Genomic DNA, 55,451 nt, shown 5'->3' with positions numbered 1-55,451 from the left:
GCGATCGGCATCCTGCTGACGGGCACGGTGGTCGACAATTGGTACCTGTGGGGCGTCAAATGGGGCCTCGCCCCCGAATACCCCGCGACCTACCCCGACATGACGCTGCCACCGGACATTGCCGAGCAGGTTCGTGCGATCACCGAGGCTCCCGGCCAGTCGACCGCCATGGTTCCTCCAGCGCCGGAGGCGTCACGATGAAGCCGATATCGCAAAGGCCACGTTCCAGCCTGGTGGGCATTTTCCTGCTGGCGGCGGCTGCCGGGACCCTGCTGTTCTTCCTTCTCGTCCCCACCTGGGACCACCCGTGGGACCCGATCGAGTCGCGCGACTGGGGCTGGCGCGGGATCGCGATGAACACCTTCACTTCCGCACGCACGCGCAACGATCCGATCAACATCGTGCCCGCCGCGACGACGCCGTTTCCCGACACCGGCATGTCGGCAAGCGAGGTGTACGAAAACGTGAAGGTTCTGGGCGATCTCGACTCGGGGCAGTTCGACTACCTGATGCAATCGATCACCGAATGGGTCGCGCCCGATCAGGGGTGCAGCTATTGCCACGGCGATGGCGGCAACTTCGCCTCCGACGATCTGTATACTAAGAAAGTCGCCCGGCGAATGCTGGAAATGGTGCGCGACATCAACGAAAATGCGCGCCATGTCGGCCAGACCGGCGTCACCTGCTACACCTGCCACCGCGGGAACAACGTGCCGCAGAAAACCTGGTACGAAGGGGCCGAGCCCAAGCCGCCCATGGGTGGGATCGTCGGCAAACCGCCGCCGTGGAACCGGACCGCGAAAAACATGCGCGATTTCTTCCCGCGTGCCCCTTTCGAAAACTACCTGCTCGACGACAAGCCGATTTCCGGGGCGCAGGCACGCTCGGTTTCGGGTGAGACCACCGACCTCGCCGATCTGGAGAACATCTACATCCTGATGATGCAAATGTCGGAGGGCATGGGGGTAAACTGCAACTTCTGCCACAACACCCGTGCCTTTGCCGACTGGTCGCAGAGCACGCCGAAGCGGATCAATGCCTGGTACGGCATCCGCATGGTTCGCGGGATCAACAATGATTATCTGACCGGGCTGCAAGGTGTCTTTCCGCCGCATCGTCTGAGCCCTCTGGGCGATGTCGCGAAGGTCGACTGCGCCACCTGCCACAACGGCATGTCCCGCCCGCTGGGCGGCGCGCCGATGGCAGCGGGGTACGAGGGATTGCTCGGTCCCAGGGGCGACCGCCCAATCCGGCGCGCCACCGCGTTCGAAACGCGCAAGGCGCATCAGGCGGTCATTACCGAACCGGGTGTCGACGAAAAAGACGTGGTTCAGGCAGGCGAATAGCGGAGGGTCTGCGGATCGCCTCGCCACGGCGGATCGATTGCCGGGCAGCGACTACGCTTAGTGATGAAGCGGCGGTACGGCCTGCGGGTAGCCGAAGGCCTGACCCTGAAGAAGGATTAGCCGGCGGTTTTCTGCGGGTCGGCAGAATCGAGATAGCGGGCGAAGGCCCTCGCGCTCGCCTGCCCGAACCCTTCCAGCTTCACCGTGCGGCCCGTGGCCTGATCGGCAAGCTCCAGATGGCCTTCGCCGTCGCGCTGGAGCAGCAAGCGGAATTCGCCCGCCTCGTCGCGATCGTCCCGCTGCATCGCGAGCGCGCGCACCGCCGTCATCATGAACGTATCGCCTTCGATGACGAGATGACCGAGCGGCTCGCGTTTTTCGTTGAGCACCATCATCTCTCCACCGGGGAGCGGCTTGAAGACGAGCAGCTTGCGGTCCTGCGATTGCGCCGTCTGCACGGTCAGGCGACCGACGTCGTAATGGCGGGCGGTCGTGATCGCGGTCATCGTGAAGCCGATCATGATCGCTGCGCCGATCAGCGCGCCCTTGGGCACTCTGATCTCAGACATGCTGAGGTGCCCGGTCGGGTGTCAGATCGATCGCAGCCGGAGCCTTCTCGACGCGCGCAGGGGCATGCCGCACGCCGGGCGCAGCACGCATGATGGCGTCGACCAGGATCGATCCCGCCGGGCTGTCGACCGGCAGGCCGCGCAACATCGGAACCGGATGAGAGAACTGAAATCCACGCACGTGCGGCCACAGGGCCAGCCAGGCGATCTTGTCCGCAGAGCGTAGCGTCAGCGCGATATCCATGCCATGCGGGCGCTCGCGGGCGGAGACCTCGGCGATCAGTTCGAGAGGGATGTTGACCGTGCGTGTGAAGGCCACGCCGACCTGCAGGATCACACGGCGATCGGTGACCACATAGATCGATGTGCGCGCGAGAGCCCACGCGCTCGCCATCACCAGACCGGCAACCGGCAGCGCAAAGGGCAGCAGCAGAACGGGACTGAACAGCACTTGCGCCCAGCTCGCCCCGGACTGCGCCGTCGCAAGGATCGGCAGCAGCGCGAACAACGCGAAATAAGCCACCAGCAGCGGCCAGCGGAACAGATACCGCAGCAGCGCGGCGCGTTCAGGCTTGCCATGCCACACCACGCGCTCCCCGGCGGGCAGCGGGCCCGGCAGGCCGAGTGCGATATCGATCGGTTCGTCGTTCATCATGCCGGATCGTGGATCTGGCCGGCGCGGCCCGAAAAGCGCAGGCCACCGGCATAGAAGCCGTTGAGGCGATCCTCTTCGCGCATGGTGATGCAGCTATCGTCGGCGCGGATCGGGCTGCGCCGCAGATCATCGGCGATCAGCGTCGTCGCCCGCACCGCGCGGTCGCGCGTCAGCGCCTCGGCGAAGAAGGCGGGCACCAGACGGCGCCCCTCCGCCCCGTCGATCTTGACTTCGTAATAGCGCAGGAAGAACTCGGCGCGGTTGAACCAGAGATCGTGGACGATCCCCACACGCTTCTCGTCCGCTGAGACGAGCACCCATCCGCGCGGATCGGGATCGCCGTCGGGAATGTAATATTCGGAATGATCGTTGAGCGAGATCAGCTTGGGCTGGCCCTCCACATCCAGATCGGGCGCCTCCTCCCGGTTGCGGGTATAGGCGGCGGCCCCGATCGCCTCTTCGAGAGGGTCGGGTCCCGGGTCGAGCGGCAATGCCATCGGTGGCAGGCGCTGGCCCGAGCGCACCTGTTCGGGCGCTTCGGCCCGCGGCGCCTGCGCCACTCCGCGATCGTGGGGGCGATAGAACAGCTTGGGCCGGGGCATGGCGGGGAAGCCTTGCGCGCTCTGCGTTCTGCCGAACATTCCGGAGACCTCGACCGGATAACCCTCTCGCTTGTCCTCTCGTCGGAGACACACGATCAGCCCGAGAAAGAAGGAGACGAAGACGATCACGCAGAGGATCGCCACATCGAGGTTTCCGACGACGGTATTGCTCATGCGCTCAGGGTAAACCTAAGTGCACAGTCTGTCCAATCTATTTGACAGATTAAATGACCAACAAGGCTAACGCCTGTGCGCTCCGGAGCGGCGCTCCCGCACTTGGGAACAGCTATTCGGCCCCGTCTCCTCCATCTGGGACCACAGCCTGTTCATAGCCAACCAGCGCCCGGTGTCGCGTGCCCGGCGTGGTTTCCTGGAATTCCAGCGAAGAGACGTTCATCGAATGCGGCTGCGACATCTCGAAATCGATATATGCCACCCCGCCCGTTGCACAGCAGCCCGCGTCGCTATCGCGGCGGACCAGCGCGTAGGCAGAGCCTTCCCGCAGGTTGAATTCGAGTGGGCTGGCGATGGTGAACCCTGCGGGCAGCAGCCGGTCCATATCGCCGATCAGCTGGTCTGCAGTGACCCAGTTCCACCCCTCCCCACTGTTCATCAGAATGATGTCCGCATTGCCCAGCCCCCGATTGCGCGCGGGCGCCTGGAGCAGGAATTTGCCGTCGCCATCGCGCACCGCGACGGGCGGGTCGAAATATCCTTCGGTCTGGTGCGAAAGCAGCAGTACCGGCACCGCGCCATCCTGCTCGAACAGGACCATCATCTCGGTCTCCGGTCCATCCTTCGGCTGCAGCGCAAGAAGCTGCCAGTAGAGGGTCGTGCCGAGCGTGAAAGCAGCCATCTGCCCGCTGGCAATGACGGTGCAATCCGCCTGCGTCCGGTAAAGGCAGTCCGTGGACAGCACGTCCTGCGGTGCGTCGTCGAGCATCACGGCACGCTCCACATCATCGCGTTCGCAGCCGCTCTCATAGCCGCCGTCGGGACAGACGAAGGTATAGCTATCCTCGAACATCTCCGGCTCTTCGCCGTCGATCGAGCCGGGATTGGCCAGAGCAGGCGCAGTACCGGTCGCGCACGCCAAAAGGCTCGCGGCAATCATCATCCGAAACATCATGGTTTTTCCCCCACCCGATCGCACGCCGGCCTGTAACGCATGTCGCAGGCGCTGCGATATCCCTCCCGCGCCTTGGCCGCATCGGGGTGCGTCACACCGCGCCCCTGCTCGATCATCATCGCGGCGCGGTAGCAATTGCGCCCGCCGTAACGCCGCTCACACAGCTGGAGATAGAGCGACAGCGCGCGCACATCCTCGACCGGTCCACCATCGCCGCTCACCAGCGCATCGGCGAGGTTCTGGCACGCTTCGAGCAGCTGGAGATCGCATCCGCGAGCAAACGCCGCGCGCCCCGCTGCCATGTCGATCTCGCCGCCCTCGCCGGTCATCGCCATGACGCCCAGGTTCTGGCAGGCAACGTCGTCGCCATCATCGTGGCACAGCGCCTGCAGAATCTCCCTGGCCGTGGCGGACTGACCGAAGCGGATCAGGCGGTCTGCCTCGTCACGATCCTTGCGGACTTCCTGCGCGGTTCGCGGGGTCTTGTCCGCATTGGCAGTCTGGCCCCCGGCACTCGCGGCGACTGGCGTGGACAGCGCGATTGCCAGCGCCGGCAGAAAACAGCGCCCCATCAACACAGCGCGAGCCATTCCATCATCCTCTGAAGGCCCTTCTCTGCCCCGTTGGCATAATCGGCGTATATCTCGTCTGCGCTTTCTTCGGCGTCTGCGCGCCTTCTTTCGAAATAACTCGCATCGTCGTCTTCCTGCATCTCCCGACGGGCCATGCGCCGCCAGTAGGCTTTGCGGCTTGCCGCATTCTCTGCCGACAGTTCCCCGCGCAACCCGGCCGCGAACGCCGGGTCCGCCGCACTGGCAAGGACATAGGACCAGCGATCCCACACCGCCGAACATTGCAGCATTTCGCCCACGGTCTGCGCCGATGTGCCGAACGCCAGCCCTCTTTCATAGCCAGCGTTGTGCGCCGCGACGTCTGACGCTGTGTTCGAGCCTCCGCCGGCTTGGCCGCTCGTCTCGGCCCGAGCGAACCCGGGAATGGCAAGGGCCATGCCCGCCGCAAGCGCAGCGTATGCAAGCGACAGGATGATGGTACGCGCCTTCATTGCAATCTCTCCGCTTCAATGAGGCTCGGGCTTCGATGCAGGAGCCGGAACCCCCGAGCCGAGAAGACCGGGCCCATCGCTATTCTTCCTTGCATACGGTCCCACCGGCGTAGCCCGTGTAGGTCGTACATACGACCACGCCGCTGCCCTGCTTGGGCCTGTATGGCTTTCCGTTGCCGAGCGAGCCGACATAGGGCGCGTTGGCCTGCCGCGCTTTCTGCGCGCGATCATCGGCCGCGCGCTGCGCCCACCGCTGCGCTTCGGCTTCGGACTGGCGCTTCACCCGCATGCGGCGTTGATATTCGGCGAACACCAGTCGCGTCGCAGGCGGATTGTACTGCCAGTAATGCTTTGTAGCGATCGCGTAGATTGCCTCGTCGCTCCACCGGCGCAGGCCTGCCGCGCCGACCTCGACGATCAGTTGGCCCAGCAGGTCGCCATCCTCGTTCGGCTGGAAGAGATCCTTGCCGTAAGGGTAGTAGTAGACGAGGTAGTTTGCGACTTCGCCGTAATCGCCGGTACGCGTCGCGAAGGATCGCAATGCAGCAGCGGACAGGGTGCCCTGGGAATTGAGCTGCCCCTCGGCGTCGGCTGAATCGCGCTCCGCCAGTTCGACGTAGAGGTCGGAACAGTCTTGCGCGACCGAGCGAACGTACCTGTCGAGCGCGTCGCGCCCGTTCTCCTTGCGGTAGTCGTTCCAGGTCGCGTCGATCGTCTGTTGCGCCCGCTTGCGCAGCGCGGGATCGTTGCCGGTTACCTCGCCGAAATGCGCCATCGCCCGCCCTGAGGTAACGGGAAGCCCGGTCCCTTTGTCCGCAGCATATTCGAGTGCCACCGCGCATTCGTAGATCAGGTCCGCATCCTCGGTAGAGGCGTTGGCGGGAGGTGCCGATAGCACCACCGCCAGCGATGCGCCCAGCACGACGGCCCCCGCCGTACCCGTCCGCGAAAAGTGCCGCATGGTGAGCCGCCCGGCCATCAGGACTGGATCACCGCCATTTCGCGGTCGCATTCCTTCGCGCGATCCAGCATGTACCGGTAGGCTTCGTCCGCGCCCATTACGCGCGCGCGCTTGTTATACTTCGCCTTGGCGGTCTGGATCGCCTTCTCACCATCGATGCCGGTCCGCTGTTCGAGGATACCGACGATGTTGAGCCATGCGGCGGAGCCATAGTTCAGCTGCACGTTGCTGCCTTCGGCCACTCCGACCACGTAGGCGCAGCCCGCGCTCATCTCCATGAGCTTTTTCGGGCTCGGGTCCTTGGCACTCACGGGGCCTGCACCGATCAGCAGGGCGGTTGCACACAGCAGCGACGTCGACGACTTCAGTAGCATGGGATTCCTCTCGATTTTCCGCAGCGACGGTATCGGGAGAGGCCGGGTAACGGCACGTACGAATGCCGATACAGAAATGACGAAGGCTGTCATTCGGCAGGGTTCATCGGGCTTGCGGCATCGCCCCCGCCATCCGGTCCCTATTACAAAGCAAAACGGCCGCCCTTTCGGGCGACCGTCTGGCTGGACCGCATCGGGATCGCGCCCGAGTGCAGCGTCCGTCTGAGGGATCAGATCTTGGCCGACAGCGACAGAGCGAAACTCTGACCCAGATCGTAAGTGTTGATGTCGATCCGGTTGTCGCCCGATCGCTGGAATTCCTCGTGGCCGCGACCGAAGATGTTGCGCGCCTCGAACTTGGCTTCCATTTCGGCACCGAACAGGTCGAAGCCTTCACGCCACACGAAATCGAGCCGGAAACCGGGCGATTCGATCACGTCGGGCTGCGGCGGCGTACCGTTGAGGCCGCGGCTGACGACGCGGTCGCTCGCGTAGGACAGCAGGATCGTCTGCTGCGACAGACGGTCCTCGTCCTCCAGCCCCAGCTGCAGGTTGACGATATGATCGGACTGGCCGGTCAGCGGCGCGCCATCCTGGAAATAGTCGCTGGCGATGTTCGACGCCGCGCCGAACACCTGCACCGTGTCGCCCGCTTCGACCTTCAGCTTCGACTGCGTGAAGGTGTAGTTGCCGATCGCGACGAGACGGCGCGCGTCCCAGAAGTTGCCCTCGCCGACGCCCGACAGGTCGAAGTACTTCTGCACGTCGAATTCCGCGCCATACAGCTGCGCCTCGGGTGCGTTGGCGTAGGACGTCAGCAGGTCGATCCCGGCGACGAAAGCTTCGATCGGGTTGTCGATCTTCTTGAAAAACCCGGCGAGCGAGATGCGCTGGTCGCGGTCGAAATACCATTCGAAGCGCGCCTCGGCATTGTAAAGCTGGCTGTCCTGCAGCAGCGGGTTGCCGCGATAGGGACGGTTGTTGTCCGGATCGTAGTACGGCTGGTTGATCAGCTCGCGGAACTGCGGGCGGGCGATGGTCTTCGACCCGTTCACGCGCAGCTGCATCGAATTGCCGAGATCGACGGTGATCGTCGCCGCGGGCAGCCAGTAATCGTTGCTGAGCTGGGTCGGCGGGGTCGCCGACGAGAACGAGGTGAACACCTGAACCGGCGTGGTCGTCTCGGTCGCATCCTCGTACCGCACGCCCGCGTCGATCTGCACGAAATCGCCGATCGCGAAGTTGGTCTTGAGGTAACCCGCCTTGATCTCAAGCTCGGCGTCGAACGCGGGCGAGCCCGGATCGTTTTCGACGAGCTGGATGCCCAGCGCGTTGACCACACCCGGCGACAGCAGGGCATCGGGACGCAGCGTGCCGATCCCGCTCAGATAGACCGGATCGGAAACGCAGGTGGTCCCGTCGCACAGCGTGCTGCCGTTCGACCGGAAGAGGAAATCGCGCCGCGAATTGTAGCGTTGCGTATCCGAATAGGCACCGCCCGCCGTGAACGCGAGGCTGGGCGACACGCGGTACGTGAGGTCTGCCCCGCCCGCCCACAGGTTCTCGTCGAGGTCGGAATAGGTCGTGCTTGCCGAGCCGCTGTTACCGGTCAGCCGGTTGACGAACACCTCGCCGAACGGATCGGCCGCCGAGTTGGTGCGGACATATTCGAAATACAGCTCGCCCGGCGCCTTGCGCTTGGTGTTGGCGTAGCTGCCGCGCAGATCGAGGCTGAGCGCGTCGGTGAGGTTGAACTCGCCGGTCAGCTGCGTGTCGATCAGCTGACGCTCGTAGAACCCGGTGCGCTGCTGGAGGAAGTCGGTCGAACCGTTCTGCGCGGGCCGCTGGCCGAGCGCGAGCGCGGCTTTCTTGACCGTGTCGTGGATATACACGTTGGTCCAGCGCACCTTGTTGGTGCCGAATTCGAGGCCGAGGCCGAACAGGCCGTTCACCAGAATCCGCTCGTCGGTGCTGACCTGGCGGAAATCGGATTCGATCGAGGTGAGATCCGCGCTGGAGGAGCTTTGCTGCGTAATGTCGCGGGTCAGCCACTTGTTCGAATAGCCGCCGCCGAAGATGACGCCGAGCTGGGTATCGCCACCCATCTCGAAGGTCTTGCCACCGGAGAACGAGCCGGAGAAGTTCGGCCAGGTCTTGCTCGCCTTCTGGACAACCGCCTGACGCGAGGTCACCAGCTGCGCGGCGATCGCGGTCGAATCGACCGGGTCGGTGCCGATCAGCAGGCCGCTATCGAGGTAGGACTGCAGCGCCGGCGGCGCATCGCGGTTGCCGTTGTCGTAGCCCAGCCAGTCGGTCTTCGAACCATAGTAGGTGTAGCCCAGCTGTCCGGTCGTCTCGGTGTCGCCCGAAATGCCGAAGCCGATCTTGAAGAACGGGTCGTTCGGCGTGGCGGTGGTGGTCAGGTTGATCACGCCGCCGCCGAATTCGCCGGGATAGTTCGCCGAATAGCTTTTCTGCACCAGCGAGGATGCAACCACGCCGGTGGGGAAGAGGTCGAGCGGGACGACGCGCTTGAGCGGCTCGGGGCTCGGCAGGGGCGAACCGTTGAGCAGTGCGAGCGAGTAGCGATCGCCAAGACCGCGCACGTAGACGAAACCGTTGCCGACCACGCTGAGGCCGGTCACGCGGCTGAGCGCGCCCGCAATATTGCCTTCACCCGTACGAGCGATTTCCTCTGTCGAGAGAACCGTGACCACCTGGTCGGAGCGCCGGGTGATGTTGAGATCCCGGCGACCGGTGACGATGATCACGCTGCCGGGCACAGAGACGTCGATGTCTTCTTCCTGCGACTGCGTGTCCTCGACCGGGTCTGCACCGGGGACCGTCGGGTCCTCGGCCTGTTCCGGGCTGGTGGGTGTCTCGGGCGTCAATTGGGGCGCGCCCTCGGCATGGGCGAGCGACGGAACGGTCAGGGCCGTGGTCAGGAACAGCGCGCCTGCCAGCCGCGAAAAGGTGGACATCGAATGTCTCCTGCGAATCAAAAACGCTTTGTCACAATCGTGGATGCGAACACGGGGGCAGCCGTCGAACGACCGCCCCCGCGCACATCAGGGCAGCCGCGATCAGTAGACGGGCAGCGTGGTGCAGTCGGTGAGGCCGCCGAGCGGCGCGTACGAGCTGTTGCAGGTCCAGCCCGCGGCCCAGCTGGTGTTGCCGGACCATGCCGCACCCACGTGGTACGGGGTCGGCGTTGCCGAGAAGAAGCTCGACGCCAGCGTGGTCGGGTCGGTGGTTGCAAACGCATCGGCGGTGGCCGAGTTGACGAACACGTTCATCAGCGCACCGGTCAGGTCGATGTCGTTCGAAGCGCTACCGGTGAAGAACCCGGCAACGTCGGCCGCGCTGAACGCCGTGCCCGAACCGTCGCCGATGAACTTGGCGCTACCCGAGCCCGAGCATTCCAGGCCGACCGAACGCGCGGTCAGCGTGGCGCGGTTGGCGGCGCTGGTGTTCGACGTCATGCGAACGCACTCGTTGTTCGGCGTCACGATCAGGCCGTTGTACAGCGTGACGTCGGCATTGCCGCGGAACAGTGCCGAAGCCTTGTCGTTGCCTTCGTTGTTCGAGCTGACATCCGGCTGATAGGCGGTGAAGTTTACCACCTTCAGGTTGGTGCGCGGCGTGTCGCCTTCGTTACCGTTCGAGTCGATTTCGAACAGCGCATCGCCCTCGCCCGGCTTCTGCAGCAGCAGAGCGTACTGGATGTTGACGCGCGCGCCGGTGTCGACGTCGAGGCTGTCGTCGTCCGCTGCGGTGGCGATGTAGTACTTCAGGTTGAAGTTACCGCCGAAGAATTCCGCGCCATCGTCAGAGCTGCGGTGCGACTGGATGTGGTCGAGCGTGGTGCCCGAACCGATAGCCTCTGCGGTCAGCGCCTGCAGTTCCTTGTTGTTCGACAGGACGAAGCCCGAATAACGGATCTGGACGTAGCTCATCCGGCCCGCATTGTAGGTGTCGTCGTTGCCGCCGAAGCGCGCGAGGTTGACCGCACCTTCGGTATCGCGCTCGCAGGTGTTGGACGCCACGGTGCCGACGTTACAATCGGTGACCTTGCCACGGCCGAGCAGCACGACGCCGCCCCATTGGCCACCCTGGGTCGCTTCGGTGTTGAACCCGGCAACGTTATCCTGGCTGGTGAAGATAATCGGCTTGTCGGCGGTACCGACCGCATTGATCTTGTTGCCACGGTTGACCGCGAGCCACGACTGACCGGTCTGGCCGATCAGGATCACGCCCGGCGCGATCGACAAGGTGACGCCGGTGTCCGCAGTCAGACTGCCGCAACCGATGGTGGTGGAGTTGTAGGGCGAGCCAGCGCTCGGCGCGGAGAAGCCGCCGTCGCAGCCGACGTCGACGCGGCCGTTCATGCCGTACAGCACGCCGGGGATGCGGGGCAGTTCGACGCTCTTGGTGATGAGCGAGGGAAGCTGGCAGATACGGTAGCTGCCGGTCGGGCCCGAAATGGTGCCTGCGTTGGTCAGCTGCACGCTGCCGTCATTGGTCAGGTTGGGGCAGATATCGGGCGCGCTGACCGTCGGGGTCGGGGTCGGCCCGGGCGTCGGCGTGGGTGCCGGGGTTGCCGGCTGGTTGATGACGACGCCGGTGCCGCCGGGCGAAGCAATATCGTCGGCGCCGCAACCGGCCAGTGCCAGTGCGCTACAACCGATTACGAGCGAGCGATGAAGATTTTTCACAGCGAGCGGTCCCCTCAAAAAACCGAAGAATCGAAACTGACGAACGCGAATGTTGATCGCGAGACGGGGCGTTAGAGAGGGTCCGTGACAGTTTCGGGGAGCATTTGTGACCGTTCGATTTCACCCACCGGACTCCGCCGGTCACACGATGAAATAGTTTCCCATCGGCCCCATCGAAGTGGCTCCCCCTCGTCGGTAGCCGGGATGTTCGGCGCCGATTTCCTCGGCTTCTTTACCGAGTCGCTGCCATTTTCAGCGCCGGGCTGAAGCGCCGTCTGTTAGGCTCTGCTGCGATTGCGCCTTCCACCGGGATATCGAAGCGGGCGACATAGGGGGCGAAGCGTTCGCGCACTTCGTCTTCTGAAATCCCGAACTGTTCGAGGCTGTAGGTATGCGGCTGGCGCTTTAGTCCCCTCGCCCGATCCAGATAGCGTTCCATCGCAGGAACGGCTGGCCCCATGTCGAGGTCGAGGAAAGCGTAGATCCGCTGCATCGTGCCGCGCCAGTCGCGATCCATCGCATCGTAGCCGACATCGATGCGGCGCTCGGCGGGCACCAGCGAGCGCGCGGCGAGCATCCGTTCGACCTGCAGCACGCTCTTGCGCTGCCATTCCCTGCCCACCTCGTACGGTGTCACATCGTCCGAATAGATGGCGGTCTGGTTCCACGCGAGCGATGCGGCGCTGCCGACGATCTTCTTGGGGTCGCGGTGGGTGAAGATGATCCGCGCGTCGGGAAACACTTCGAGCAGCGCTGGCAGGTCGAGCATGTGCTGCGGGGTCTTCAATATCCACGGGCGAATTTCACTGACCTGCTGCGACCAGCCGATCAGCCGCAGCAGATCGGCCATGTGGCGGTATGCGGGCGTCGCATCGATCCGCTCGCACCAGCGGCCATAGGTCGGCACACGCCACTGCGCCTCGTGCTTCATCCCGTACATCGAGTTGACCAGCAGGCCGAGCTCTTCCTCAGGCTCGAACGGGCCGGTGGGGTGGATCGAGAGCGTGCGCGGATTGGCGAGGCGCGCCACGCGCATGATCCGCTTCGCCAGCGTCGGGCGGAAATCGCGCTTCCTGCCCGCCAGGACATCCTCGAATCCGGGCCGCGGTACGGGCGAAATCGTCTCGAAACTGCGCATGTGGCTGAAGCGACGATCGCTCGCGAGCAGACGGTGCAACCGCGTTGTGCCCGAACGCATGGGCCCGACGATCACCACCGGGCGCCTGATCGAGCGTTCGAGGATTTCGGGATGCCGCTTGAACCATTCGATCGCGGTCAGCCTGTCGCACAGGACCTTGTTGAATTGCAGCCGCGCGGCAAATTCGCCCGCCCGGTTCAGGTGCGCTTCCTCGCGGATGGAATCGAGCAAGGCGGAAAATGGCGCTTCGAACCACGGATCGCCGAAATCGCCGAGCCCGGTCTCCTCGACCGCGGCGGACATCAGCGCCTCCTTCTCCAGAGTAGAGGGAGGCACCACGCCCAGCTTCTGGCCGATCCCGACGGCACCTTGCAGAATATCGATAAAAGGGGTGCGCTTGGGCGCGGCAAGGTTCGTCATTGCGTCTTCCCTAAACCTGGAACATGCACCCGTAAGAGATTCCAACGATCGGCAAGCGGGATTGTGCCCGACTTGCCATGTGCGCTTTTCCCCTCGCGATGCGCAGCTGTCCTACAGCGCTGCCTTCGTGGCATGGTCCGCGCATGAGCGATCACGGCTTCTCGAGCCATTTCACGCGCCGCTTTTCCCGCGATCCGGGTGGACGTTTTTTCGCCCCTGAACACTGTGTCAGGTGTGTCAGGTGTGTCAGGGAACGGATCGGCGCGTCACCCCGCGCGCTCTGGCGCAACTTGCCACTGGCCAAGCCGGTGCCTGCTCGGCATAGGCGGCGCCATGCACGACATCGCCATGATCCGCCAGGAACCCGAAGCCTTCGACGCCGGTCTCGCCCGCCGCGTGGCCGATCCTGTTTCCGCCAAACTGCTCGACCTCGATAGCCGCCGCCGCGCGGTGCTGACCGAATTGCAGGAGGCGCAGAACCGCCGCAACGCCGCCTCGAAGGCGATTGGTCAGGCGATGGGCAAGGGCGACACCGAAGAAGCCGATCGGCTGAAGGCGGAAGTGACCGAGCTGAAGGCGACCACCCTGCCCCGGCTCGAAGAGCAGGCCCGCACCATCGGCGGCGAACTCGACGAGCTGCTTGCAGGCATTCCCAACCTGCCCGCTGACGATGTGCCCGATGGCGCAGGGGAAGACGAGAATGTCGAGCTGAGCACCTGGGGAGAGAAGCGCGCGTTCGACTTCCAACCGCGCGAACACGCCGATATCGGGCCCTATCTGGGCCTTGATTTCGAGATCGGTGCCGACATTGCCGGCGCCCGCTTCACCTTCCTGCGCGGACAGATCGCCCGCCTGCACCGCGCGCTCGGCCAGTTCATGCTCGACCGGCAGACGACCGAGAACGAGTACCTGGAATGCAACCCGCCGCTGCTGGTGCGCGACGATGCGCTGTTCGGCACGGGCCAGCTGCCCAAGTTCGCCGAAGACCTTTTTCACACCACCGACGGCCGCTGGCTGATCCCCACCGCCGAAGTCAGCCTGACCAATGCGGTGCGCGGCAAGATCGTGGAGGAAGGCGACCTGCCGCTGCGGATGACCGCGCTGACCCAGTGCTTCCGCTCCGAAGCCGGTGCCGCGGGCAAGGACACGCGCGGCTTCATCCGCCAGCACCAGTTCGAAAAGGTCGAGCTGGTCAGCATCGTGCGCCCCGAGGATAGCGAGGCGGAGCACGAGCGGATGACGCAGTGCGCCGAGGGCATCCTCCAAGCGCTCGGCCTGCCCTACCGCAAGATGCTGCTGTGCACGGGCGACATGGGCTTCGGCGCGCGCAAGACCTACGATCTGGAAGTATGGCTGCCGGGCCAGGGCGCTTACCGCGAGATTTCCAGCTGTTCGAACACCGGTGATTTCCAGGCCCGTCGCATGAATGCACGCTATCGGCCCGAAAGCGGAGAGACGAAAACCGCCTTCGTCCATACGCTCAACGGATCGGGTCTCGCCGTGGGCCGCACGCTGGTGGCGGTGCTCGAAAACTACCAGAACGAAGACGGCAGCGTCGACGTGCCAGAGGCATTGTATCCCTACATGGGCGGTCTGACGCGGCTGAGCCCCGAGTGACGACCTTACCCCTCCCCCTTTAAAGGGGGAGGTCGGGAGGGGGTGGTGCGCCAGCCACTACCCGTCCCGCCCCCACCCCCAACCCCTCCCCAAGGGAAGGGAGAAAGCGGACCCGAATGAAAATCCTCCTCACCAACGACGACGGCGTCCATGCCCCCGGCCTCGACGTGCTGGAAGAGATCGCGCGGCACTTCTCGGACGATATCTGGGTTTGCGCGCCGGACGAGGAACAGTCCGGCATGGGCCACGCGCTCACGCTGACGCGCCCCGTGCGCCTGCGCAAGCATGGCGAGCGGCGCTTCTCCGTCACCGGCACGCCGACCGATGCGGTGACGATGGGCCTGCGCCAGGTGATGGATGGAGCCCCCGACGTCATCCTGTCGGGCGTCAATCGCGGGGCCAATCTGGCCGACGACATCACCTATTCGGGGACGGTGTCCGCCGCGATCGAGGGCGCGCTGGCAGGCATCCGCTCGATCGCGCTGAGCCAGGTCACCTCCAAGGAAGGCGCGGCGACCGAGGATACGTTCGAAGCGGCGCGCGCCTGGGGGCCGAAGGTACTCGGCCCGCTGCTCGATACGCCGCTGCCCAGGCGCACGCTGGTCAACGTCAACTTCCCCGCGCTGCCGGGTGACGCGGTCAAAGGCATCCGAGCGGTGCGGCAGGGGTTCCACGACTATTCGCGCGGCACCGTGGTCGAAGGGCGCGATCCGCGCGGCTTCCAGTATTACTGGTTCGGCCTGCAGGCGATCGAGCACTCGCTGGACCACGGCACCGACCTTGAAGCCATCGACGAAGGATGCGTGTCCGTCACGCCGCTGCAACTCGATCTGACGCACCACGCTTCGCTCGGCGAACTGGGCGAACGGTTCGGCTGACGCGCCCCATGTTGCCGCGCACGCTACAGGCGGCTACGCCACGCTTCCAATGAGCGAGCAGCAGTCTTGAGCCGCGCACACGCAAAGGGCCCGCGCCAGCAGGTCGAAAAGGTCGGCACCGGCCCGAGCGCGCGTGACGTTCGTGGCCCGCGCTTCCAGCCGCTACGCCGCGCGCTGAAGGTCCCCGTCTGGGGCGACCTGTCGATCCGGCTGGGCCTCGCGCTCGGCCTGATCATGCTGGTGGTGATGATCCACTGGTGGGATCGCGACGGGCTGGTCGACAATCTGGATGGCGAGGTCAGCTTCCTCGACGTCGTCTATTTCACGATGATCTCGATCACCACGACCGGCTTCGGCGACATTGCCCCGATCACCGACCGCGCGCGGCTGGTGGAGGCGGTGATCGTGACCCCGGTCCGCTTCGCCGTGCTCTTCATCTTCGTGGGCACCGCCTACAACTTCCTCATTCAGCGCAGCTGGGAGAAATTCCGCATGAACCGCATCCAGGACCAACTCGCTGACCATATCATCGTGCTCGGCTACGGCGTCTCCGGCTCGGAATCGGTCGCCGAACTGATCGAGCGCGGGATCGAACCGCATTGCATCGTCGTCATCGACCCGAGCGAGGAACGGCTTGCCGAAGCCGAGGCGCTAGGCTGCAACATCATGGCCGCCGACGCGACCCGCGACGAGACGCTCAAGGCGGTCAAGATCGACCGCGCGCAGAGCGTGCTCGTGTCCGCAGGACGGGACGACACCTCGATCCTGATCGTGCTGACCGTGCGCGCTCTCGCGCCCGCCGTGCCAATCAGCGTGGTGGTGCGCGCAAGCGATAACGAGAGTCTCGCGCGGCAGGCGGGTGCCAACAACGTCATCAACCCGGTGCACTTCACCGGCCTGTTGCTGGCGGGCAGCGTCAAGGGCGCGCATATCGCGGACTATCTCGCCGATCTCGCCTCGATCTCGGGCAGGGTCCAGCTGGTCGAGCGGCCCGTTACGGCGGACGAATGCGGCTGCGACATCAGCCAGCTCCGCACGGGTGGCCGCGGCCTGCGGATATACCGCAATGGCGAAGCGCTCGGCTTCTGGGAAGACGAGTGCAAGAACCTGCAGGCGGGCGACATCGTGGTCGAAATCGTCCCCACAACCGATGGTGAGGAGCGCGGCGACGGGCACAACGGGGCGGGCATGCCCCATTGATCGTCAGGCCAGAAAAACGAACACCGCCCCCATCGCCGCCATCGCCGTAACGAAGAAGCCCGCATCGATCGCGAAGACCTGCCACGGGGCGTTGAGATAGAGGTAGCGAATGCCGATCGCGGGGGTCATCAGCATCAAGCCGTACCCGACCGAGATCATCATCATCGCCCGCACCGACGGGGTCGACATCGCGAACTGGTGCGCGAGTGTTAGCGAAATCAGCAACGCGAAAGCGAAGGTCAGGCCGAACACCAACCACAGCGGTCGGTCACCGCTGAACTTGGCATCGGGTTCGCGGCCGATGGCCCGCTTCCAGACTTTGCCGAACAGCACGCCGTACCAGACCATCCCGACGAGGAAGAAGGCAGCGGCCCCCAGCACCACTGTCAGCAGATCGATATTGCCCATCGCGAAATATGCCTCGAAAATTGCGTTCGACGCGCCGCCTAGCGCATTGCGCCGCATGGGTGTAGAGCGCGCCGCCAGATGAACACCCCCACCACAAATATCCCTGACGCCAAGAAGGTCGGCATGGTCAGTCTCGGCTGCCCCAAGGCCTTGGTCGATTCCGAGCGGATTCTCACGCGCCTGCGGGCCGATGGCTACGCGATGAGCCCGGACTATGCCGGTGCCGACATCGTGCTGGTCAACACCTGCGGTTTCCTCGATTCCGCCAAGGAAGAGAGCCTGCAGGCGATCGGCGAGGCAATTGCCGAGAATGGTCGCGTGATCGTGACCGGCTGCATGGGCGAGGAAGCCGATGCGATCCGCGCCGCGCATCCGCAGGTGCTCGCAGTGACCGGCGCACATCAGTACGAACAGGTGGTCGAGGCGGTGCACGAGCACGCGCCGCCAAGCCAGGGGCCCTATGTCGACCTGATCCCCCAGCCCGATCTAGCGGACATCAAGCTGACCCCGCGCCATTACAGCTACCTCAAGATTTCCGAGGGCTGCAATCACTCCTGCGCCTTCTGCATCATCCCCGACCTGCGCGGCAAACTTGCCAGTCGCCGGATCGATGCGGTGCTGCGCGAGGCGGAAAAGCTGGTCGCGGCGGGGACGAAGGAACTGCTGGTCATCAGTCAGGACACCTCGGCCTATGGCGTGGATACCCGCCACGAAGCGCGCGAGTGGAAGGGCCACGAGGTCCGCGCGCATATGACCGATCTGGCGCGCGAGCTGGGCCAGCTGCGCACCGATCAGGGCACGCCGCCGTGGGTAAGGCTGCACTACGTCTACCCCTACCCCCACGTCGATCAGGTCATTCCGCTGATGGCCGAGGGGCTGCTGACGCCCTATCTCGACATCCCGTTCCAGCACGCCGCGCCTTCGGTGCTGAAACGCATGAAGCGCCCGGCGAACGAGGCGAAGGTTCTCGAACGGCTGAAGGGCTGGCGCGAAATCTGCCCCGACATTGCCGTGCGCTCCAGCTTCGTCGTCGGCTTCCCCGGCGAGACCGAGGAAGACTTCCAGTACCTGCTCGACTGGCTTGAAGAAGCGCAGCTCGACCGGGTCGGCGCGTTCCGGTTCGAGCCGGTCGAAGGCGCGGCGGCCAATGCCCTGCCCGATCCGGTGCCCGAAGCGGTGAAGGAGGAACGCTACGCCCGGATCATGGAAGCGACCGCGCGGATCAGCGCGGCCAAGCTGCAGGCCAAGATCGGGCGCACGCTGCCGGTCATCATCGACGAAGTGGGCGAGCCGGACGAGGACGGCGACATCGGCGCAACCGGTCGCAGCCAGGCCGATGCACCAGAGATCGACGGCGACGTGTTCCTGCGCAATGTCCCGGCCAGCCTTGCCCCCGGCGATATCGTGCAGGTGACAGTGGAGGACGCCGACGAGCACGACCTTTTCGGCGCGATTGCATAAATCTTTGTGAGGTCGGGCACTTAGCTGCCCGGCCTGACTTGTCCGATCATGGCCACCATTTCGATCCGATCCAGTTTCGCCTTCACCACCGAAGTGCCCACCGATGCCCTGCTGCAATTCGCGGTGGCGGATATTCCCGAACAGAAGCTTCTTAAGTGCCGGACCGGCCTGACCGACGCCGCGCGATGCGCGCGTATCCCTGCGCAGGAAGACATAGGCGAGCGGGTGTGGGTGCGGGCCAATGGTCGCTTCGAGGTGAAGCACGAGGCGCAGGTCGAAATCCAGCGGCAGGTGATCGAGCTGCCATCGCTCAAGCAGCTCGAACCGCACCAGATGCCCGCCGCACCGGTGAAATACCTGTTCGATTCGCGCTATTGCCAGGCAGACCAGTTCCAGAGCTTCGTCGGCGACCAGTTCAAGGGCACTGTCGGGGGCGAACGCGTTCAGGCGATCCGCGACTGGGTGGCAGAGAAATTCACTTATACGCCGGGAAGCTCCGACGCTTCGACCACCGCGCATGACAGTTTCATCGAACGGCGTGGCATCTGCCGCGACTACGCGCACATGGTCGTCACACTGGCTCGCGCGAGCGTGATCCCCGCGCGCTTTGTTGCCTGCTATGCGCCCGATGTGACCCCGCAGGATTTCCACGCGGTTGCGGAGGTCTTCCTGCACGATCCTGAATCGGAAGGCGGTGGCACCTGGCAACTGGTCGATGCAACCGACATGGCGAAACCCGACGAAATCGTGAAGATCGGCGTTGGCCGCGACGCGGCCGATGTTAGCTTCCTGACCAGCTTCGGCATGGTCGATCTGTGCGAGAAAGACGTGCAGGTGCTGCGCGACTGAGCCATCGGTCGGGAAAGCGCATTAACCTTTGGCCGCTATACCGTCCGATGCAGAGACACGGGCCGATGGGCCGCTGTTTCTTTCCGCGCGCGCGAGGCAAATGGCATGACCATGACCAAAGCACTTATCTGGATCGGCGGAGCGACGCTCGCCACCGTGCTGCTGTTCGGCGCCGTGTCGATCGGCGCGCGCCTCCTCTATGCGGACAAGAACGGGGAGCCCGTAGCGGTGGCACCCGATATCGAGGATGCGATTCCGGTCGACCGCTCCAAATTCGCCGATGACGGCGCGCCGGTTAACGGTGAGCCGGTGGGACCGGAACCGGCCGGCGATGCGTCGCTGACCGATGAAACGGTCGGTATCGATGCCCCCGCGGACGCAGGCACCGCAGAGCGCACAGCAACGGCTTCCGACAGCTCGACGGACGGCGAGACCGTCTACGACGCGCGCGATCGCGCTACCCGGACGACGGCGGCCCGCTCCACCCCGGCACGCGCCGAACCCATGGTCGTCAAACGCGTCCTGCCGATCGACGGGCCGATCAAGTACGGCGAGTGGTTCTGGGACACCGACGGCGTACCGCCAGGCAAGATCGTGATGACGGTCGATTTGGACGCACGGGTTATCTCGGTCTTTCGCGGCGGGTACGAAATCGGCGCGGCGGCAGTGCTGCTCGGCACGCAGGAGCATCCCACCCCGCTCGGTGTCTTCCCGATCCGCTACAAGATGCGCGAGAACGTGTCGGAGAAGTACAACAACGCGCCGATGCCCTACTCGATGTTCCTGACCAAGGACGGGGTTGCGCTTCATGGATCGCCGGTCAGGAACGGCTACGCCAGCCATGGCTGCATCGGCCTGCCCAACGATTTCGCTGCCAAGGTGTTTGCAGTCGCCAGCAAGGGCGACAAGGTCATCATCACCCGCGGCGAAACGCTCAAGCTGGGCGCACCGATCCTCTAGGATTTGCGCGGCGGTTCGGGTTCGAAACGCATCACGTCCCTGCTCAGCCTGTCGCTCACGCGGTGCATCATCCGCCGCCCGAGCACACCGCCCAGCGATGCATTCTCCCTGGCGCGCAGGCGATCGATCATCCGCGCGACTTCGGACTTGCGAACATCGCGCGCTCCCAGCCGTTCGAGAATATGCGTCACCGCGCCGATCTCGATCAGCCGCGGATGCCCCCACTGAAAATAGCAGCCGTCGTCCGCCCAGGTGCAGCAACGTTGCAGGACGTCGGCGACGGCAGCCTCCACGACCTCTTCAGCCTCGGCAAGATATCGCGCGGATTGCGACATCGCCAATGGGTCCAGCCAGTCGGCATCGGCAATGGCCTTGCGTATCCGGGCCCGGTCGTAAGCATCGTCGGTGTTGGAAGGGTCTTCGACGGGTGGCAGCCCAGCCGAGCGCACGACGGCGCCGAGCTCTTCCCGCCGCCAGCCGAGCAGCGGGCGGAGCAAAAGCATCTCTGCGACGACACCCGCCGGAAAGAAGATCGCCCACGGGCGCACTCCCGCCAGACCAGCCAGTCCGCTGCCCCGATTGAGCCGCATCAAGAGCGTTTCGGCCTGATCGTCTGCGTGGTGCGCGGTAGCGAAAGTCAGGACGTTGCGATTGGCGAAATGGCTACCCAGCGCCTCGTACCGGGCCGCGCGTGCCTGGGCCTGCGTATTCCCCGACTCGACACGCACCGGAAGGATAGCGTGCGGCACGCCGATATCGCTGCAAACCTGTGCCACGAAGGCAGCCTCTGCGGCACTTTCTGCGCGCAAGCCATGATCGACAGTTGCCGCGTAGACCTGCCCCGGCAGCGCGGCATTCGCCAGCAGCAGGAGCGCCAGGCTGTCCGGGCCACCGGACACGGCGATGCCGATCGGTGGCCCGTAATCCTCGTCGAGCGCGCAATCGGCGCGAAAGCGCGCGATCAGCGCCTCGTCGATCATGCGATCAGTTGGAGCACTGCACCTGGCGGCGATTGCTCTCGTACTGGTCGCTCAGGCGACCCGACGCGATTGCCGGGTAGGTTTCGCTGAACTCGGCGAGCGCGATGCATGCACGATCCTTGTCGCCCAGCTCGATCATCGATTCCGCGAGGAACAGCAGGCTGTCGGGGGCACGGGCCGCCTTGTTGTCCGCCTGATAGTTCTGGAGGAACCACGGCGCGGCTTCACGAGGCTGGCCATTGTCGAGATATGCACGGCCCAGCAGGTTGCGACCATAGGTCGTGCGCCAGTGGTCGGGATATTTCTCGACGAAAGCCGCCAGAGCCTGCTGTGCTTCGGGATAGAATTTGGCCTCCCACAGGCGGAAACCGTAGGAATAATCGTCATCGCCCGCGTCGTCGGTCTGCGGTTTGGCAATGGCGCGAACCGCAGCGAGACGTTCGGCGCTCGGCTGAGGTGTCGCAGTCGGCGTCGGTGTAGCAGGACGCGGCTGGCTGGTGCCGGTCGCGGTGCCACTCGCCACCGCGGGAACGCTGGTGGCGGGTGCGGTCGTGGCGGAGCGCGTAGCGCTGGCCTTCTCCAGCACGGCAAGACGCTGCTCGAACCCACGCTGGGTGTTGTTGGCCTGTTCGACCTGCCCGGTCAGCATCTGGATCGCCGACTCGAGTGCGTCGAGACGGGCCAGGATGTCGGTCACCGCTGTCGTCTGGGTCGAGCCATTGGGCGAGCCATTGGCGGGCGCGGCGATATCGGGTTCGAAATAGCGTCCGTCGGCACCCGGGAAGACGCGCCGTTGCAGCGCGCTGACTTCCGCCTCCAGCTTGCGGATCCGCGCTTCGCTTTTGTCCTGCGCAAACGCCGGAGCACCCGACGTCAGCAGCAGGCCGGCAATTGCACAGGCGAGGACCGCACGGGGTTTCGCGGGGGAATTAAGCAACTTCATGGTCTCCCTCGTAGTCTCGTCTCTTCTGCGATCATGCGTCCGGCGAACGAACCGGGCCTGAACCGATGGCCTATTCGGTCGCGGCGTCGGCATCCGCAGCACTCGTTCCGTCACGCGCCAGCAGCGCCTCGGCGCTCACTTCGACATCGCTCATGACCTGATCTTCCTTGGCCAGCGGTGGCACGCTTTTCCCGCCGACAGTGATGGCAAAGGCGTCGGGGCGCCCGGTGCGGACCTTCGGGTCGCGGGCGGTATCCGGGATCGTATAGTTTTCGCCCTTCGACATGAGCTTTTCCATGAGCACGTTCGACTCGTCGCCGTCGTAGAATCGCACCCACATGCCATCTTCGGTCGAGGTGAATACCACCGGCCCGCTCGCAACAGGCTGGGCGCTGGCACTTTCGGTGGCGACTGCAGCTGCCTGTTCCTGCGCAAGGTCACGCTGGTCCTGTTCGGCAAGCAGCGATGCAGGCTCCGCGCCCGGATCGAAGAAGGTCCGCGAAAAGGCGAACAGGCCGGCAAGCAGAACCACCGCGGCGATGATCGATCCGAACACCAGCCCGCGCGAAGGCAAGCGAGTGGGATCTTCGGTCTGCATCGTCCCGTCGCGAAGTCGCTCCGCCGGATCTTCGATGCCCAGTTGTTCGCGGACCTCGTTGACGATTTCCTCGTCATTCAGGCCGACTGCCTTGGCGTAGCTACGCGAAAAGCCGATCGCATAAGTGCGGCCGGGAAGGACGGCAAAGTCGCCATCCTCGATTGTTTCCAGGTGTCGTTTGGGGATCCGGGTGGCCGCGCAGACGTCGTCTATGCTCAGGCCCTTCGCCTCACGCGCGGCACGCAGCCGTTCGCCCGGGGCGGTCGGTTCGGAGTTATCAATTTCAAAGCCGGCTTCGTCGTCCGCCATCATTCATCCCTACGGCCCCCGCTGCAAGTCAGGCCGGTCTAGCGGCCTTGGTGCGCGAAGCCAACGCCCGGAGTGCGGGATTCCGCGCCTTTTTTTCGCGGCATCATCGCAGCTGCCTGATGGCTGCTAATCGACGTCGATACCGCGCTCCTGCGCCCACGCAGCGATTGCGGCACGCGTATCGGCCGGCGGCTGGGCAACGAGGCCGTTCATGAAGGCCCCCACCTCGGCAAGGTCGATCTGCCGGATCAGCTCCTTGATCGGCCCAACGGAGACAGGCGTGATGGAGAGACGACGATAGCCCAACCCCAGAAGCGCGAGCGCTTCCAGCCGGCGGCCACCCATCTCCCCGCACAGGCCCAGAGTGACGTCGTGCCCCCGACTTGCGTCCACGATTCGCTTGAGGAAGCGCAGGATCGATGGGCTCAGCCAGTCGTATCGCGCCGCAAGCTTGGGGTTTGCGCGGTCGGCTGCGAACAGGAACTGGGTCAGATCGTTGGTGCCGACCGACACGAAGGAAACCTTCGGCAACAACTGGTCGAGCACCTCGACGAGCGATGGCACCTCGATCATCGCTCCATATTCGATCGCTTCGGGAAGCATGATCCGCTTGTGCTGGCGCAGGAAATCCAGCTGCTGTTCGAACACTTTGCGCGCAGCATCGAATTCCCAGGGTTCCGACACCATCGGGAACATGACCCGCAGCGTCTTGCCGCCGGATGCCTCTATCAATGCGCGCGCCTGCGCCTTGAACAGCCCTTCACGCTCCAGCGCCAGCCGCAACGCGCGCCAGCCCATCGCCGGGTTCTCGTCTTCCAGACTGCTGTCGTTCGACAGATACGGTACCGCCTTGTCCCCGCCGATATCGACGGTCCGAAACACCACCGGCTTGTCGCCCGCCGCTTCCAGCACATCCTTGTAGAACCGGGTCTGCTTTTCTCGCTGCGGCAGGGTGGCGGAAACGAGAAACTGGAATTCGGTCCGGAAAAGCCCGATTCCGTCCGCCCCGACAAGCTGGAGCGTGGTGAGATCGTCGCGCAAACCGGCGTTCATCATCACCTGGATGCGCGTGCCGCAGCGGGTGAAGGGTTCCACATCGCGCAACTCGGCGTAGGCTGCGCGGCGCTCCTTCGATTTGGCGAAACGGGCCTCGAACGCCTCGACCACGGAAGGCTGCGGGCGCACATGGGCTACGCCGCCATCGGCATCGAGCAGCAAGTCGTCACCCTCGCCCACGACGCCGCGCAGTCCGCGCACGCGGCCAAGCACCGGGATACCCATCGCGCGCGCCACGATCACCACATGTGCGGTGAGCGATCCTTCTTCCAGGATGACGCCTTTCAAGCGTCGCCGATCATACTCCAGCAGTTCCGCAGGCCCGAGATTGCGGGCGATCAGGATCGCGTCGTCCTTCAAACCCGTGGTCGCCGCGGTACCCATCTGGCCCGACACGATCCGCAGCAGGCGGTTCGACAGGTCTTCCAGATCGTGCATCCGGTCGGCCAACAAGGGATCGTCGATCTCGCGCATCCGCATCCGGGTGCGCTGCTGCACGCGTTCGATCGCGGCTTCGGCAGTAAGACCGGCGTCGATCGCCTCGTTGATCCGGCGACTCCAGCCTTCGTCGTAGGCAAATGCCTTGTACGCGGCGAGCACCTCGTCATGCTCCCCACCCGACCCGAACTCGGCCTGTTGGGCCATCTGGTCGATCTGTTCGCGCATCCGTTCGAACGCGCGATAGACCCGCTGCCGCTCGAACTCGGTGTCCTCGGCCACGACCTTGTCGATGGTGATGCGCGGCTGGTGAAACACCGCCGACCCGGTCGCCAGCCCTGCCACCAGGGTCAGGCCGGTCAGCTGCGCAGAACCGCTGCGTTCGGGTGCGGCTTCCTCCGCCGATCGCTCATCGATCAGCCCGGCATTCACGATCAGCTCGCTGAGCACCATCGCGGTGGTCTGCAGCGCTTCGATCTCGACATCCTCGTAGCGACGCGGTTCGACATGCTGGACGTTGAGCGCACCGACCGCGCGTTCGCGATAAACGATCGGGACGCCCGCGAAGCTGGAGAACTTCTCCTCGCCCGTTTCGGGCCGGTACTGGAAATCCGGGTGCGCCTTCGCCTGCGCGAGGTTGAGCGTTGCGCGATTGGATACGAGCGTGCCGGTGAGCCCCTCGCCAACCGCCATGCGGGTGACGTGGACCGCCGACTGGTTCAGCCCGCGCGTCGCCGACAGCTCCAGCATCCCGCTGCGCAGCAGGTAGATCGAGCAGACCTCGCTATCGAGAGCCTCGCCGACGATCTCTACCGTCCGGTCGAGCTTTTCCTGCGCCGACTGGCGCGTGGCCATCAATTCGTGAAGCCCGGTCAGGATCTGCCGCGCCGCTGCTGTCCCACTCATACTGGCGGGACTAGCTTATTGCGGCGCGCAGGGGAAATGTCTTTGGCGTCTGCGGATGCAGAAAGCGGCGATGTCAACCGCTGGAAAGCTCTTCCTTGAGGCGCAGCTTCTGCTTCTTGAGGTTCCGAATCGTCGCATCATCCGGCGCAGCCTTGCGCATTTCCTCGGCAATCGCCTCGTCGAGCGTGGCGTGCTTGGTTTTGAGGGCGGTGATGTGCGAAGCGTTCATATGCCTCTTCTCCTTCTTCGTCGAAGCAGCTCGCGGGGGTGCGAGCGTTCGCGGAAGCCGGATAGAGGCCCGATCGTAACGTCGGGCCTGCCGACAACCGCAGCAGCAATACAACCATAGAATCGCATTCCTGCGAAGGGCTGTTATGAGGCCTTGCGATTAATGCGGCGTAACGTGCGTCGGGCTGCAGGCCGGGCACCATTCGTCGTGAACGGGGAACGTGACAGGTGACCGAAGCGGAACTGCGCAAACGGCTGGAACAGTTGCGGATCGAGCATCGCGATCTCGATGCCGCAATCGGTGCATTGTCCGCCATGGACGCACCGGATCAGCTTCAGATCGCCCGCCTCAAGAAGCGCAAGCTGCAACTGCGAGACCGGATCGCAGCGATCGAGGACGAGCTGATCCCGGACATCATCGCGTAATCGGGCGACACCTTCGTCCGCCCGAAAACTATTCACAGTACAGATGCGCCCGCCCCTTCTCGGGACACCATGGCCAACCCGCTTATCATTTGATGCGAAGGGCTTATGCGAATTCGCGTATGAGGGACGCAACCGACATTACGGCGCTGATCGCCGAGGAACTGTACTGCGAGGCGAATATCCTCGCGGACGAGGTCCGGGCCGCTTTCGCACCCGCTGCAAGCGAGTTGATGCCGGTCGAACTGCCGTTGCGCCGCGCACTGGAATGCGAAGGCCTGAAAACGACTACGCGCATCATGCATGTGGTCGCCTGGCTGCTGAACCACCGCGCCTTCCTCGCCGGGCAGATGTCAGACCTGCAATGGCAGCGCCACACGGTGCTGCCACCCGATCGGGCGCCCGTGGCGGAGATGATGGACCTGCTCGATCTGCCCACCCAGTCCCTCGTCGCGGAAACGCAACGGATGCACGCGCGCATCGCCAGGCTCGATCGCGAATATCGAGCACGCAGGATTCCCCCATCCCGCACGATCGGCTCGATCCATCGACGGCTCGACAGGCATTTCGCCCAGCGCTGAGCCGCCGTGCCGTTCGCTTTACGCTGCCGCGAGTGCCTTTGCCCAGCGTGCCAGCCGTTCTTCGCGCACCTCGGCTTTCATTGACGGCTCGAAGCGATCGACCTTCCCGCGCATTGCATCGACTGCCTGCCTGAGATCGCCGAACCAGCCCACACCTGTCGCTGCCGCGACAGCCGCGCCCAGTGCGGTGGTTTCAACGAAGTGCGGCCGCTCGACCGGGATGTTCAGGATGTCGGCGATATCCTGCGCCAGCCAGTCGTTCGCGCTCATCCCGCCGTCGATCCGCAAGCATTCCCACTTCGCGCCATCATTCGCGTATGCAGTCGCCAGATCATAGGTCTGGTAAGCCATCGATTCGAGCGCCGCGCGCACGATCTGCGCCTTGCCGCTCGCGAAACTGAGCCCCGTGATCACCCCGCGCGCATCTGCCCGCCAGTGCGGCGCGCCCAGCCCTGCGAGCGCGGGCACGATCACGACTTCGCCCGAATCCTCGATCGAGCGGGCAAGCGCTTCGGTTTCCGCTGCATCGCTTATCAGTCCCAGCGAATCGCGAAGCCACTGGATCAGGCTGCCCGCAACGAAGACGGACCCTTCGATCGCATAGGTCCGCGTGCCGTCGCGCTGCGTGAGTACCGTGGAGAGCAGGCGATGGTCCGAACGGGGTATCTCGCTACCGTGATTGGCTAGGATGAAGGCCCCTGTGCCGTAGGTCGCCTTGGTCTCACCCTCGCTCAAGCAGCCCTGCCCGATCGTTGCCGACTGCTGGTCGCCGACCAGCCCGCAGATCGGGATAGCCGCGCCCAGCAATACGGGATCGGTGCGGGCAAGCTCGCCATGCGTATCGACCACGCGCGGCAAGGCATCGGCGGGCACCCCGAACAGATCGCAAAGTTCCTTCGAGAAGCCGTCATCGTCCAGCCCCAGCAGCGAGGTGCGGCTGGCATTGCTTGCGTCGCTGATGTGCTCCCCTCCCGAAAGCTTGGCCACCAGCCAGCTTTCGATCGTTCCAAAGGCGAGCCGCCCGGCAGATGCTGCGGCGGCAACGCCTTTGTCGTTCTCAAGCAGCCAGCGCATCTTGGTGGCGGAGAAATAGGGGTCGAGCAGCAGCCCGGTACGCCGATAAACCTCCCTCTCGTGCCCGGCATCGCGCAAGGCCTGGCAGGCAGCGGCAGTACGCCGGTCCTGCCAGACGATCGCACGCGCGAGCGGCTTCATCGTCTCGCGATCCCACGCCACCACGGTTTCGCGCTGGTTGGTGATCCCAATCGCGCCAACCGCCTGCGGATCGCGGTCGGTCAGCACGCGGCGGATGCAGTCGAGGGTTCTATCCCAGATTTCCTGCGCATCGTGCTCGACCCAGCCGGGACGCGGAAAATGCTGCGTCAGCTCGGCCTGCGCGCTCGCCGCAACCGCACCGTGGCGCCCGAACAGCATCGCGCGGGTCGAGGTCGTCCCGGCATCGATCACAAGAATATGGTCGCTCACGGCAATCCTCTCATTCGTCCCGAGGCGTGACATGCGCCAGCGCGGTGCCCATATGCAAGGCGATGGTCCAAATTCCGCCCCGCCCCTGGCCTACCGGCACGCCCGAACACCCCGAACCGCTGGTAACGCGGGTGCTCGCGCCCAACCCCTCGCCCTACACCTTCACCGGTACGCAGACCTATCTGGTCGGATCGGGCAAGGACCGCGCGGTCATCGACCCCGGTCCTAACGATCCCGAGCATCTTGCCGCGATCCTTGAGGCGGCGGGCGAAGCCGCGATCACCGCCATTCTGTGCACCCACACGCACCGCGACCATTCGCCGGCAGCGATCCCGCTCGCCGAAGCAACGGGTGCGCCGGTGATGGGCTGCGCCAAGCTGGTGATCGCTGACAATGGCCCGCGCGCCGACGAGGCATTCGATACGACCTACGAGCCAGAGCGGGTGCTGGAAGATGGCGAGGAGGTTTCCGGCGATGGTTGGATACTGCGCGCAGTTGCTACCCCCGGACACACCTCGAACCACCTTTGTTTCGCGCTTGAAGAAACCGGTGCGCTGTTCACCGGCGACCACGTCATGGGCTGGTCGACCAGCGTGATCGTGCCGCCCGATGGCGACATGGGCGAATATCTCGCCAGTCTCGACAAGCTCTATCAGCGGCAGGATCGCGTCTATTATCCGGCCCACGGCGCTCCGGTCGAAAAGCCTCAGCAGCTCGTGCGCTCCATGCTCGGACATCGCCGCCAGCGCGAACGGCAGATCCTGAAAGCGCTCAATGAAACGGCGCTGACTCTGCCTGAGTTCATCCCCATCATGTACAAGGGGCTAAACAAGAAACTGGAGAAAGCCGCCCAGATGTCGGTCCATGCGCACCTCATCGATCTGGAACGGCGCAACATGGTTAACCGTATAGATGAGAGATGGACCGCCCTTTAGTGGAGACGAATGCCCGTGAGCGATGATCAGACCGAGACAGTTGAGCGCGAAACACACGCCAGAAAAGCGCGTCCGCAGTTTCTGCCATGGTTCCTCGTTATCCTGCTGATCGCGGCAATCGCGTGGATCGGCTGGCGGACCTATGGCCCCAACCGGATGGGCGATCCCATCGGTACCACGCTGGTGTCGTTCGAGAAGCAGAACCGGCTGGTCGTTTTCACCGCCGAGTTCGCGCCCGTCGTGGCAAGCAAGGACAGCCGTTTCTTCGGCGCGCTGCAAAGCCGACAGGTCGCCGTCATTCCGGCGCGGGTCGATTATTCGGTCGACCTGTCGAAGGTCGATCGTTCGCGGCTTTCATGGAATGCGGAAACGAAGACGATGGACGTGCGCCTGCCCGCGTTGCAGCTCAGCAAGCCCAATCTGGACGAGGCGCGCGCCAAATACATGCGTGAAGGGATCTGGATCACCCGCGATGCGGAGGATGACCTGAGCCGCAACAACACCCAGATTGCCGAACGTGAGGCCCTGAAAAGCGCCCGCAGCCCGGCGCTGATGGAATTGGCGAGGACTTCGGCCCGGTCGGCGGTGCAGCAAAACATCGCCGTACCGCTTGCCGCGGCCGGCTATCGCAACATCACTGTGAATGTCAGCTTCGATGGCGAGGCATCCACGCCGACCAGCAGCAATACACCCGCCAAGGCCTCGTAATCAGTCCAAGGCAAAAGTCTGGTGCCGATCAGGCCAGCCGCCGCGCGTGCGTAAAGTGCGCGTAGCGGTTCAGCAGGTCGCCGATCAGCTGTTCGGTGGTGTAGCCCGTTACATCGAGGGGATGGCCACCTTCGGAACTGCGCGCCATCGCCCGGAAATGATGCTTGTCCTCGTCGCCCGGCCGATGCGCTTCGGCCCAGGCGAAGCTCGGCGGACGGAAGGAGCGCGCGCGCACTTCGTAGCTGAAGGTGCCATGCTCGCCGTGTGGGACCGATAGCAGCACGTCGCCGCCATCGCGGGTGAGTTCGGGGGCCAGGCTGCGACGGCGCATTTCCGCCGCGACGTCTTCCAGCGCAGGCAAGGCTTTCTGTTCGAGGAACTCGGCCACCTGCTCTTTCCTGAACGAACCGGTGATGGTGGACAGGCGCTTCTTCCAGCTGATCTCGGGGTCGAGCGGCTGGTTGGGCAGCATCCCGTAATCGGGCACACCGCCAGCCTGTTCCATCGCCAGTGCCTTGAGTAGGCCGTAACAGATGAAGATCATCACCACCGCGAACGGCAGCGCGCTTGCGATGGCCGCAGTCTGCAAGGCTTGCAGGCCGCCGGCCACCAGAAGAACCGCCGCGACGGCGCCAGCGCAAACCGCCCAGAACACGCGCTGCCACACTGGCGGCGCCTCTGCCGCGCCATTGGTGATCGTATCGATCACCAGCGCGCCCGAATCCGCCGAAGTGACGAAGAAGGTCACGATCAGAAGCGTCGCGGCCACGGACGTGATCGAAGACAGCGGCAGTTCGGCCAGCGTCGCAAACAGGGCGGTGGGCAGGTTGTCCTGTACCACCTGCGCGAGCGGCGCGACGCCCGCCATGTCGAGCGCGATCGCGGTATTGCCGAACGCCGTCATCCACAGGAAGGTAAACAGCACCGGCACCACCAGCACGCCGAGCACGAACTGCCGGATCGTGCGCCCGCGCGAAATGCGCGCGATGAACATGCCCACGAAGGGCGACCACGCGATCCACCAGCCCCAGTAGAACAGCGTCCAGTTCGCCAGCCAGTCGTTCGGCTCGTAGGCGTAGAGGCGGAAGGTGCGCTCCACCACCTGGCTAAGGTAGGCGCCGGTATTCTGGACGAAGGCCTGCAGCAGGAAGATTGTCGAGCCGGTCACCAGCACGAAGCCGAGCAGGATCACCGCGAGCAGGATGTTGAATTCGGACAGGCGCTTCACGCCCTTGTCGAGCCCGAGATAGACCGACATCGTTGCTAGCAGGGTGATCCCCGCGATCAGCGCGATCTGGATCCCAGCCGACTGCGGGACGCCTGCGATGTAGGCGAGCCCGGCATTGACCTGCAGCACGCCCAGCCCCAGCGAAGTCGCGACGCCGAACATCGTGCCCAGCACAGCGAAGATATCGATCGCATGGCCGATCGGACCGTGAATGCGCGAGCCCAATAGCGGATAGAGTGCGGAGCGCGGGGTCAGCGGCAGGCCGCGGCGGAACGCGAAATAGGCCAGCGCCAGACCCACAACTGCGTAGATCGCCCAGGCATGCACGCCCCAGTGGAAAAAGGTGAGCACCATTGCCTGACGTGCTGACTGGACGGTGAGCGGGTCACCGCGGGGCGGCTCCGCATAGTGCAGCATCGGCTCGGCCACGCCGAAAAAGACGAGCCCGATCCCCATGCCAGCGCTGAACAGCATCGCGAACCACGACAGATGGCTGTACTCCGGCTCGCTCCAGTCCGGCCCCAGCTTGATGTCGCCGTATTTGCTGACGGTGAGGAAGACGATGAAGATCAGGAAACCCGCCACGGCGAGGATGTAGAACCAGCCGAAATCAGCCACGATCAGCGCCTGCAGGCGATCGAATACCTGCCCTGCCGTCTCCGAGAAAAGCGCGCCGAACAGCGCGAAAGCCACGATCAGGATCGCCGAACCGAAGAACACCGGTCGATTGGCGACCAGCCGCAGCTTGGAAGGATTGTCGGCGGCTTCTTGCAATACGGGATCGGTCATAGCGGTGCGCTGTTGCATCCTGAGCCTCTCGGGGCAAGTCGAGCGAAGGCCGATCAGGGTTCAGTGGAAGGCCCGAACTCCAAGAATTGCGATCCCAAGGCCTTCCATCAACCGCCGGAACCACCCGACAAGTGGCATTGACCTCTTTCTATAAGCGGAAGTACTTCTGCGGACGGTCGCTCCCTTTTATTCGGGATCATTTCCTTATGGCAACTCTGGCTGCGCCTCCGGCCCAAGAACGCCGGAACAATTCTCGCTTTTTCATGGTCATGGCCTTTGTCATGGCGGCCGTGATCATCGCTGGCTTCTCGCTCAACCTCGCGATGGGGCGTTCGACCTTCGCCGCTCCTTTGGCAATCCACGTGCGTGCAGGCATTTTCATGGGCTGGCTCGCCCTCTATCTCGCACAGCATGTGACTGCTGCGAGCAGGAACTGGTCGCTGCACCGCTCGCTCGGCAAACTGGCCTATTTCTGGATTCCAGCGATGATCGCGGCGGGCTGCACGGTCATGATCCTTGTCGCCCGGCGAAATGGCGGACCGTTCTTCTTCGCGACGAACGAATTCCTGATCAGCAACATCGCGATGCTGCTGTGCTTCGGCGGCCTCGCCTACTGGGCGCTGTGGCAGCAACGCTATACGGGCTGGCACCGACGTTTAATGCTGGTCGCCATGGCTGTCCTAACCGGGCCTGGCCTCGGTCGACTGCTGCCCATGCCGCTGATGATCCCCAATGCATGGACCATCACGATCGCGGTTACCTTCGTCTTTCCGCTGATCGGAATGTTCGCCGACTGGCGGCGCGATGGACGCATTCATCCTGCCTACCTTTGGGGCACCGGGATCTATGCGGGCGTCTTCATCCTCTCGTTGCTGCTGGCGTACAGCCCGATCGGCTATGCCCTCACCGACCTGGTGGTCGCGGGCACGCCGGGGGCGGAGCGCCCGATGGAAGCGTTCCTCCCGCCCGGGTTCGAGATGTAAGGCCCGCATCGCGTTTTGCGCGGAACACACTCGCTTGACGCCCCGTTCGTTCTATATGCGATCCGCAACACGAACGACCGGGGCAAATACATAATGACCGACCAGACCCGCCCGCCAACCGGCGACGACCTGCTTTCCGAGATCGATCGCCTGCGCAAGGAGCGCAACGCGGTGATCCTGGCGCACTATTATCAGCGGCCCGAAATTCAGGATCTGGCCGATTTCGTCGGCGATTCGCTGCAACTCTCGCAGATGGCAGCGGAGACCGATGCGGACGTGATCGCCTTTTGCGGGGTCAAGTTCATGGCCGACACCGCGAAGATTCTCAGCCCCGAAAAGATCGTCGTCCTGCCCGATATGGACGCCGGATGCAGCCTGGAAGACAGCTGCCCGCCCGAGAAGTTCAAGGCTTTCCGCGAGGCGCACCCCGATCATATCGCGCTGACCTACATCAACTGCTCGACCGAGGTGAAAGCGCTTAGTGACGTGATCGTCACCAGCTCGAGCGCGGAAACGATCATAAGCCAGATCCCGGAAGACCAGCCGATCATCTTCGGGCCGGACCGGCATCTTGGCGGCTACCTCAACCGCAAGTTCAACCGCGACATGCTGCTGTGGCCGGGCGTGTGCATCGTGCACGAGGCGTTCAGCGAAACCGAGCTGCTCAAGCTGAAAGCCCAGCACCCCGGCGCGCCGATCGCCGCGCACCCCGAGTGCCCGGCTGCGATCGTCGACCATGCAGACTACGTGGGTTCGACCAGCGGTATCCTGCAATTCGCGGAGACCTTCCCCGGTGACACGCTGATCGTGGCGACCGAGCCGCACATCATCCACCAGATGGAAAAGGCGCTGCCGGGCAAGACCTTCATCGGCGCGCCGGGTGCGGACGGCAACTGCAACTGCAACATCTGCCCGTACATGGCACTCAACACGCTGGAAAAACTCTATACCGCGCTGCGCGACCTGACCCCGCAGATCGAGATCGAGGAAGGGCTGCGGCTACAGGCCAAGCAGAGCCTCGACCGGATGCTGGAAATGGCCAGCGGCACCATCGGCAAGGGCGATCTGGGCAAGATCGACTGATCCACCTCACTCCCAAAAAAAAGGCCGGGGCGAACCACCACCCCGGCCTTCATCGCATCATCGTCAGGGAGACGATTTGCGAAGTTACGGTGCGCGCCGCAGCCCCGGCCCGCCGGTGTTCGGCTTTTCGGGCGGGGACGCCATCGCGTCGGCGGCGGGCATATAGCCTTCAAAAGCGCTCCGGCGCAGCACGAAACGCGCAAGGATCAGGCCGTAGACGAGCTTGGTGGCAATGTCTGCGAAGCAGAAGATCGCCTGCTGGGCGACCACGATTTCGCCCTTCGCCCCGAGCTGCGGCAATGCATAGGCGATCGGATAGAGCCCCCAGGTCGCGAGGAAGAACCACCACAGGTTGTTCGGCCACGGCTTCAGGATGTCGGGCGTGTTGACCATCCCGGCAATCAGGGTCTGCCGAACTTCGAGGATCAGCCAGAGGAAGAAGATCGTGGAAACGACGCCCCACAGGTTGAGATGCGAGAAATCGCCGACCGCGCCGAACTGGCCGTAGAGACCGGCCCAGATCATCAGCACACCGGGCACCGCCATCCGCAGCGACCTGCGATTGACGTCGGACTGGCGCAGACCCATCGCAATCGCCAGCTGCGTCAGCAGGATCGGCACGGTGATCGTCCAGTTGCCGTAACGATAGGCGTTGGTGAACACCTCGTTCTCGGCAAGCGGGCGGTACAACCCGTCGACGAAGGCGTAGCTTTCCTTCCACAGCGAGAATTCCTGCAGCAGGCTGATCCCGGCGCTCGCCATGACGACAGCCGAAAGGATCGGCACCAGACGGTAACGCGGCGCGAGATTGTGCGCGCTCATCACGAAGAACAGGATGAAGGCGAAGAATGCGCCGTAACTAACCATGAGGATTAACGATACCAGCTGGTACTGCTGGCTCGTCAGGGTGACGATATTCTCTATGCTGGAAAGCGCGGCCTGGGCCTGGGCAATCGAAGGTTCGATAACGGTGTTATCGGTTACGGGGGCAGCCATGTACGTCCTTTCAGGGGCGGAACGCGACCCGCCCGCCACTGCCGCGCTCAATTGCAGGAAGCGGGTGCAAGTGCAATTCCGGTAAGGATAATCTGCGCGTCCGCGTTTCGCCGCGAGACACACACGGGCAAAGTCCCTAACTGGGTCCCTCAACAGGGAAGAGACGCACGGAAATGATCGCCAGACTGCGCAAATTGTGGAGCGACATTAACGCCAGTTACTGGTTCTTCCCGGGCCTGTTCGCGTTTGCGACCCTGCTGCTGGCGATCCTGACCGTCGAACTCGACCGGCGCGGGCTCACCGGATGGATCGACCAGCTCAACTGGCTGCCGCCCGCCCGGCCCGAGGGGGCGAGCAATATGCTGACCGTGATCGCCGGTTCGATGATCGGCGTCGCGTCGACCGTGTTCTCGATCACGATCGCAGCGGTCGCCTATGCCAGTGGCAATTACGGCCCGCGTTTGCTGACCAATTTCATGGAAGACCGGGGCAATCAGCTAAGCCTCGCGACCTTTATCGGCACCTTCGTTTTCGCGATTACCGTGTTGCTGTCGGTGCGCATGCCCGACGAAGCGGGAATGCTGGCCCCGCAAGACGGATACAAGGGGTTCGTCCCGCAGCTGTCGCTCCTCGTTGCGTACCTGTTCATGGCCATTTCGGTCATGGTGCTGGTCTATTTCCTCAACCACGTGCCATCGTCGATCCGGATCAATGCGGTGCTCGAAGGGATCGGACGTCGCCTGCTGTCCGCGATCCGCAAGAACTTCGACGAGCCGATGAAGGCGCGGGTCGAGGGTAAGGTGCGGGAAGGAACGCCAATATTCGCCAATGGCACCGGCTATATCCAGGTGATCAACTGGAAAGAGCTTCTGGAGGTCGCGCGCGATAGCGGCGCGGAACTGCAACTTGCAGTGCGAACGGGCGACTTCGTCCATCCGTCGGTCGCGATAGGATACTGGTCCGAACGGCCCGACGAAAAATGGGACGACGAAGTACGCGACTGCTTCGCCCTGGGCGAAGCGCGCACGCCGACGCAGGACCTGCATTTCATGATGGACGAGTTGGTGGAGATAGGCCTGCGTGCGCTCTCGCCCGGGATCAACGATCCGTTCACGGCGATCTCTTCGCTGCACTGGATCGGGGCTGCGACCGCCGAACTGGGCAAGCGCGACCTGAACTGGTCGGTGGGCAAGCCGGACGAGGACGGCCGCCACCCCCTGTTGCCGATAGCAGACGACTTCAGCCATTATGTTCGGCGTGGTTTCGGCACGATCCGGTCTGCGGTGGCGACCAGCCCCCCGGCCGCGACGGTCATGCTCGATTCACTCGAAAGCACCGCAGCGACGATTACCGATCCGGTGCGGCACAAAGTCGTTCGCGACGAAGCACACCAGCTTATGCGGCAAGCGAAGACCTGCCTGGTCGGCCCCGATCTCGAGCAGGTCGAGGCGCATTACGCGCTGTTCTGCAAACGCGTGGCGGATGGCCCCGAATAGGCGTCAGCCGACGCGCGCTCGCGCGACGGCCAGCGCCGCGCCCACCATCGCCATCCCCAGCAGATCGAGCGGGCCGAGCACTTCGCCGAAAGCGACGTACCCGCACACGACCGCGACTGCAGGCTGCATCAGCAGTGCGAGGCCAATGATCATCGGCGGGAAAGCACGCAGGGCGAATACCAGCAGCCCCTGCCCGATCACCTGACTGAGCAGAGCGAGCACGATCAGCGGGGTCCAGTCGTGCGGCCAAACCGGCTCTCCCTTCACCAGCGCGAGGGCTAGCAACACCGGCGCGCCGATCATGCACACCCGCGCCAGCAGCCCCCAGCTGCCGAGCGCGCGGCGCGCATCCTGCAGGCTGAGCAGGTATACCGCGTAGAACAGACCGGCGGTGATGCAGAACAGGTCGCCAACCAGAGTGGTCGCGCTGATATCCGCGCTGCGCCCCAGCAGAATGGCCGAGCCCCCGAGTGCCAGCACGATCGCCAGCCACTCGGTCCTGGAAGGCAGCGTTCGTGCCACCGCCAGCCCCCAGAACAGCAATACGATGCTGCCCGCATTGCCGAACAAGGTCGCATTGCCCAGCCGCGTGCGCTCGATCCCGATATGCCAGCTGCCGAGATCGATCGCGAAGGCGAGCGCCCCCAGCGCTACCAGCAGGGCGGTTCGGCGAGGCACACCGAAGACAGGCTGCCCTGCCCGGCGTGCGATCAGCCAGATCACCGGCAATGCCAGGGTCAACCGCCAGAATCCTGCCGCCACCGGGCCGCTATCGGCCAGCCGGACCGACCACGGCCCCAGAGCCAGTGCGATATTCCCCACGATCAGCGCCGCCCAGTGGAGCCCGCCGGGAGAGATGCTTTGCAGTGCGAAAGGCGAACTATCGCCGGGGTTGCTTGCGGTGGCCATTATGCGCCCCTAACTCCGCGCAACTCATTCGGGTCAACAAAATAAGGAGACCACCTCCATGCACGACGCCCTTTTCCAGCCGCTCCGCCTTGGTGCGATCGAAGCGCCCAACCGCATCCTCATGGCCCCTCTCACCCGGGGGCGGGCGACCCCGCCGAACTTCGTGCCCAACGAAATGATGGAAACCTACTATCGCCAGCGGGCGGGCGCAGGTCTGATCATCAGCGAGGCGACCGGAATCAGCGTGGAAGGGCTCGGCTGGCCGAACGCGCCGGGCATCTGGAGCGATGAGCAGGTGGAAGGCTGGAAGCCGATCACCGATGGCGTGCATGAGGAAGGCGGCCGCATTGTCCTGCAATTGTGGCACATGGGGCGGATCGTTCACCCCGATTTCCTCGGCGGCGAACCGCCGGTTTCCGCCAGCGCGACCACCGCGCCAGGCCACGCGCATACGCCGACGGGGCGCAAGGACTATGAACAGGCGCGCGCGCTTTCGGTCGACGAGATCAAGCGCGTGGTCGAAGATTACCGCAAGGCGGGCGAGAACGCGAAGGCGGCGGGCTTCGACGGCGTCCAGCTGCACGGCGCGAATGGCTACCTGATCGACCAGTTCCTGCGCCGCAGCACCAACCTGCGCGAAGACGAATATGGCGGATCGGCCGAAAACCGCTCGCGACTGCTGGGCGAGGTGCTCGACGCGCTGATCGACGTGTGGGGTGCGGACCGCGTTGGCCTGCGACTGTCGCCAAATGGCGAGACGCAAGGGGCGGACGATCCCGATCCGGCGGAAACCTTCGGCGCTGCAGCCAAGGTCGCGCAGGATCGCAACATTGCCTTCCTCGAACTGCGCCAGCCGGGCCCGAACGGGACTTTCGGCAATACCGACGTGCCGCAGCAGGATGCACATATTCGCGGTATCTACACCGGCCCGCTGGTGCTCAACAGCGACTACGGGCCGGAAGAGGCCGCAAAGGACGTCGAGAGCGGTCGCGCCGACGCGATCAGCTTCGGCCGCCCCTTCATTTCCAACCCCGACCTGCCCACCCGGATCGCCAAGGGCGCGCATCTGGCGGAAAACGTCAACGTCCCGCAGAGCTGGTATCTGCCCGGCGCAGCAGGGTACATAGACTACCCGACTCTGGAAGAAGAAACGGCGAAAACCGCCTGAACCGACAAGGAAAGGACGGCGCTACTCGGCGTCGTCCTCATCCTCCTTGTCGGCATCGGCATCGGGCCCGTCATTCCCGCGCTGGGGCGATTGCGACTTTACCTCGCCCACAGGCAGCATCGCGTCGCTGATCGTCCCGCCATAGACCTGTCCCTGCGGCCCTGCTTCCTCGGTCGCATCGGCGTCGGGCGCCTTCTCGTCGCCGCAGGCGGACAGCAGCAGCGCAACGGCAGGCAATACGAGGGCGTAACGGGTCATCGGGCGTCCTGTTGTTCGAGCGCCCGCAGAAAGGCGGGGGCGTTCGCGCGCAATGCCTCATCCCAGGCACCCGGCGCAAGTTCGATGCCGAGCTCGGCGAGGCTGGTAACCCCGAATTCGTCGATCCCGCATGGGACGATTCCCGCAAAGTGCGACAGATCGGGCGACAGGTTCACCGCAAATCCGTGCATCGTGACCCAGCGGCGCACGCGCACGCCGATCGCACCGATCTTTGCCTCGCGACCATCGGGGCCCTTGGTCCAGATTCCGACCCGCTCGGGCACGGTCCAGCTTTCGACGCCGAACTGCACGAGTGTCGCCGCGACCCAATCCTCCAGCGCATGAACGAAGCGTCGCACATCCTTGCCCCGTTCGCGCAGGTCCAGCAGCACGTAAGTCACCCGCTGGCCCGGCCCGTGATAGGTGTAGCGTCCGCCCCGCCCGGCCTCGACCACCTCGAAACGCGGGTCGAGCAGCTCGCTCTCCGCTGCGCTGGTGCCTGCGGTGTAAACGGGCGGATGCTCCAGCATCCAGAACATCTCGCGCGCATCACCGGCGGCGATCGCTTCGTTGCGCGTCTCCATCTCTGCCAGCGCCTGACGATAGGGCACGCGCTCGGCTTCGACGCGCCATTCAATCTGTTCGATTCCGGCCATTTTTGTTTGCGTGGCGCAAGGCCGGTCGCTTATCAAGAGCCCACATTTTTCAGGGGGTGGCATGAAGCTCGATATCAACCGCGCGTGGACCGACGCGATCAATCTGATCCAGGCCAATCTTTCGGTGGTCGCGGTCGTGGCGGGCGTGTTCTTCTTCCTGCCCTACCTCGCCTTCGTGCTGTTCATGCCGGACATGTCGGCAATGGGCATCGAATCAAACCCGCAAGATCCGACGGCGGCGTTCAATCAGGTCATGGCGCTTTATGCCGATATCTGGTGGATGGTTGCCTTGCTGACCGTGGCACAGACCATCGGTACCCTCGCCCTGCTGGCGCTGCTGCGTGCCGGCAACCGACCGACCGTCGGTCAGGCGATCGCCATCGGCGCGATCGGCTTCCTGACCTCGATCGCCGCGACCATCATCTTTTACATCGGCTTCAGCGTGGTGGCGGGCCTGATCCTCGGCGCAGCCATGGCAGCCAATATTACCGCGCTGACCGTAATCCTAGCAATCGCGGTTTTCGTCGCGTTCGTTTACATTGCGATCAAGCTTTCGCTGCTGGCGCCGGTGATCGCAATCGAGAAAGTCTACAATCCCTTCGCCGCGCTGATGCGGTCGTGGCGTCTGACCAAAGGCAATTCGCTGCGCATTTTCGCATTCCTGGCGCTGCTGATCATTGCGGTCGTCGTCGTCAGCATGGTCCTCGGCCTGATCGTGGGCCTCGTCTTCGGCCTCGCCGGTGGCGAGGTCGCGCGAATCGGTGGCGGATTGTTCAATTCGCTGCTCAACGCCCTGTACGTCGTGCTGATGCTGGGCGTGCTGGCGGCGATCCATCGCCAGCTGGCGGGGCCCGATGCGGAAGCGGTGAGCGAGACCTTCGAATAACTCAGCGACCATTCCGGGCGATTGCCAGCGTGGCGCCCGCGGCCTAGCGTCGCGCCGCAATGGCCGCCGATACCGATACCACCGCCGAACCGGAACGCTCCGCCGCGCCGCTCATCCCCTCCTCGACCAACGTCGAGGATTCAGGGATACCTCGCGGGCGCATGGCGCTGCTGTTCACCGTGGTACTGGTTTCGGCGGCGGGCAACACCGCGATGCAATCGGTCATGCCGTCGATCGGGACGGCGCTGGGCGTGGCCGACGTCTGGATCAGCCTGGCCTATAGCTGGTCGGCGCTGCTGTGGGTGATCTTCGCGCCCTACTGGGCAAGCCGGTCCGACCGGCGCGGTCGCAAGGCGATGATGGCGCTGGGCCTGTCGGGCTTCGTCGCCTCGATGGGCCTGTGCGGTGCGGTGCTGTGGATCGGCCTCGCGGGCTGGCTCACCCCGCTGCTGACCCTGCTGCTGTTCGCGCTGTGCCGTTCGCTCTACGGCCTGCTTGGCTCTGCGGCGCCCCCGGCAGTGCAGGCTTATGTCGCCAGCCGCACGCCGCGCGCCGAGCGCACGCAGGCGCTGTCGCTGATTTCATCCAGCTTCGGACTCGGCACGGTAATCGGTCCCGCGCTTGCCCCGATGCTGATCTTCCCGCTGGCTGGCCTTACCGGCCCGTTCTTTTCCTTCGCGATGATCGGCATCCTTGCGATCATCGCGCTGCGACTACGCCTGCCGAACGACGAGCCGCGCTTTGCCGCGCGCGGGCTCGCCTTCGACGCGCCCTATGGAGGCAGCGGCGCAGGTCGCCATGCGACCGATGAGGAAACTGAGGGAACGGAAGACAGCGCCCCGGACGCCGGGCAACCCCGCCCGGAAGCTTCGGATGCGCCCGTCCTGAAATGGACCGACCCGCGCATTCGCCCGTGGTTGCTTTCCGGCCTGCTGGGCGGCCACGCACAGGCGATGATGCTGGGTATTGCAGGATTCCTGGTGCTGGATCGGCTGGGTCTTCGCGACGATCCGATGGCAGGTGCCGGGCCGGTCAGCATCGTGCTGATGATCGGCGCGGTCGCAACCCTGCTGGCGCAATGGGGCCTGATCCCCGTGCTGCATCTGGGCCCGCGCGTCTCGACGCTGGCGGGCATGGCACTGAGCGTCGTGGGCGCGGCGATTTTCGGCACTTCGGGCGATCTTCACGGCATCGCGCTGGGTTTTGCCATTGCGGCACTAGGCTTCGGCCTGTTCCGCCCCGGTTTCACCTCGGGCATGTCTCTCTCGGTCAGCAGGCCCGAACAGGGCCAGGTCTCCGGCAAGGTCGCCAGCGTCAATGGCGCGAGCTACATCTACGCGCCTGCGCTTGGCGTCTGGCTGTATGGCCACAGCGACTGGATCGGCTTCGCTGCGATCATCGGGTTCTGCGTCGCGGTGATGATAATCGGCTGGACGCGACTCGACAGCGACGAGGCTCTGATGGCGCGCGCCGACGACTAGGCCTTTTCGGGACTGGGGAGAAGACGGTTCTAGAGGATCTCCAGAACCTTCTCCTGAGGGCGGCACAGGCGCACGCCCTTTTCCGTTTCCACCAGCGGCCGCTCTATCAGGATGGGGTCCGCCGCCATGGCATCGAGGATCGTCTCGGCATCCGCATCGGGCAGTCCACGTTCCTCGGCATCGGTGCCGCGTTTGCGCAGCCCCTGCGCCGGAGTGATCCCGGCATCCCTGTAAAGCTGGGCGAGCTTGTCACGGCTCGGCGGATTCTTGAGATATTCGACCACGGTCAGATCGATTCCATCGCGTTCTTCCAGCATGGCCAGCGTCTTGCGCGATGTTCCGCACTTGGGGTTGTGCCAGATGGTTGCCTTCATCATCGTGTGGTCCTTTGAAAATGGGATCAGTTACGTTGCGGCTGGGCGCCCGTGGGTCTGAGCGCGGGCACTTCGCGCGCAGCCTCTTCGGGCGCAATAGCGGGGGGCGGCGCCGCTTCGATCGGCCTTGCACCGCTCGCCGCTTCGCCAGCGCGCGCAATCGCGCGCACCAGCCGGGGATAGACCCCGCAGCGGCATAAATTGGGGATGGCTGCGTCCATCTCCTCACGCGAGGGTGAGGGATTGTCTTCGAGCAGAGCGGCAGCGGCGATGGCAATGCCGGGCGTGCAGAACCCGCACTGGATTGCCTGTTCGGCGACCAGCGCCTGCTGCACGGGATGCGACCGGTCGCGGCTCAGGCCTTCGATGGTCGTGATAAGCCGCCCTTCAGCCTCGGCAATGGTGACCAGGCAGGATCGCAGCGCCACCCCATCGACCAGCACCATGCACGCCCCGCAATCCCCATTCCCGCAGCCATATTTGGTGCCGGTGAGATTGCTCGCATCGCGCAGCGCCCACAGCAACGGCGTGTCGGGATCGAGCAGGTATTGTACCGGCCGGTTATTGACCGTCATCTTCGTCACGGCTGGTGGTTCCTAATCGGCGTAGAATTCGACCAGATGGCATCGCTCGCAGCGGAAAGCGCGCAGCGGCTTGAGCTCTTTCTTCTCGACCTTCACGCTGCCGGTCCATCCGGTCTTGGGTGTTCCTTCTTGCCAGCGCGCAGGCTGCACCTCGCCATAGCCCATGTCGAGAACGAAACCTTCGGCGCTGCGGCCGCCGCACTTGCCGCAATGGCGCGCCTCTGCCGCCGCCTGATCGCTCACTGCTGCCAGCTGTCGTCGATCCGGGTGGCCTTGCGCTTCCATGCTTCGAAATCGAAGATACCCGCGCCACCCTGGCCCTGCATCACCGAAAGATCGCGCTGATGCACATCGACCACTTCCTGCGGCACGAGATGGGGGTTGCCCATGCTCAGCGTCGCGACCTGAATCTCGCACGCGCGCTGCAGTGCCCACATCTTCAGGAACATGCCCTGGATCGTCTTGTCCAGTACCACCGGGCCGTGATTGCGCAGCAACAGGATCGACTTGTCGCCAAGGTTCTCGACCAGCCGGTCGCCTTCTTCCGCGCGGACCGTCACGCCCTCGAAATCGTGATAGCCGACCTGATCCTGGAAATTGCAGGCGTAGAAGTTGGTCGGCAGCAGACCGTCCTTGTGGCTGCATACCGCCATCGTCGCGGTGGTGTGGACGTGGCAGATCGCATTCGCGCGCTCGCCCAGATGCTTGTGGAAATGCGCGTGCTGGGTGAAGCCCGCCTTGTTCACCATATAGGGCGAACCGCCGATATTATTGCCCTCGACATCGATCTTCACGAGGTTCGACGCAGTCACTTCCTCGTACAGCAGGCCGAAGGGGTTGATCAGGAAGGCACCCTCTTCGCCCGGCACGGCGACCGAGATGTGGTTGTAGATCGATTCCGTCCAGCCGAGCAGGTCGAAGATGCGATAGCACACGGCCAGGTCCAGCCGCGCCTGCCACTCTTCCTTCGAACATTCGTAATCCAGCTTCGCCTGCGTCGCCATCGGGCCTCTCCTTCATGTCTGTTTGCCACGCATGATAGGGCATCGCGTGGCGCGCGCACAAGCGTGCCGATTTGGCGCTTTAGCTTGCGCAGCGTTCGGTCTACCGCCCCGCGCAATGAGCAAACAAGCCAAGCTGACGCGCGGGAGCATTCCGGGCCATCTCGTCACCCAGACCGTGCCGATGATCATCGGGGTCGCCGCGATCATGTCGATCAGCCTGATCGACGCCTACTTCATCGGCCAGCTGGGGCCCGATCCGCTTGCCGCGATCAGCTTTATCTTCCCGATCACCGTGGCCCTCACCAGCCTTGGCGTGGGCGTAATGGTCGGCATCAATTCGGTCGTCGCGCGATCGCTGGGTGCGGGCGATCACGATCAGGCCGCACGCCGCGCCAATCTGGGCGTCGTATTCGCGGCAGCGGTCGGGGTGACGCTGGGCGTAGCGCTGTGGCTGCTGCAGGAACCGCTGTTTCGGCTGATGAACGCGCCGGACACCCTGCTGCCGCTGATCCGCGACTATATGGACCCGTTCGCGCTCGCCTTCCCCTTCCTGCTCGTGCTGATGGGCTTCAACGGCGTTCTGCGCGGTCAGGGCGAAGCGAAGATGAGCAGTTTCATCAACGTCGCCTACGCGGCGGTGAACTGGGTGCTCGACCCGTTGCTGATAACCGGCGCATTCGGGTTCGATGGGATGGGGATTGCAGGTGCGGCATGGGCCACGCTGATCGGCTGGGCGATCGCGGTGGTGCTGGCGGTGTTCTGCGTCGGACGAACCCACCTGCCGTTCAATCCTGCGCTCATCCGCCAGTGCGAGAACCCGCGCGAACCGATCATCGCGATCATGCGCGTGGCGGGGCCAGCCTCGTTCTCCAACGCGATCAACCCCATTGGGCTTTCCGTGCTGACCGCGCTGATCGCTCTCGAAGGGCAGAGCGCGGTTGCAGCATTCGGTGCTGCGGGCCGGTTGCAGAGTTTCGCCATCGTCCCGCTGCTTGCGCTATCGGGTTCGATCGGGGCGATCGTCGGCCAGAACTGGGGCGCGAACCAGCCGGAGAGATCGCGTGCAGCTGCGCGCGGTGCAGGGCTGTTCTCGGTCATCTACGGGCTGGTCATTGCAGTCGCGCTGGTCGCGGCGGCCAGGTGGTTCGCGGGATTCTTCACGGACGACCCCGCCATCGTGCGGCAATTCGCGCGTTACCTAGAGATCGCCGCGTGGGGCTATGCCGGGTTCGGCCTGCTGATCGTGGGCAACGGCATCCTCAACGCGGTCGACAAGGCGAGCCTCGCGCTGGCGCAGAGCTGCGCGCGCGTGTTCATGGTGATGCTGCCCTTCGGCTGGCTGCTGCGGCCGATGTGGGATTCGGATGCGATCTACGCCGCCGAACTCGCCGCGAACGTGATCGGAGGGTTGGTGTCGGTGGTGATCGTGTACCGGGTGCTCAAGGGAAAACCGAAGAGCGGGACGAAGCGCGACGAGCCTATCGCAGGCTGACATTACCTGACGGCAGCGGTTCCGGCGTAGCGCGAAACGGTGCAAGCAGACTGTTCCCGAGCGTGAGATCGGCCAGCGAGGCACGATCCGCAACCCCGATATCGATGCAGTCCTGCGGCTTGCGGCGTAGCGTTCCGTGCAGCCGGTCCCACAGGCTAAGCCCGCTTGTCCAGTTGCTATCCATCTCTTCGGGCACCTTCGAGTGATGGACGCCGTGCATCTTCGGCGTGGTGAAGACGAGCGACAGACTATCGTCCCAGCGGCCCGGCAGGCGCAGGTTGGAATGGTGGAACAGCACCGATGCGTCGAAGAACCGGCGGTGCGCCATCAAAATCGTCGGATCGGCACCGCTCAGCACCACCTGCGCCACCCGGAACGGCAGCGACACCAGCATGTCGACCGCGTGGAAGCGCAGCGCAGTGGTCATGTCCATGTCGGGGTCGATGTGGTGCACCCGGTGGAAGCGCCACAGGAACGGCACCCGATGCGTCGCGATGTGCCACCAGTAGTAGGCGTAATCCATCGCCGCGACGCCGAGCGCGACCTGTAGCGGACGCGGCAAGGGGATCGCCTGCACCAGACCATGCCGGTTGTTCTTCGCCAGCCGCTTGAGCAGCGGCATCTCGATCGCGGTGACGACCAGCATCGTGCCCGCGCCCAGCGCGATATTGCGCACCTGCCGGGTTGAGGTTTCGTGCGTCTGGCGGCGCAGGGGCCGCGCGCGCTCCGCAAGCCACAGCCCGCCGATCAGCGCGATGCCTGCGATGGCCAGAGGGGAAATGCGCGCCATGGCCACATCTTATGGGAAAGCCCGCGGCTTGTCGCTATGCCGCATCGCATGACGCCCGAGATCGCCATCTTCGCCCGCTGGCCAGAGCCGGGCAAGGCCAAGACCCGGCTGATCCCCGCGCTGGGGGCCGAGGGTGCGGCGAAACTCTACGCACGGCTGCTGGAGCTGACCGTGCACGAGGCGCGCGCTTCGGGCCTGCCCTTCCACCTGCGCATTACCGGCGACGATCCAGCACGCTTCCGCGACTGGTTGGGCGACGACCTCGACGTGCGCGATCAGGGCGATGGCGATCTGGGTGAAAAGCTCGCGCGCGTGCCCACGCCGGGCCTGATGATCGGCAGCGACTGCCCCGGCCTCACCGCCGCGCTGCTGCGCGAGACAGCCGACGCCCTCGCCACGCACGCAGCGGTGATCGGTCCGGCGGATGACGGCGGTTACTGGCTGCTTGGCCTGCGCGATCCCTGCCGCAACCTGTTCACCGACATGGCGTGGAGCACCCCGCAGGTCTATCCCGAAACCAGGCGGCGGCTCGATGCGCTCGGCATCACCCCGTACCTGCTGCCCGAACTGACCGACATCGACACGGGTGACGATCTCGAAGCATGGCCGGAGCTGCTCGCGTGAGCGAAGCTGCCGTCGCCATCGTAGTGCCTGTCCTCGATGAAGCAGTGGCTCTTCCGGCGCTCATATCGCATTTCGCCACGCTCGACCCGCCACCCGCACAGATCATCATGGTCGATGGCGAGAGCGAGGACGAAAGCGTCGCACTCGCCACCCAGGCGGGCTGGCGCGTCATCACTGCCGAACGCGGGCGTGCGCGCCAGATCAATGCAGGTGTCGAAGCTGCCACCGGGCCGCTTGTCTGCGTCGTCCATGCCGACAGCTTCCCGCCTGCCGATATGGTCGCGGTTATCCGTGAGACGTTGAGCGACCGGAGGACTGCGCTCGCCAGCTTCACCCCGCTGATCACCGGGACCAGGACCCGCTGGCTGACCAGCGCGCACAACTACGTGAAGACGTGGTACGCCCCGCTCGTCACCCGCCCGCACCTGTTCGTGCGCGGCGTGCGGCTGCTGTTCGGCGACCACGCGATGTTCTTCCGCCGGGAGGATTTCCTCGCAATCGGCGGATGCACACCCGGCGATATCGTAATGGAAGAGGCCGACCTGTGCGTGAAATTCGCGCGGCTTGGCCGTATCCGCATGGTCCCACGCATCGTGCGCACCTCCGACCGGCGAATTGCGGCGTGGGGCCCGCTGAAGGCGAACTGGATCTACTTCAAGGTCGGCATCCTGTGGGCGCTTGGCCTGCGCGATCGCATGGCGCGCGACTACCCGGACGTGCGATAAGCTACGTTGCCATTGCCGAGGCGGTGGGCAGGAACCCTTCGGAGACGCAGAAGTCGATCAGCCGCCGCAGATAGGCGGTATCCGCCGGTTGCGATGCGAGCCCGGTGACCGAGCGAAAGCGGCTGTCGTCGAAACGAGGATCGCGCTCGAAATAGCTCGCGTAGAGCGCCGAGACGCGCCCGTGCAGGCGGCGTTCCAGCGGGGGGAGGCTGGCATGGTCGAACGCTTGCGGATCGACCAGCGTCGGCTCGTGCAGGCCTTCGACGCCGCCGATCCCCTTGGCGAAGTCGACCATCGGCAACGGTTCGGACGAAACGAGATGGTAGGTGCCACCCCTCGCCTTCTCCCAGTTTGCAACCAGCGCGACGATCCCACCTGCGACATGGTCGACAGGCACGAAATTGAGCGTGGCGTTCGCCCCTGCCGGGACCAGCCGGATGCGTCCCTCAGCGATCAGCTTGAAGGCGAGGTAGATCGCATCGAACTGGCGGATGCGGCCGGTCGCGTATTCGCCCAGCGTAATAGCAGGTCGTGCGATGGCCCAGTCGACTTGCGACGCGCGCACCAGCCGCTCGGCCGCCGCCTTGCTCTTCTCGTAACCATTGGCGAAGCCAGCAGTGGGCAGCGGGTCGTCCTCGCGGATTTCACCATCCCGCTTGCCGCAGACATAGGCGGTGCTGACTTGGAGCAGCCCTGCCCCGCCCGCCTCGGCCAGCGCGAGCACATTGGCGGTGCCTTGTGTGTTGACCGCCGCATAATCCTCGTCCGTCAGGTCGAAGCGGATCGTCGCGGCGCAATGCACGACGAGATCGGTGTCGCGCGCCAGCCGCGCGAAAGTGCTTTCGTCCAGCCCAAGTCTTTCCTGACGGATATCGCAGGCCTGCTCCTCAAAAACGGACACGCGCGCGCCATCATTGCCGCGCACTTCCGGATTGCGATGCACCAGCGCCGTGACGCGGTGCCCGGCCGCGACCAGCCGCGCGCAGACCTCTCCGCCGATCAGACCAGCGGCTCCTGTGATAAGGATTTTACTCAACGGACGTTGCGTCGAAGCAGCGTGAATATCATGAAACCTGTCGACCTCCGGCTACGTACATGCCTACACACCACACGTCCGCGTCGGTCGGCAAGGTGGGTTGAGGGGCGAGCATGGGATTTACGCACGATGTCATCGTGATCGGGGCTGGCGCGGGGGGACTCACCGCTGCCGGGGGCTGCGCCCTGTTCGGCCTGAAGGTCGCGCTGATCGAGCGCGCAGAGATGGGCGGCGAGTGCCTCAATAATGGCTGCGTCCCGTCCAAGGCGCTGATCACGGCTGCGAAGCGCGCGGCAACCGCCAACATCCAGACCCGCTTCGGCGTGCAACTGGGCGCGCCGCGCATCGACTGGCCGGGCGTGCACGCGCATATCCACGAGACCATCGCACGGATCGCCCCGCACGACAGCGTCGAGCGGTTCGAGGAGATGGGCTGCGACGTCTATCGCGGCCACGCCAGCTTCGTCGGCAAGCGCAAGGTGCAGGTTGGCGATGCTACGCTCTCGGCCCCGCGGATCGTGATTGCGACCGGTTCCGCGCCTGCGGTGCCACCGATCGAGGGGTTGGACGCCATCCCTTACCTCACCAACGAGAATATCTGGGATTTGCAGGTTCTCCCGCAGCATCTCGTCATCGTCGGCGGCGGGGCGATCGGGATGGAAATGGCGCAGAGCTTCCGCCGCCTCGGCAGCGAAGTCACCGTGATCGAACCGGGGGCGCTGTTGAGCCGCGACGATCCGGACTCGGTCGCGGTGGTGGTCGAACGCATGGAGGCCGAAGGCGTGATGTTCGTGCGGGGCACAGCGGCAAAGGTCGTCCCCGGCGCTCTCGGCAGCTTCACCCTGACGCTGGAAGACGGGCAGGAGATCGCGGGCACGCACCTGCTGCTCGCCACCGGTCGCAAGGCGCGTGTCGAAGGCTACGGGCTGGAGGAGATCGGCGTCGAACTGGGGCGTAACGGCATTGCCGTCGACGAACGAAGGCGCACCAGCCTCAAGCATATCTACGCCATCGGCGATTGCCGCGAGGGGCCTCGGCTGACGCATGTTTCGGGCTACGAGGGCAGTAATGTCGCGCTCGAAATCACGCTCGGCCTGCCGACCAAGGTCGACTGGTCAGCGCTGCCCTGGTGCACCTATACCGACCCCGAGGTGGCGCAGATCGGGATGACCGAAGCGCAGGCGCGCGAGAAGCTGGGCGACAAGCTGGTCGTGGTGCGCGAAGGTTTCGACGACAACGAACGCGCCATTGCGGAAGACGACACGCGAGGCCACCTCAAGGTGGTGATGGATGGCAAGAAGATTTTGGGCGCAAGCATTGTCGGCAGGAATGCGGGCGAAATGCTGCTGCCGTTCAGCCAGCTGATCACCGGCAAGGCAAGCACCTTCGCGCTCGGCAGCGCCATCGTCGCCTATCCGACCCGCAGCGAGATCACCAAGGCGGCGGCCTTCAGCGCGTGGGAGGGTACCGTCTTCGGCAGCGTGCCCAAAGGCTATGCCAAATCGCGCGCATGGCTGCGCAAGATCACCCGCTGATGGCGTCCCGCTCCAAAAGCCGCAACACGCCGCAAGGCCCCTCCCCGTTCGCGGTCGAGGCCGAGGCGCTGCCCGAAGGCAAGTTCACCGGTCCCGATGTCACCGCAGACGGGTCGCAGCGCGCGGAGGTTCCTCTGCTGGAGCTGGAGACGCTGTGGCTGTGCACCGGCACGCTGTGCAATCTCGCCTGCGCGACCTGCTATATCGAGAGCAGCCCGACCAACGATGCGCTGGTCTATCTCACCGCCGAGCATGCCGCGCGCTATTTCGACGAGATCGAGCGCGACGGCTGGCACACGCGCGAAATCGGCTTCACCGGCGGCGAGCCCTTCATGAACCCGCACTTCATGGCGATGGTGGAGGATGCGCTGTCGCGCGGGTTCGACGTGCTGGTGCTGTCGAACGCGATGAAGCCGATGCGGCGGCACGAAGAGAAATTGCTCGCCTTGCAGAAGGCTCACGGCGCGAAGCTCACCATCCGAGTGAGCCTCGATCATCACACCAAGGCGGTCCACGAAGGGGAGCGCGGCGCGAACAGCTGGGACGCGGCGATCGACGGTCTCAAATGGCTCTCCGACAATGGGTTCGCCATCGCCGTCGCGGGCCGGTTGCTACCGGGCGAAGGCATGATCGAGGCGCGCGAGGGATATGGAAAGCTGTTCGAACGCGAAAATATTCGGGTAGACGCGCAGGACCCGGCGCGATGCGTGCTGTTTCCCGAAATGGACGCGGACAAGGACGTGGCCGAGATCACCACTGCGTGCTGGGATATCCTTGGCAAATCACCCGAGGATATCATGTGCGCGACAAGCCGCATGGTCGTCCACCGCAAGGGAGAACCCACCCCGCGCGTCGTCGCCTGCACGCTGATCCCCTATGATCGCGGGTTCGACCTTGGCGAAACGCTTGCCGAAGCGAACCGCGCGGTGAAGCTCAACCACCCGCACTGCGCGCGCTTCTGTGTGCTCGGCGGTGCGAGTTGCTCGGCCTGAACTAGCCCCCCGCCTTCACCTTCTGGCGAAACGCGTGCAGCAGCGGCTCGGTATAGCCGCTCGGTTGTTCGGCCCCTTCGAAGATCAGCGCGCGCGCTGCCTGGAAGGCCATGCTTCCCTCCGGATCGCTGGCCATCGGGCGATAGGCGGGGTCGCCCGCGTTCTGCATGTCGACCTTCTCGGCCATCTTTACCAAAACCTCGTCCACCTGCTGCGGGCTGACCACGCCATGCTCCAGCCAGTTGGCAATGTGCTGACTGGAAATGCGCAGCGTGGCACGATCTTCCATCAGGCCGATATCGTCGATGTTGGGAACCTTCGAACAGCCGACACCCTGATCGATCCAGCGGACCACATAACCAAGAATACCCTGCGCATTGTTCTCAAGCTCTGCGCGGACGTCCTCTGCCGGCCAGTTCACCCCATCGGCGAGCGGGATCGCCAGCAGGTCAGAGAGCGGCGCGATCCCTTCCTTCGAGCGTTCGCCCTGACGTTCGAACACGTCGACCAGATGGTAATGCGTCGCATGCAGGGTCGCGGCGGTGGGTGACGGGACCCACGCCGTATTCGCGCCCGACATCGGGTGGCCGATCTTCTCGCTCAGCATATCCGCCATCCGGTCGGGCATGGCCCACATGCCCTTGCCGATCTGAGCCTTGCCCGACAGGCCGCAGGCGAGGCCAATCTGGACATTGCGATCCTCGTAGGCGGCAATCCAGAGTGTTTCCTTCATCGCGCCCTTGCGGAGCATCGCGCCGCCCCGCATCGAGGTGTGGATTTCGTCGCCCGTACGGTCGAGGAAGCCGGTGTTGATGAACATGATCCGGTCTTTCACCGCATGGATGCACGCGGCGAGATTGGCGGAGGTGCGCCGTTCCTCGTCCATCACGCCGACCTTGATCGTGTTGCGATCCAGCCCGAGCATATCCTCCACCGCGTCGAACAGGTCGTTGGTGAACGCGCATTCCTCGGGCCCGTGCATTTTCGGTTTGACGAGATAGATCGATCCGGCCCGGCTGTTCTTCAAACCTCCGCTTCGCCGCAGATCGTGCAGTGCGATGGTCGCGGTCATGATCGCGTCGAGAATGCCCTCGGGCGCCTCGCCTCCGTCCGGCAGCACCACGGCGGGTGTCGTCATCAAGTGGCCGACATTGCGCGCGAGTAGCAGGCTGCGCCCTGGCAAAACGAACGGCTTGCCCTCCAGATCGACATATTCGCGATCCGGATTGAGGGTGCGGGTCATCTCCTCCCCGCCCTTCATGAAGGTTTCGGCCAGATCGCCCTTCATCAGGCCGAGCCAGTTGGAATAGCCCAGCACCTTGTCCTCGGCATCGACGGCCGCAACCGAGTCCTCGAAGTCGCAGATTGTCGAGAGCGCCGATTCGAGGATGATGTCGGCCACGCCAGCCTTGTCGGTCTTGCCGACGGGATGATCGGGATCGATCACGATCTCGATATGCAGCCCATTGTGGCGGATCAGCCAGTTCTCGCCAGACCTGCCGACGACCTTCGCATCGCCCTTCAGCCTGGGCTCGGTGCCATCCCAGTTGCGCCAGATTTGTCCATCGAGCGGAACCGCGCGGTCGAGGAACTGGCGCCCCCAGTCGATCACCTGCGCGCCGCGTTCCTCATCGTAACCACCCTTCGCAGGCTGGCCGGGAATGGCGTCGGTGCCGTACAGCGCATCGTAGAGACTACCCCAGCGCGCATTGGCGGCGTTCAGCAGAAACCGGGCATTGAGAACCGGCACCACCAGCTGAGGCCCGGCAATTTGAGCCAGTTCCGGGTCGACATTCTGCGGATTCACACTGAACGCATCAGGCTCCGGCACCAGATAACCAAGCTCCGTCAGGAAAGACCGGTACTGCTCGGCATCGATCGGTGCGGGGTTTGCACGGTGCCAGTCGTCGATCTTGGACTGCAGCGCCTCGCGCTTTTGCAAAAGGTTGCGGTTCTCGGGCACGAAGCGGTGGAATATCTCCGCCGACTTCTCCCAGAAGGCATCTGGCGCAATATCCAGCCCTGGAAGCAAGCGCGCCTCGACGAATTCCGCCAGTTCATCGGCAACCTTCAGTCCAGCGAGTTCGCGCATACCCATCCCCTATCCTTTTTCTTTTCCGGCCATTTCGCAGGTGCACAATATGCTTGGCGTGGCCCACCCGCCCAAGTCAATTGCGAATTGAGACCCAATCGTGGTCAGGCCCCCGCCACTCCGTGACCGATCATCGTTACCGGCCTTACGATCCGGTCGTAATCCTCGGCACTTACCTTCCCACTGGCGATCGCCTCCTCGCGCAGTGTCGTGCCGTTCGCATCTGCCGCCTCCGCGATATGCGCCGCGTCGATGTAGCCGATCTCCGGCACCAGCGCTGTCACGAGCATCAGCGACTGTTCGCGCAAGCTTGCAATCCGCTCCTTATCCAGCTCAGTCCCATCGATCGCGTGGGTACGGAAGCTGGCACAGCCATCGGCAAGGATGCGGATCGAATGCAGCACATTCGCGGCGATGACGGGCCGCATCGCGTTCAATTGCAGATTGCCCCAGCTGCCCGCCATTGCATTGGCCGTATCGTGCCCGATCACCTGCATAGCCACCATCAGCAGCGCCTCGCTCTGGGTGGGATTGACCTTCCCCGGCATGATTGAGGATCCGGGCTCGTTCTGAGGCAGTTTCAGCTCTCCGATCCCACAGCGCGGGCCGCTCGCGAGCCAGCGCACATCGTTGGCGATCTTGATCAGCGCTACGGAAACTCCGCGCAAAGCCGCCGACAACCGCACCGTCGCGTCGAGCGTCGCCTGCGCATGAAACTTGTTGGGCGCGGTGCGGATGGGTAGCCGAGTCAGCCGCGCGATCTCCGCAGCGACATCCTCTGCAAAACCGTCGGGCGCATTGAGCCCGGTGCCCACCGCCGTCCCGCCAAGCGCAATCTCCAGCAGGGCCTCGCGCGCATGGGACAGGTCACAGGCCGCCACACGCAGAGCCTCGGCCCATGCGCTCCATTCCTGTCCGACCGACAGGGGGACCGCGTCCTGCAAGTGCGTGCGACCGATCTTGGTAACATCCTTCCACTGGCACGCCTTCCGCTCGATCACCTCGGCCAGTTCCTCAAGCTCGGGCAGAAGCTGCGCATCGAGCGCGCCGATCATGGCAAGGTGCATGGCAGTGGGGAACGTATCGTTCGAGGACTGGCTCTTGTTCACGTCGTCGTTGGGCGCAACGGGCGTCTGGCTGCCCAGTTCGCCGCCCAGCAGCTGGATCGCGCGATTGGCGATCACCTCGTTGACGTTCATATTGGTTTGCGTACCCGAGCCTGTCTGCCACACGCGTAGCGGGAAATGGTCGTCCAGCTCACCGGCGACCAGTTCGTCGCACGCCATGGCAATGGCCTCGCACTTTTCCTGCGGCAGCAGGCCCTGGCGCGCGTTGACGATGGCGGAGGCCTTCTTGAGGTAACCATAGGCGCGGCACAGTTCGATCGGCATCCTATCGTCGCCGATGGCGAAATGTTCCAGCGAACGGGCGGTCTGCGCGCCCCAATAGCGGTCGGCGGGGACCCGGACCTCACCCATCGAATCGAATTCGACGCGCTCACCCATGCTCTCGATGCCGACCGGAAGGTCGTGATCAATGCGCCCTTTATCTGTCACGGCGGTCCTTTCCGGTGCTTATTTCGAAAACCGAGCGCATCGCCGCTCGTTCCCGATTCCGGCCGGACCGAGGAGTGAGCATGGCCCGTTGAGGGGCACTGCGTCATGCTTCCGACGTGCGGGAGGCGGAGATACCTTGGCCCGGGAACAGGCCATCCCCGGATCCCGTCATTCGAGATGTCGCGACTAGCCCGCCGCCGAGCGGGAGGCCTTGAACAGATCTCTCCATTACTCATGCCCCGACAAAGCAGGACGCGGAAACTGTTTGGACAGGCCCGGCGCTGCGAAGCGGAATGGCTCATCTGGATTCCGATTCTGCCAACCGAGGGAGCAGCCTTTACACGGTCACCCAAAGGGGCTGCGCGAGCGCATCTGCCAAACGACGTGCCGAAGTCCCCACACAGAAAAAGCCCCGCTGTAAGCAGCGAGGCGAAAAGTGTGGTGATCTCGGGGGTTCGGTGGTTGCGGGAGTTGGATTTGAACCAACGACCTTCAGGTTATGAGCCTGACGAGCTACCGGACTGCTCCATCCCGCGGCACCGATTGTCGGCGTCAGAGACGCCAAAAGGGCCGCCCTGTAACGGGTCAGCCCTTCGACTTGTGAATGGGTTTGTTTTCCCCGCTGCCCGCAAGCTGCAATGCCTCGCGGCGACCTACTCTTCCAGTGCTTGAGCACTAGTACCATCGGCGCTGCCTGGTTTCACGGCCGAGTTCGAGATGGGATCGGGTGGGTCACAGGCGCTATGACCACGAAGCAATGAAGCTTGCGTGCAGCGGGC

General features: G+C 64.4%; 54 protein-coding genes, 1 tRNA gene and 1 rRNA gene (1 of these 56 running past the window's edge). 23 read left to right on the top strand and 33 right to left on the bottom strand.

Going from position 1 to position 55,451, the window contains the following annotated elements; translation table 11 throughout:
• Both pufM and pufC read left to right on the top strand, forming a co-directional pair.
• Positions 1–201 carry the final stretch of a photosynthetic reaction center subunit M gene (gene pufM / locus AAG591_RS10590; protein ID WP_342531200.1) on the top strand. The gene continues 843 nt to the left of window position 1, outside the view, so the window shows 201 of its 1,044 coding nt (coding positions 844–1,044); its start codon lies beyond the left edge, outside the window; its stop codon occupies positions 199–201.
• Positions 198–1,346, top strand: a complete 1,149-nt coding sequence (gene pufC, locus AAG591_RS10585) for a photosynthetic reaction center cytochrome PufC (RefSeq protein ID WP_342531199.1) — start codon at positions 198–200, stop codon at positions 1,344–1,346. The genes pufM and pufC overlap by 4 nt, the downstream gene beginning before the upstream one ends.
• A gap of 116 nt (positions 1,347–1,462) precedes the next feature.
• On the opposite strand, the gene puhC is transcribed toward pufC, so the two are convergent.
• The 11 genes from puhC to AAG591_RS10530 all read right to left on the bottom strand — a co-directional run bounded on the left by puhC (position 1,463) and on the right by AAG591_RS10530 (position 12,972).
• Entirely contained in the window at positions 1,463–1,915 is a 453-nt protein-coding gene (puhC, locus tag AAG591_RS10580) for a photosynthetic complex assembly protein PuhC (RefSeq protein ID WP_342531198.1), read from the bottom strand.
• Entirely contained in the window at positions 1,908–2,570 is a 663-nt protein-coding gene (gene puhB, locus AAG591_RS10575) for a photosynthetic complex putative assembly protein PuhB (protein ID WP_342531197.1), read from the bottom strand. Before puhB ends, puhC begins: the two co-directional genes overlap by 8 nt.
• Positions 2,567–3,346: a photosynthetic reaction center subunit H gene (puhA, locus tag AAG591_RS10570; protein WP_342531196.1), complete on the bottom strand. Its 780-nt coding sequence runs from the start codon at positions 3,344–3,346 to the stop codon at positions 2,567–2,569. Before puhA ends, puhB begins: the two co-directional genes overlap by 4 nt.
• 112 nt (positions 3,347–3,458) lie before the next feature.
• Positions 3,459–4,289, bottom strand: coding sequence for a hypothetical protein (locus tag AAG591_RS10565; protein WP_342531194.1), 831 nt, complete (start codon positions 4,287–4,289; stop codon positions 3,459–3,461).
• 8 nt (positions 4,290–4,297) lie between these two features.
• Positions 4,298–4,873 (bottom strand): tetratricopeptide repeat protein, encoded by a 576-nt coding sequence (locus AAG591_RS10560; protein WP_342531193.1) that lies wholly within the window; start codon positions 4,871–4,873, stop codon positions 4,298–4,300.
• Positions 4,873–5,364, bottom strand: a complete 492-nt coding sequence (locus AAG591_RS10555) for a hypothetical protein (protein WP_342531191.1) — start codon at positions 5,362–5,364, stop codon at positions 4,873–4,875. The genes AAG591_RS10560 and AAG591_RS10555 overlap by 1 nt, the downstream gene beginning before the upstream one ends.
• A 79-nt stretch (positions 5,365–5,443) precedes the next feature.
• The gene (locus AAG591_RS10550; RefSeq protein ID WP_342531190.1) at positions 5,444–6,343 is read right to left on the bottom strand and encodes a hypothetical protein; all 900 of its coding nucleotides are present in this window, start codon (positions 6,341–6,343) and stop codon (positions 5,444–5,446) included.
• Positions 6,343–6,699 (bottom strand): hypothetical protein, encoded by a 357-nt coding sequence (locus AAG591_RS10545; protein ID WP_342531188.1) that lies wholly within the window; start codon positions 6,697–6,699, stop codon positions 6,343–6,345. Before AAG591_RS10545 ends, AAG591_RS10550 begins: the two co-directional genes overlap by 1 nt.
• Positions 6,700–6,929: 230 nt before the next feature.
• Entirely contained in the window at positions 6,930–9,680 is a 2,751-nt protein-coding gene (locus AAG591_RS10540) for a TonB-dependent receptor domain-containing protein (RefSeq protein WP_342531187.1), read from the bottom strand.
• A 102-nt stretch (positions 9,681–9,782) separates the two neighbouring features.
• Entirely contained in the window at positions 9,783–11,414 is a 1,632-nt protein-coding gene (locus tag AAG591_RS10535) for a hypothetical protein (protein ID WP_342531185.1), read from the bottom strand.
• 232 nt (positions 11,415–11,646) lie between these two features.
• Complete coding sequence (locus AAG591_RS10530; protein ID WP_342531183.1) at positions 11,647–12,972, bottom strand: sulfotransferase family protein; 1,326 nt, start codon at positions 12,970–12,972, stop codon at positions 11,647–11,649.
• A 333-nt stretch (positions 12,973–13,305) separates the two neighbouring features.
• Here AAG591_RS10530 and serS point away from each other — a divergent pair, with 333 nt between their 5' ends.
• The 3 genes from serS (at position 13,306) to AAG591_RS10515 (ending at position 16,667) form a co-directional block, all read left to right on the top strand.
• Positions 13,306–14,589, top strand: a complete 1,284-nt coding sequence (gene serS, locus AAG591_RS10525; RefSeq protein WP_342531182.1) for a serine--tRNA ligase — start codon at positions 13,306–13,308, stop codon at positions 14,587–14,589.
• A 116-nt stretch (positions 14,590–14,705) separates the two neighbouring features.
• Positions 14,706–15,467 carry a 5'/3'-nucleotidase SurE gene (surE, locus tag AAG591_RS10520; RefSeq protein WP_342531181.1) on the top strand — a complete coding sequence of 254 codons (762 nt, stop codon included), beginning with the start codon at positions 14,706–14,708 and terminating at the stop codon, positions 15,465–15,467.
• Positions 15,468–15,533: 66 nt separating this feature from the next.
• Complete coding sequence (locus AAG591_RS10515) at positions 15,534–16,667, top strand: potassium channel family protein (protein WP_425341649.1); 1,134 nt, start codon at positions 15,534–15,536, stop codon at positions 16,665–16,667.
• A 3-nt stretch (positions 16,668–16,670) separates the two neighbouring features.
• Here the strand turns inward: AAG591_RS10515 and AAG591_RS10510 are convergent, their stop codons facing one another.
• Positions 16,671–17,132, bottom strand: a complete 462-nt coding sequence (locus AAG591_RS10510; RefSeq protein WP_342531180.1) for a DUF1761 domain-containing protein — start codon at positions 17,130–17,132, stop codon at positions 16,671–16,673.
• Positions 17,133–17,153: 21 nt separating this feature from the next.
• On the opposite strand from AAG591_RS10510, the gene rimO reads away from it, so the two are divergent.
• From rimO to AAG591_RS10495, 3 genes are all read left to right on the top strand, one after another.
• Positions 17,154–18,536, top strand: a complete 1,383-nt coding sequence (gene rimO / locus AAG591_RS10505; protein WP_342531179.1) for a 30S ribosomal protein S12 methylthiotransferase RimO — start codon at positions 17,154–17,156, stop codon at positions 18,534–18,536.
• A 48-nt stretch (positions 18,537–18,584) separates the two neighbouring features.
• Complete coding sequence (locus AAG591_RS10500; protein WP_342531178.1) at positions 18,585–19,385, top strand: transglutaminase-like domain-containing protein; 801 nt, start codon at positions 18,585–18,587, stop codon at positions 19,383–19,385.
• Between the two features lie 105 nt (positions 19,386–19,490).
• Positions 19,491–20,345 (top strand): L,D-transpeptidase family protein, encoded by an 855-nt coding sequence (locus AAG591_RS10495; protein WP_342531177.1) that lies wholly within the window; start codon positions 19,491–19,493, stop codon positions 20,343–20,345.
• Here AAG591_RS10495 and tilS read toward each other — a convergent pair.
• From tilS to AAG591_RS10470, 5 genes are all read right to left on the bottom strand, one after another.
• Positions 20,342–21,325, bottom strand: a complete 984-nt coding sequence (tilS, locus tag AAG591_RS10490) for a tRNA lysidine(34) synthetase TilS (protein ID WP_342531176.1) — start codon at positions 21,323–21,325, stop codon at positions 20,342–20,344. The genes AAG591_RS10495 and tilS overlap by 4 nt on opposite strands.
• Before the next feature lie 4 nt (positions 21,326–21,329).
• Complete coding sequence (locus tag AAG591_RS10485) at positions 21,330–22,268, bottom strand: tetratricopeptide repeat protein (RefSeq protein WP_342531175.1); 939 nt, start codon at positions 22,266–22,268, stop codon at positions 21,330–21,332.
• 70 nt (positions 22,269–22,338) lie between these two features.
• The gene (locus AAG591_RS10480) at positions 22,339–23,178 is read right to left on the bottom strand and encodes a helix-turn-helix domain-containing protein (protein ID WP_342531174.1); all 840 of its coding nucleotides are present in this window, start codon (positions 23,176–23,178) and stop codon (positions 22,339–22,341) included.
• 123 nt (positions 23,179–23,301) lie between these two features.
• Complete coding sequence (ptsP, locus tag AAG591_RS10475; RefSeq protein WP_342531172.1) at positions 23,302–25,575, bottom strand: phosphoenolpyruvate--protein phosphotransferase; 2,274 nt, start codon at positions 25,573–25,575, stop codon at positions 23,302–23,304.
• A gap of 73 nt (positions 25,576–25,648) precedes the next feature.
• Positions 25,649–25,804: a YdcH family protein gene (locus tag AAG591_RS10470; protein ID WP_342531170.1), complete on the bottom strand. Its 156-nt coding sequence runs from the start codon at positions 25,802–25,804 to the stop codon at positions 25,649–25,651.
• A gap of 227 nt (positions 25,805–26,031) precedes the next feature.
• On the opposite strand from AAG591_RS10470, the gene AAG591_RS10465 reads away from it, so the two are divergent.
• Both AAG591_RS10465 and AAG591_RS10460 read left to right on the top strand, forming a co-directional pair.
• Positions 26,032–26,229, top strand: a complete 198-nt coding sequence (locus AAG591_RS10465; RefSeq protein ID WP_342531168.1) for a YdcH family protein — start codon at positions 26,032–26,034, stop codon at positions 26,227–26,229.
• 119 nt (positions 26,230–26,348) lie between these two features.
• The gene (locus AAG591_RS10460) at positions 26,349–26,807 is read left to right on the top strand and encodes a DUF1465 family protein (protein WP_342531165.1); all 459 of its coding nucleotides are present in this window, start codon (positions 26,349–26,351) and stop codon (positions 26,805–26,807) included.
• Positions 26,808–26,825: 18 nt separating this feature from the next.
• Here AAG591_RS10460 and AAG591_RS10455 read toward each other — a convergent pair whose 3' ends face one another.
• A complete protein-coding gene (locus AAG591_RS10455) occupies positions 26,826–28,292 on the bottom strand; it encodes a glycerol kinase (protein ID WP_342531163.1) in 1,467 nt (488 codons plus the stop codon).
• Between the two features lie 62 nt (positions 28,293–28,354).
• On the opposite strand from AAG591_RS10455, the gene AAG591_RS10450 reads away from it, so the two are divergent.
• Positions 28,355–29,227: an MBL fold metallo-hydrolase gene (locus AAG591_RS10450; RefSeq protein WP_342531161.1), complete on the top strand. Its 873-nt coding sequence runs from the start codon at positions 28,355–28,357 to the stop codon at positions 29,225–29,227.
• A gap of 9 nt (positions 29,228–29,236) precedes the next feature.
• Positions 29,237–29,935, top strand: coding sequence for a DUF4230 domain-containing protein (locus tag AAG591_RS10445; RefSeq protein WP_342531160.1), 699 nt, complete (start codon positions 29,237–29,239; stop codon positions 29,933–29,935).
• 28 nt (positions 29,936–29,963) lie between these two features.
• Here AAG591_RS10445 and AAG591_RS10440 read toward each other — a convergent pair whose 3' ends face one another.
• Positions 29,964–31,952, bottom strand: coding sequence for a BCCT family transporter (locus AAG591_RS10440; protein WP_342531159.1), 1,989 nt, complete (start codon positions 31,950–31,952; stop codon positions 29,964–29,966).
• 281 nt (positions 31,953–32,233) lie between these two features.
• On the opposite strand from AAG591_RS10440, the gene AAG591_RS10435 reads away from it, so the two are divergent.
• Complete coding sequence (locus AAG591_RS10435; protein WP_342531157.1) at positions 32,234–32,935, top strand: hypothetical protein; 702 nt, start codon at positions 32,234–32,236, stop codon at positions 32,933–32,935.
• Between the two features lie 93 nt (positions 32,936–33,028).
• A complete protein-coding gene (gene nadA / locus AAG591_RS10430; RefSeq protein WP_342531156.1) occupies positions 33,029–34,018 on the top strand; it encodes a quinolinate synthase NadA in 990 nt (329 codons plus the stop codon).
• A gap of 84 nt (positions 34,019–34,102) precedes the next feature.
• Here nadA and AAG591_RS10425 read toward each other — a convergent pair whose 3' ends face one another.
• Positions 34,103–35,014, bottom strand: coding sequence for a bacteriorhodopsin (locus AAG591_RS10425; protein ID WP_342531155.1), 912 nt, complete (start codon positions 35,012–35,014; stop codon positions 34,103–34,105).
• A gap of 173 nt (positions 35,015–35,187) precedes the next feature.
• Here AAG591_RS10425 and AAG591_RS10420 point away from each other — a divergent pair, with 173 nt between their 5' ends.
• Entirely contained in the window at positions 35,188–36,510 is a 1,323-nt protein-coding gene (locus AAG591_RS10420) for a DUF2254 domain-containing protein (RefSeq protein WP_342531154.1), read from the top strand.
• A gap of 3 nt (positions 36,511–36,513) precedes the next feature.
• On the opposite strand, the gene AAG591_RS10415 is transcribed toward AAG591_RS10420, so the two are convergent.
• On the bottom strand, positions 36,514–37,419 hold the full coding sequence (locus AAG591_RS10415) for a DMT family transporter (RefSeq protein ID WP_342531152.1): 906 nt from the start codon (positions 37,417–37,419) through the stop codon (positions 36,514–36,516).
• A gap of 58 nt (positions 37,420–37,477) precedes the next feature.
• Between AAG591_RS10415 and AAG591_RS10410 the strand changes: the two genes are divergently transcribed.
• Entirely contained in the window at positions 37,478–38,587 is a 1,110-nt protein-coding gene (locus AAG591_RS10410; protein ID WP_342531151.1) for an alkene reductase, read from the top strand.
• Positions 38,588–38,608: 21 nt separating this feature from the next.
• On the opposite strand, the gene AAG591_RS10405 is transcribed toward AAG591_RS10410, so the two are convergent.
• Together AAG591_RS10405 and lipB are read right to left on the bottom strand one after the other, a co-directional pair.
• Positions 38,609–38,845, bottom strand: coding sequence for a hypothetical protein (locus AAG591_RS10405; protein ID WP_342531150.1), 237 nt, complete (start codon positions 38,843–38,845; stop codon positions 38,609–38,611).
• Positions 38,842–39,501: a lipoyl(octanoyl) transferase LipB gene (gene lipB, locus AAG591_RS10400; protein ID WP_342531149.1), complete on the bottom strand. Its 660-nt coding sequence runs from the start codon at positions 39,499–39,501 to the stop codon at positions 38,842–38,844. The genes AAG591_RS10405 and lipB overlap by 4 nt, the downstream gene beginning before the upstream one ends.
• 61 nt (positions 39,502–39,562) lie before the next feature.
• Between lipB and AAG591_RS10395 the strand changes: the two genes are divergently transcribed.
• A complete protein-coding gene (locus tag AAG591_RS10395; RefSeq protein WP_342531148.1) occupies positions 39,563–40,387 on the top strand; it encodes a hypothetical protein in 825 nt (274 codons plus the stop codon).
• Positions 40,388–40,446: 59 nt separating this feature from the next.
• Positions 40,447–41,868, top strand: a complete 1,422-nt coding sequence (locus tag AAG591_RS10390; protein ID WP_342531147.1) for an MFS transporter — start codon at positions 40,447–40,449, stop codon at positions 41,866–41,868.
• 29 nt (positions 41,869–41,897) lie between these two features.
• Here AAG591_RS10390 and arsC read toward each other — a convergent pair whose 3' ends face one another.
• Genes arsC through AAG591_RS10370 form a run of 4 tightly spaced genes read right to left on the bottom strand, consistent with a single transcriptional unit; the run spans position 41,898 to position 43,830 of the window.
• Positions 41,898–42,242 carry an arsenate reductase (glutaredoxin) gene (arsC, locus tag AAG591_RS10385; protein ID WP_342531264.1) on the bottom strand — a complete coding sequence of 115 codons (345 nt, stop codon included), beginning with the start codon at positions 42,240–42,242 and terminating at the stop codon, positions 41,898–41,900.
• A gap of 26 nt (positions 42,243–42,268) precedes the next feature.
• Positions 42,269–42,826: a (2Fe-2S)-binding protein gene (locus AAG591_RS10380; RefSeq protein WP_342531146.1), complete on the bottom strand. Its 558-nt coding sequence runs from the start codon at positions 42,824–42,826 to the stop codon at positions 42,269–42,271.
• 12 nt (positions 42,827–42,838) lie between these two features.
• Positions 42,839–43,069: a hypothetical protein gene (locus AAG591_RS10375; RefSeq protein ID WP_342531145.1), complete on the bottom strand. Its 231-nt coding sequence runs from the start codon at positions 43,067–43,069 to the stop codon at positions 42,839–42,841.
• Positions 43,066–43,830, bottom strand: coding sequence for a class II aldolase/adducin family protein (locus AAG591_RS10370; protein WP_342531144.1), 765 nt, complete (start codon positions 43,828–43,830; stop codon positions 43,066–43,068). Before AAG591_RS10370 ends, AAG591_RS10375 begins: the two co-directional genes overlap by 4 nt.
• A 115-nt stretch (positions 43,831–43,945) precedes the next feature.
• Here AAG591_RS10370 and AAG591_RS10365 point away from each other — a divergent pair, with 115 nt between their 5' ends.
• Positions 43,946–45,322 carry an MATE family efflux transporter gene (locus tag AAG591_RS10365; RefSeq protein ID WP_342531142.1) on the top strand — a complete coding sequence of 459 codons (1,377 nt, stop codon included), beginning with the start codon at positions 43,946–43,948 and terminating at the stop codon, positions 45,320–45,322.
• Here the strand turns inward: AAG591_RS10365 and AAG591_RS10360 are convergent.
• Positions 45,309–46,112 (bottom strand): sterol desaturase family protein, encoded by an 804-nt coding sequence (locus AAG591_RS10360; protein WP_342531141.1) that lies wholly within the window; start codon positions 46,110–46,112, stop codon positions 45,309–45,311. The genes AAG591_RS10365 and AAG591_RS10360 overlap by 14 nt on opposite strands.
• A 48-nt stretch (positions 46,113–46,160) precedes the next feature.
• Between AAG591_RS10360 and AAG591_RS10355 the strand changes: the two genes are divergently transcribed.
• Both AAG591_RS10355 and AAG591_RS10350 read left to right on the top strand, forming a co-directional pair.
• A complete protein-coding gene (locus AAG591_RS10355; protein WP_342531140.1) occupies positions 46,161–46,736 on the top strand; it encodes a TIGR04282 family arsenosugar biosynthesis glycosyltransferase in 576 nt (191 codons plus the stop codon).
• Positions 46,733–47,461, top strand: a complete 729-nt coding sequence (locus AAG591_RS10350) for a glycosyltransferase (RefSeq protein ID WP_342531139.1) — start codon at positions 46,733–46,735, stop codon at positions 47,459–47,461. Before AAG591_RS10355 ends, AAG591_RS10350 begins: the two co-directional genes overlap by 4 nt.
• Position 47,462: 1 nt before the next feature.
• Here AAG591_RS10350 and AAG591_RS10345 read toward each other — a convergent pair whose 3' ends face one another.
• Positions 47,463–48,497, bottom strand: coding sequence for an SDR family oxidoreductase (locus AAG591_RS10345; RefSeq protein WP_342531138.1), 1,035 nt, complete (start codon positions 48,495–48,497; stop codon positions 47,463–47,465).
• Positions 48,498–48,610: 113 nt separating this feature from the next.
• Between AAG591_RS10345 and AAG591_RS10340 the strand changes: the two genes are divergently transcribed.
• Together AAG591_RS10340 and AAG591_RS10335 are read left to right on the top strand one after the other, a co-directional pair.
• Positions 48,611–50,032: a dihydrolipoyl dehydrogenase family protein gene (locus AAG591_RS10340; protein ID WP_342531136.1), complete on the top strand. Its 1,422-nt coding sequence runs from the start codon at positions 48,611–48,613 to the stop codon at positions 50,030–50,032.
• Positions 50,008–51,024 (top strand): radical SAM protein, encoded by a 1,017-nt coding sequence (locus AAG591_RS10335; RefSeq protein WP_342531135.1) that lies wholly within the window; start codon positions 50,008–50,010, stop codon positions 51,022–51,024. Before AAG591_RS10340 ends, AAG591_RS10335 begins: the two co-directional genes overlap by 25 nt.
• Before the next feature lies 1 nt (position 51,025).
• On the opposite strand, the gene AAG591_RS10330 is transcribed toward AAG591_RS10335, so the two are convergent.
• The 4 genes from AAG591_RS10330 to rrf all read right to left on the bottom strand — a co-directional run bounded on the left by AAG591_RS10330 (position 51,026) and on the right by rrf (position 55,427).
• The gene (locus tag AAG591_RS10330) at positions 51,026–53,116 is read right to left on the bottom strand and encodes a malate synthase G (RefSeq protein ID WP_342531263.1); all 2,091 of its coding nucleotides are present in this window, start codon (positions 53,114–53,116) and stop codon (positions 51,026–51,028) included.
• 104 nt (positions 53,117–53,220) lie between these two features.
• Positions 53,221–54,621 (bottom strand): class II fumarate hydratase, encoded by a 1,401-nt coding sequence (locus tag AAG591_RS10325; protein ID WP_425341659.1) that lies wholly within the window; start codon positions 54,619–54,621, stop codon positions 53,221–53,223.
• 510 nt (positions 54,622–55,131) lie between these two features.
• Positions 55,132–55,208: transfer RNA gene (locus AAG591_RS10320), tRNA-Met, on the bottom strand.
• A gap of 104 nt (positions 55,209–55,312) precedes the next feature.
• Positions 55,313–55,427 (bottom strand): 5S ribosomal RNA (rrf, locus tag AAG591_RS10315).
• Positions 55,428–55,451: the final 24 nt, after the last annotated feature.

This window comes from Citromicrobium bathyomarinum (genome assembly GCF_038594485.1).
Lineage (GTDB): Bacteria > Pseudomonadota > Alphaproteobacteria > Sphingomonadales > Sphingomonadaceae > Alteriqipengyuania > Alteriqipengyuania bathyomarina_A.
The sequence above is the reverse complement of the archived record's forward strand: the minus strand, read 5'-3'. Positions and strand labels throughout refer to the sequence as shown.

Excerpts from the sequence above, each read along its gene's own strand:
- pufC (WP_342531199.1), top strand. The coding sequence starts at position 198 with ATGAAGCCGATATCGCAAAGGCCACGTTCCAGCCTGGTGGGCATTTTC.
- puhC (WP_342531198.1), bottom strand. The coding sequence starts at position 1,915 with ATGTCTGAGATCAGAGTGCCCAAGGGCGCGCTGATCGGCGCAGCGATC.
- puhB (WP_342531197.1), bottom strand. The coding sequence starts at position 2,570 with ATGATGAACGACGAACCGATCGATATCGCACTCGGCCTGCCGGGCCCG.
- puhA (WP_342531196.1), bottom strand. The coding sequence starts at position 3,346 with ATGAGCAATACCGTCGTCGGAAACCTCGATGTGGCGATCCTCTGCGTG.
- AAG591_RS10565 (WP_342531194.1), bottom strand. The coding sequence starts at position 4,289 with ATGATGATTGCCGCGAGCCTTTTGGCGTGCGCGACCGGTACTGCGCCT.
- AAG591_RS10560 (WP_342531193.1), bottom strand. The coding sequence starts at position 4,873 with ATGGGGCGCTGTTTTCTGCCGGCGCTGGCAATCGCGCTGTCCACGCCA.
- AAG591_RS10555 (WP_342531191.1), bottom strand. The coding sequence starts at position 5,364 with ATGAAGGCGCGTACCATCATCCTGTCGCTTGCATACGCTGCGCTTGCG.
- AAG591_RS10550 (WP_342531190.1), bottom strand. The coding sequence starts at position 6,343 with ATGGCCGGGCGGCTCACCATGCGGCACTTTTCGCGGACGGGTACGGCG.
- AAG591_RS10545 (WP_342531188.1), bottom strand. The coding sequence starts at position 6,699 with ATGCTACTGAAGTCGTCGACGTCGCTGCTGTGTGCAACCGCCCTGCTG.
- AAG591_RS10540 (WP_342531187.1), bottom strand. The coding sequence starts at position 9,680 with ATGTCCACCTTTTCGCGGCTGGCAGGCGCGCTGTTCCTGACCACGGCC.
- AAG591_RS10530 (WP_342531183.1), bottom strand. The coding sequence starts at position 12,972 with ATGACGAACCTTGCCGCGCCCAAGCGCACCCCTTTTATCGATATTCTG.
- serS (WP_342531182.1), top strand. The coding sequence starts at position 13,306 with ATGCACGACATCGCCATGATCCGCCAGGAACCCGAAGCCTTCGACGCC.
- surE (WP_342531181.1), top strand. The coding sequence starts at position 14,706 with ATGAAAATCCTCCTCACCAACGACGACGGCGTCCATGCCCCCGGCCTC.
- AAG591_RS10510 (WP_342531180.1), bottom strand. The coding sequence starts at position 17,132 with ATGCGGCGCAATGCGCTAGGCGGCGCGTCGAACGCAATTTTCGAGGCA.
- rimO (WP_342531179.1), top strand. The coding sequence starts at position 17,154 with ATGAACACCCCCACCACAAATATCCCTGACGCCAAGAAGGTCGGCATG.
- AAG591_RS10500 (WP_342531178.1), top strand. The coding sequence starts at position 18,585 with ATGGCCACCATTTCGATCCGATCCAGTTTCGCCTTCACCACCGAAGTG.
- AAG591_RS10495 (WP_342531177.1), top strand. The coding sequence starts at position 19,491 with ATGACCATGACCAAAGCACTTATCTGGATCGGCGGAGCGACGCTCGCC.
- tilS (WP_342531176.1), bottom strand. The coding sequence starts at position 21,325 with ATGATCGACGAGGCGCTGATCGCGCGCTTTCGCGCCGATTGCGCGCTC.
- AAG591_RS10485 (WP_342531175.1), bottom strand. The coding sequence starts at position 22,268 with ATGAAGTTGCTTAATTCCCCCGCGAAACCCCGTGCGGTCCTCGCCTGT.
- AAG591_RS10480 (WP_342531174.1), bottom strand. The coding sequence starts at position 23,178 with ATGATGGCGGACGACGAAGCCGGCTTTGAAATTGATAACTCCGAACCG.
- ptsP (WP_342531172.1), bottom strand. The coding sequence starts at position 25,575 with ATGAGTGGGACAGCAGCGGCGCGGCAGATCCTGACCGGGCTTCACGAA.
- AAG591_RS10470 (WP_342531170.1), bottom strand. The coding sequence starts at position 25,804 with ATGAACGCTTCGCACATCACCGCCCTCAAAACCAAGCACGCCACGCTC.
- AAG591_RS10460 (WP_342531165.1), top strand. The coding sequence starts at position 26,349 with ATGAGGGACGCAACCGACATTACGGCGCTGATCGCCGAGGAACTGTAC.
- AAG591_RS10450 (WP_342531161.1), top strand. The coding sequence starts at position 28,355 with ATGGTCCAAATTCCGCCCCGCCCCTGGCCTACCGGCACGCCCGAACAC.
- AAG591_RS10445 (WP_342531160.1), top strand. The coding sequence starts at position 29,237 with ATGCCCGTGAGCGATGATCAGACCGAGACAGTTGAGCGCGAAACACAC.
- AAG591_RS10440 (WP_342531159.1), bottom strand. The coding sequence starts at position 31,952 with ATGACCGATCCCGTATTGCAAGAAGCCGCCGACAATCCTTCCAAGCTG.
- AAG591_RS10435 (WP_342531157.1), top strand. The coding sequence starts at position 32,234 with ATGGCGGCCGTGATCATCGCTGGCTTCTCGCTCAACCTCGCGATGGGG.
- nadA (WP_342531156.1), top strand. The coding sequence starts at position 33,029 with ATGACCGACCAGACCCGCCCGCCAACCGGCGACGACCTGCTTTCCGAG.
- AAG591_RS10425 (WP_342531155.1), bottom strand. The coding sequence starts at position 35,014 with ATGGCTGCCCCCGTAACCGATAACACCGTTATCGAACCTTCGATTGCC.
- AAG591_RS10420 (WP_342531154.1), top strand. The coding sequence starts at position 35,188 with ATGATCGCCAGACTGCGCAAATTGTGGAGCGACATTAACGCCAGTTAC.
- AAG591_RS10415 (WP_342531152.1), bottom strand. The coding sequence starts at position 37,419 with ATGGCCACCGCAAGCAACCCCGGCGATAGTTCGCCTTTCGCACTGCAA.
- AAG591_RS10410 (WP_342531151.1), top strand. The coding sequence starts at position 37,478 with ATGCACGACGCCCTTTTCCAGCCGCTCCGCCTTGGTGCGATCGAAGCG.
- AAG591_RS10405 (WP_342531150.1), bottom strand. The coding sequence starts at position 38,845 with ATGACCCGTTACGCCCTCGTATTGCCTGCCGTTGCGCTGCTGCTGTCC.
- lipB (WP_342531149.1), bottom strand. The coding sequence starts at position 39,501 with ATGGCCGGAATCGAACAGATTGAATGGCGCGTCGAAGCCGAGCGCGTG.
- AAG591_RS10395 (WP_342531148.1), top strand. The coding sequence starts at position 39,563 with ATGAAGCTCGATATCAACCGCGCGTGGACCGACGCGATCAATCTGATC.
- AAG591_RS10390 (WP_342531147.1), top strand. The coding sequence starts at position 40,447 with ATGGCCGCCGATACCGATACCACCGCCGAACCGGAACGCTCCGCCGCG.
- arsC (WP_342531264.1), bottom strand. The coding sequence starts at position 42,242 with ATGAAGGCAACCATCTGGCACAACCCCAAGTGCGGAACATCGCGCAAG.
- AAG591_RS10370 (WP_342531144.1), bottom strand. The coding sequence starts at position 43,830 with ATGGCGACGCAGGCGAAGCTGGATTACGAATGTTCGAAGGAAGAGTGG.
- AAG591_RS10365 (WP_342531142.1), top strand. The coding sequence starts at position 43,946 with ATGAGCAAACAAGCCAAGCTGACGCGCGGGAGCATTCCGGGCCATCTC.
- AAG591_RS10360 (WP_342531141.1), bottom strand. The coding sequence starts at position 46,112 with ATGGCGCGCATTTCCCCTCTGGCCATCGCAGGCATCGCGCTGATCGGC.
- AAG591_RS10355 (WP_342531140.1), top strand. The coding sequence starts at position 46,161 with ATGACGCCCGAGATCGCCATCTTCGCCCGCTGGCCAGAGCCGGGCAAG.
- AAG591_RS10340 (WP_342531136.1), top strand. The coding sequence starts at position 48,611 with ATGGGATTTACGCACGATGTCATCGTGATCGGGGCTGGCGCGGGGGGA.
- AAG591_RS10335 (WP_342531135.1), top strand. The coding sequence starts at position 50,008 with ATGGCTGCGCAAGATCACCCGCTGATGGCGTCCCGCTCCAAAAGCCGC.
- AAG591_RS10330 (WP_342531263.1), bottom strand. The coding sequence starts at position 53,116 with ATGCGCGAACTCGCTGGACTGAAGGTTGCCGATGAACTGGCGGAATTC.
- AAG591_RS10325 (WP_425341659.1), bottom strand. The coding sequence starts at position 54,621 with ATGGGTGAGCGCGTCGAATTCGATTCGATGGGTGAGGTCCGGGTCCCC.